Source organism: Pseudomonas sp. MYb541 (assembly GCF_037479595.1).
Lineage (GTDB): Bacteria > Pseudomonadota > Gammaproteobacteria > Pseudomonadales > Pseudomonadaceae > Aquipseudomonas > Aquipseudomonas canadensis.
Window position 1 is genome coordinate 1 of record NZ_JBBGYS010000022.1, and the last position, 55,326, is coordinate 55,326.

Here is a 55,326-nt window from a genome sequence, read left to right on the forward strand (position 1 = left end):
AGCCCAGCGCGGGGCAAGCCCGCTCACCACAGGGGAGTCATCCCTCGCGCACCATGTCTACATGCGGAATCCCGACTTCAAGGAATTCGCCACTGACGATCTTGAAGCCCAGTCGCTCATAGAACCGCGCCGCATACACCTGCGCACTCAGGAACTGCTTGGCCTGGCCGCGCTGCTCGGCCACGCCGATCACCGCTTCCATCAGCTTGTCGCCGACCTTCAAGCCGCGCCAGTCCTTGAGTACCGAAACGCGTCCGATCTCGCCACTGGGCAGCAGGCGCGCGGTACCAATCGGAAAATCGCCTTCGAATGCAAGGAAATGCACTGCGCCGGCGTCATCCGCGTCCCACTCCAGCTCCGGTGGAACCGATTGTTCAGCGATAAACACCGCTTCACGAATGCGCCGAATCTCGGCGATATCCTTTTGCCAGTCCGCGACACTTACGTGAATTTTATTCATCGGCAAATCCCAGGCTTCCTTGCTTGACCAGTTCGCACAGCAGATCGCGACCGTCTTCGTCCGCCAGCCACGGGCCGAGGTTTTCGGCGTGCAGGGCGTCGGCGGCGCAGATCAGCTTGAGCAGTTCACGCAGCTTACCCGGCAGGTAGCGGCTCTGGCCGCTGGCGAACAACAGCACGTCGTCGTCGACTTCCGACCAGGCCATGCGCGCGCTCGGGTTGCGCACCAGGATCGCGCCGTCTTGCAGGGCGCTGATGAAGTCTTCTTCGCCCAGTTCCTCACCGGCCACCAGTTCAGGATAGCGTGGTTCGGTCATGAACTGGCCGAACCAGGTCAGCAGCATGCGCTCGTCGCTCATGTGCTCGGCCAGCAGGCTCTTGAGGCGGTCCAGCGCGTCGCCCTGGATCTGGTGCGGGTCGCTGACCGGCTGGGCGTCGGCGTCGGTGTAGCGTTCTTCGTCAGTCAGGTACTGGCTGAGGAAGTCGGTGAAGTGGGTCAGCACTTCGGCGGCGCTTGGAGCGCGGAAACCGACGGAGTAGGTCATGCAGTCATCTTCGGCAATGCCGAAGTGCGCCAGGCGTGGCGGCAGGTAGAGCATATCGCCCGGTTCCAGGACCCACTCAGCGCTCTCTTCGAATTCGGCGAGGATGCGCAGGTCGGCGTGCTGCAGCAGCGGGCTTTCCGAGTTGCACATCTGGCCGATCTTCCAGTTGCGCTTGCCCTGGGCTTGCAGCAGGAACACATCGTAGTTGTCGAAGTGTGGACCCACGCTGCCGCCGGGCGCGGCGAAGCTGATCATTACGTCGTCGATGCGCCAGCTTGGCAGGAAGCGGAACTGCTCCAGCAGCTCGGCGACTTCTGGCACGAACTGGTCGACCGCTTGCACCAGCAGGGTCCACTCGCGCTCAGGCAGGGTGCTGAAGGCATCTTCAGCAAACGGGCCGCGGCGCAGTTCCCACGGACGCTCGCCGTGTTCGATCACCAGGCGCGATTCGACTTCTTCTTCCAGGGCCAGGCCGGCCAGTTCGTCGGCGTCTATCGGGCTTTCGAAATCAGGGATGGCCTGACGGATCAGCAGCGGTTTTTTCTGCCAGTAGTCGCGCAGGAATTCCCGTGCCGTGATGCCGCCCAGAAGTTGAAGAGGGATATCAGGATTCATGTGTAACCTATTGAAAGAAAGCACTTTTCAGACTGGAATAAAAACGCCCGGCGCGGCCGGGCGTCTCAAAGGGTCAAGCAACGATCAGATGCGCTTGGCTTGCTCTACAGCGTTGCCGATGTAGTTGGCCGGGGTGAGCAGTTTCAGCTCGGCCTTGGCCGCGGCTGGCATGTCCAGGCCGTCGATGAAAGTCTGCAGTGCTTCAGGGCTGATGCCCTTGCCGCGCGTCAATTCTTTCAGCTTCTCGTACGGGTTTTCGATGTTGTAGCGACGCATCACGGTCTGGATCGGCTCGGCCAAGACTTCCCAGCACGCGTCCAGGTCAGCGGCGATCTTCTGCTCGTTGAGCTCCAGCTTGCTGATGCCTTTGAGGCTGGCTTCGTACGCGATCACGCTGTGAGCGAAGCCCACGCCTAGATTGCGCAGTACGGTGGAGTCGGTCAGGTCGCGCTGCCAGCGGGAGATCGGCAACTTGCTGGCCAGGTGCTGGAACAGTGCGTTGGCGATGCCGAGGTTGCCTTCGGAGTTTTCGAAGTCGATCGGGTTGACCTTGTGCGGCATGGTCGACGAGCCGATTTCACCGGCAATGGTGCGCTGCTTGAAGTAGCCCAGGGAGATGTAGCCCCAGATATCGCGATCGAAATCGATCAGGATGGTGTTGAAGCGCGCAATCGCGTCGAACAGCTCGGCAATGTAGTCGTGGGGTTCGATCTGCGTGGTGTACGGGTTGAAGCCCAGGCCCAGCTCGTCTTCGATGAAGGCGCGGGCGTTGGCTTCCCAGTCGATCTCAGGGTAGGCCGAGATGTGGGCGTTGTAGTTGCCCACGGCGCCGTTGATCTTGCCCAGCAGCGGCACGGCGGCGACTTGGGCGATCTGACGCTCCAGACGGTACACCACGTTGGCCAGTTCTTTGCCCAGGGTAGTCGGCGAAGCCGGCTGGCCGTGGGTGCGCGACAGCATCGGCACGTCGGCGAAGCGGATAGCCAGTTCGCGGATGGCGTTGGCGGTCTGGCGCATCAGCGGCAGCATCACGTCATCACGGCCTTCGCGCAGCATCAGGGCGTGGGACAGGTTGTTGATGTCCTCGCTGGTGCAGGCAAAGTGGATGAATTCGCTGATCTGGGCCAGTTCCGGCAGCTTGGCCGCTTGCTCTTTGAGCAGGTATTCGATGGCTTTGACGTCGTGGTTGGTGGTGCGCTCGATCTCTTTCACACGCTCGGCGTGCTCCAGGGAGAAGTTTTCCGCCAGGGTGTTGAGCACAGCGTTGGCTTGCGCGGAGAACGCCGGCACTTCGCTGATGGCGGGGTGAGCGGCCAGGCGCTGGAGCCAGCGCACTTCAACCAGAACACGAGCACGGATCAGGCCGTATTCGCTGAAAATAGGGCGCAGGGCCTGGGTTTTGCCGGCGTAGCGGCCGTCTACAGGGGAAACCGCAGTGAGCGAAGAGAGCTGCATGGGGTGTTCTCGGACAGTCGGGCAACGAAATGGGGCGCGTATCATACATGAAAAAATCCGCCGGTCCGTTGCCAACTGACCGGCGTATTACGCGTAACGGCTTGAAAAAGGCCTGCTGGTGCGACTTATTCGTTGCGCATCAACGGGTAAAGCTCTTTGAGCAATTTGCGGCGGCTGATCACCAACTGCCAACGATGACCGCCCAACTGGCGCCACAACCGTGCCGAACGAATGCCGGCCAGGAGCAGGGCGCGGATTTTCGAGGCGTTGTTCGGTTGCTGCAGGTTGCGCATGTCGCCGTGGACCTGGATGCGTTGGCGCAAGGTGCTCAAGGTGTCCTGGTACAGCGCACCACAGGCCGCGATCACGTTTTCGTGGGCCGGGCCGAAGTGTTCCACCTGGGATTGAATCTGTGGCAAACGCTTGCCGATGACCTCGAGCAAGTCGTCGCGCTTGGCCAGTTGCCGCTCAAGACCGAGCATCGACAGGGCGTAGCGCAGCGGCTCGCGCTGCAGGGTGCTGGGGTCGCGTTCCAGTGCGCCGATCAGCGCGCGGTAGCCTTCACGCAGCGCGAGGTCGTCGCCGCCGTAGACCTCCAGGGTGTCCTGGGGGTCGCGGATCAGCAGGCTGCCGAGCATGCAGGTCAGGCCGGCCTCGGTGACTTGGCCGGTCTTGGCGATCTTGTCTACCAGTACAGCGGCGAGAAAGACCCCGCCCAGCGCCGTCAATTGCTCCTGGGTCGGGCTCATGCCGATTTGCTCCAGGCTTCGGCCACTTCAATCACGCCGCCGCCCAGGCAGATTTCGCCGTCGTAGAACACCACGGACTGGCCAGGCGTCACCGCGCGTTGCGGGTCATCAAAGGTGGCGCGGTAGCCGGTGGCAGTTTTTTCCAGGGTGCAAGGCTGGTCGCTCTGGCGATAGCGCACTTTGGCGGTCAGGCGGCGCGGGGTGCTCAGGTCGATCGGGTTGACCCAATAGATTTCCGAAGCCAGCAGGGCGCCGGAGAACAGCAGCGGATGCTCGTTGCCTTGGCCGACGATCAGCACGTTGTTTTCCAGGTCCTTGACCAGCACGTACCACGGTTCTTCACCGGCATCTTTCAAGCCGCCGATGCCCAGGCCCTGGCGCTGGCCGATGGTGTGGTACATCAAGCCATGATGACGGCCGATGACTTCACCTTCGGTGGTATGGATTTCGCCCGGTTGCGCCGGCAGGTACTGCTTGAGGAAGTCGCTGAAGCGGCGCTCGCCGATAAAGCAGATCCCGGTGGAATCCTTCTTCTTGGCGGTGGCCAGGCCGTGTTTCTCGGCGATCTTGCGCACTTCGGGCTTTTCCAGCTCGCCCACCGGGAACAGGGTTTTGGCGATCTGTTCACCGCCGACGGCGTGCAGGAAGTAGCTCTGGTCCTTGTTCGGGTCCAGGCCCTTGAGCAACTCGGTGCGGCCATCGATATCGCGACGGCGCACGTAGTGGCCAGTGGCGATCAGGTCGGCGCCGAGCATCATGGCGTAGTCGAGGAACGCCTTGAACTTGATTTCACGGTTGCACAGGATGTCTGGGTTCGGCGTGCGGCCTGCCTTGTATTCGGCCAGGAAGTGCTCGAACACATTGTCCCAGTACTCAGCGGCGAAGTTGGCGGTGTGCAGCTTGATACCGATCTTGTCGCACACGGCCTGGGCGTCCGCCAGGTCGTCCATGGCGGTGCAGTATTCCGTTCCATCGTCTTCTTCCCAGTTCTTCATGAACAGGCCTTCCACCTCATAACCCTGCTCCATGAGCAGAACGGCGGAAACGGAAGAATCCACGCCGCCGGACATGCCGACGATGACGCGCTTCTTTTGTGTGTCAGAAGGGGCTGGATCACGCATAGGGTTTCAACGGGTGTCTTGAAAAAGGACGCGATTCTATCAGGCTCAGGCCTTCAAGGCTAAAGAGAAGGGCGGATCAATTCGAGACTGTGGCGCTGGCCGGCCAGATAATCATCGATACAGCGGATGATCAGCTCGCTGCGCCAGTCGTCGCGCAGGTCAATCAGTTCGTCGCGGGTCAGCCAGCGGGCACGCAGGATGCCTTCGTCGAGTTGATAGTCTGGGTGGTGTTTCAGGGCTTTGGCGATGAAGCACACACGCTGGTAGGTCACGCCATTGCTGGGGGCGGTGTACAGGTAAATGCCGACGATGCCGGTGGCTTCGACGTCCCAGCCGGTTTCTTCGAGGGTTTCTCGCACGGCGGCTTCGGTGAGGGTTTCGTGCGGGTCGAGGTGGCCGGCGGGCTGGTTGAGCACGGCGCGGCCGCCCTTGAGTTCCTCGACCATCAGGAAGCGGCCGTTGTCTTCGACGAGGGTGGCGACGGTGATGTGGGGTTGCCAGGTCATAAGCGGCCTCAAGGTTGGAGTGGCTGGCGCAACCCAATCAACTGTGGGAGCTGGCTTGCCTGCGATAGCAGTCTGTCAGTTAATGCAGCTGTAGCTGACCCACCGCCATCGCAGGCAAGCCAGCTCCCACATTTTGATTCGGTTTCTTCAGTGAAAGAGTAGAAACAGAAACCCCGGCGCAGGGCCGGGGCTTCTTTGCAGCCTTACAACCTTACTTCAACTTGGCAATTGCCGCATTGAGGGTGTTGCTTGGGCGCATGGCTTTGCTGGTCAGTTCCGGGTTCGGCGCGTAGTAGCCGCCGATGTCGACTGGCTTGCCCTGCACGGCGTTGAGCTCGGCAACGATGGTTGCTTCGTTCGCGGTCAGGGTCTTGGCCAGTTCGCCAAACTGCGCTTGCAGTGCAGTGTCTTCGGTCTGGGCGGCCAGGGCTTGAGCCCAGTACAGCGCCAGGTAGAAGTGGCTGCCGCGGTTGTCGATGTTGCCGACTTTGCGCGATGGCGACTTGTTGTTGTCGAGGAACTGGCCAGTGGCCTGGTCCAGGGTCTTGGACAGTACCAGGGCTTTCGGGTTGTTGTACGTCACACCCAAATGCTCAAGGGATGCGGCCAGGGCCAGGAACTCGCCCAGGGAATCCCAGCGCAGGAAGTTCTCTTCCACCAGTTGCTGCACGTGCTTCGGTGCCGAACCGCCGGCGCCGGTTTCGAACAGGCCACCGCCGTTCATCAGCGGCACGATCGACAGCATCTTGGCGCTGGTGCCCAGTTCCATGATCGGGAACAGGTCGGTCAGGTAGTCGCGCAGTACGTTGCCGGTTACCGAGATGGTGTCCAGGCCCTTGCGGGTGCGCTCCAGGGTGAACTTCATCGCGTCGACCGGCGACATGATGCGGATGTCCAGGCCTTCGGTGTTGTGGTCTTTCAGGTAAGCCTGAACTTTCTCGACCACGACGCCGTCGTGTGCACGCTTAGGGTCCAGCCAGAAAATGGCCGGGGTGTTGCTGGCGCGGGCGCGGTTGACGGCCAGTTTGACCCAGTCCTGGATCGGCGCGTCTTTGGTCTGGCACATACGGAAGATGTCGCCGGCTTCGACTTTCTGTTCCATCAGCAGGCTGCCCTTGCTGTCGGTGACGCGGACTACGCCGTCAGCCTTGATCTGGAAGGTCTTGTCGTGGGAGCCGTACTCTTCGGCTTTCTTCGCCATCAGGCCAACGTTTGGCACGCTGCCCATAGTGGTTGGGTCGAAGGCGCCATTGGCCTTGCAGTCTTCGATGACCGCTTGGTAGATGGTGGCGTAGCAGCGATCCGGGATCACAGCCTTGGTGTCGTGCAGTTGACCGTCGGTGCCCCACATCTTGCCGGAGTCACGGATCATGGCCGGCATCGAGGCGTCGACGATCACGTCGCTTGGCACGTGCAGGTTGGTAATGCCTTTGTCGGAGTTGACCATCGCCAGGGAAGGGCGAGCCGCGTATACGGCCTGGATGTCAGCTTCGATCTGCGCTTGCTGGTCGGCCGGCAGGGCCTTGATGCGAGCGTACAGGTCGCCGATGCCGTTGTTCAGGTTGAAGCCGATCTGCTCCAGCACGGTGGCGTGCTTGGTCAGGGCGTCTTTGTAGAACTCGGCAACGATCTGGCCGAACATAATCGGGTCGGAGACCTTCATCATGGTGGCTTTCAGGTGAACCGACAGCAGTACGCCTTGTTTCTTGGCGTCTTCGATTTCAGCGGCGATGAACGCGCGCAGGGCTTTCTTGCTCAGTACGGCGGTGTCGATGATTTCGCCGGCCTGTACCGAAGTCTTTTCCTTCAGGACAGTGGCGGTGCCGTCTAGGGCGATCAGCTCGATTTTGACAGCGTCAGCGGCTTCGATCTGCACGGCTTTTTCGCTGCCGTAGAAATCGCCACTGTTCATGTGGGCAATGTGCGACTTGGAGTCGGCAGCCCAAGCGCCCATCTTGTGCGGGTGCTTGCGTGCATAGTTCTTGACCGACAGCGGTGCGCGGCGGTCGGAGTTGCCTTCGCGCAGTACCGGGTTCACGGCGCTGCCCTTGACCTTGTCGTAACGTGCACGGGTTTCTTTTTCCGCGTCGGTGGTTACGGTTTCCGGGTAGTCCGGCAGGGCGTAGCCCTGGGCCTGCAGTTCCTTGATCGCGGCTTGCAGCTGCGGGGTCGAGGCGCTGATGTTAGGCAGCTTGATGATGTTGGCTTCAGGCGTAACGGCCAGGTCGCCCAGTTCGGCGAGGTGGTCCGGGATAGCCTTGGCGCCCAGTTGCTCGGGGAAGCTTGCGAGGATGCGCGCGGCGAGGGAGATGTCGCGGGTTTCCACGGCAATATCAGCGGAAGCGGTGAAGGCCTCTACGATAGGCAGCAGTGAATAGGTGGCGAGGGCCGGGGCTTCGTCGGTGAAGGTGTAGATGATCTTCGAGCGGGTGGGCATATTCGGATTAACTCTCTTCTTTGCTGAAAGCGTGCGCAGAAACTCGAGATGCGCCGGGTGGAGCGCGTTCGTTCAAAGTCATCCATGAGCGAAATGTCGAGGTTTCTTCGCGGTGATGTTGGGTTGCATCAGTCGAGCGTCAAGCGGGTGGACTATTGTTTAGTCCGGCTTTTCTGGCGGAGGGCACTGTTATAGAGCGGTCGGCCGTCGTGACTCTTTGGTCAGCGGCGGCATTATACATAGGTCGCTATGCTTACGCCGAGCCTTCATACAAAAGGTGTGTCGTCCATTGGTCTAAAGGTCGCAGGGCCCAGGTTGCGACCAAAGTCGCACGATGTGCTCGAGATTGGCGATTTTGCCTTTTCTTTCAGGCTTGTAGGCGACAAATTATGCTGTTTTCGATGCAAATGAGCGTGGCGTGAGGTTTCAGTCGCCATTTATCTGGAGTAGGCTCGAACGCAGCCAGATGTTCAATCCATAGATGGAGTTCAGCATGGGATACAAGAAGATTCAGGTTCCGGCAGTCGGCGACAAAATCACCGTCAATGCAGACCATTCTCTCAATGTTCCTGACCAACCGATCATCCCTTATATCGAAGGTGACGGTATCGGCGTCGACATCAGCCCGGTGATGATCAAGGTAGTCGATGCAGCTGTTGAAAAGGCCTACGGCGGCAAGCGCAAGATCTCCTGGATGGAGGTATATGCCGGCGAGAAAGCGACTCAAGTCTACGACCAGGACACCTGGCTGCCCCAGGAAACCCTGGACGCGGTCAAGGATTACGTGGTTTCCATCAAGGGGCCGCTGACCACCCCTGTCGGCGGCGGCATCCGTTCATTGAACGTGGCCCTGCGTCAGCAACTCGACCTTTATGTATGCCTGCGCCCGGTGCGCTGGTTCGAAGGCGTGCCCAGTCCGGTCAAAAAGCCTGGCGATGTGGACATGACCATCTTCCGTGAAAACTCCGAAGACATTTATGCCGGGATCGAGTGGAAGGCCGGTTCGCCTGAAGCGATCAAGGTAATCAAGTTCCTTAAAGAGGAAATGGGCGTCACCAAGATTCGTTTCGACCAGGATTGCGGAATTGGCGTGAAGCCGGTCTCCAAGGAAGGGACCAAGCGCCTGGCGCGTAAAGCCCTGCAATATGTAGTGGATAACGACCGCGACTCACTGACCATCGTGCACAAAGGCAACATCATGAAGTTCACCGAAGGTGCCTTCAAGGAGTGGGCCTACGAAGTGGCGGCCGAAGAATTTGGCGCCACACTGCTCGACGGCGGCCCGTGGATGCAGTTCAAGAACCCGAAGACCGGCAAGAATGTGGTGGTCAAGGACGCCATTGCCGACGCCATGCTCCAGCAGATCCTGTTGCGTCCGGCTGAGTATGATGTGATCGCGACGCTTAACCTGAATGGTGATTACCTGTCCGACGCGTTGGCGGCGGAGGTGGGCGGTATCGGTATTGCGCCGGGCGCGAACCTGTCGGACACCGTAGCGATGTTCGAAGCGACCCACGGTACTGCACCTAAATATGCGGGCAAGGATCAGGTGAATCCGGGGTCGTTGATTCTGTCAGCCGAAATGATGCTGCGGCATATGGGCTGGACCGAGGCGGCGGATTTGATCATCAAGGGCACCAATGGTGCGATTTCTGCCAAGACTGTAACGTACGACTTCGAGCGCTTGATGGATGGCGCGAAGCTGGTGTCGTCGTCGGGTTTTGGTGATGCGTTGATTTCGCATATGTAGGAGAGTTAGGCATAAAAAACGGCCCTCCTGATTGTTCGGGAGGGCCGTTTTTTTTGCAGTGCATTTGCTTGGCCGAATGTCAGGCCTTTTCTTTTTCTTTGCCTTTTATGGCGTTGTCTGCAGTTTTTTTGTCGTCGCGGGATGCTTCATGCTTTGCGTGGTCGCGGTCTCCAGCGTTGCAGGGGCTACAGATACCTATTGCATGCAAGCCTTTTGGTCCTTGAATGATTTCAAAGCTCACTTCCTGGCCCGCCTTCAGCGTTTTGTATCCATCCATTTGGATCGCTGAGTAATGCGCGAAGAGGTCATCCGATTTACCTTCTTCGTTGATAAAGCCGTACCCCTTGGCATTGTTGAACCATTTGACCTTGCCTTTGATCTTGACGCCAGACATACCCATATCCCTCTGCACCAGACTCCATCACTGGAGTATCATCCAGTTTATCCGTCCTAACCCGAATAAATAAGGTTGACTGCGCGGACCTTTTTTACCCACTGTGGGTTCTATTGGTTGTAACACCGTTTCGCCGATAGTCAAGGCGACCGATCGGTCAGTAGTTGAAATTCTGACAGGTCGCCCCCACCACTGTATTTGAACCACTGACGAACCTTTCTTTCCATGCATGCAAACAGCCAGATTCGACTAACATTCAATCAGGATCGACCGGATCAGGAACATGATGACGACGGTTCTGCAGGCATTGCTGTTCAGGAGGCCAAGCCTGCCTTACAGGCGCCGCCGATGTACAAGGTGGTTTTGTTCAATGATGACTACACACCGATGGATTTCGTGGTCGAAGTGCTCGAGGTGTTTTTTAACCTGAACCGCGAGTTGGCGACCAAGGTAATGCTGGCCGTTCACACAGAAGGACGGGCAGTATGTGGAGTGTTTACCCGCGACATCGCCGAGACAAAGGCCATGCAGGTCAACCAGTACGCCAGGGAAAGCCAGCATCCGCTACTCTGTGAAATCGAGAAGGACGGTTAACGCCGACCACTTGGGTATGAGGTGAAGCTATGTTAAACCGCGAGCTCGAAGTCACCCTCAATCTTGCCTTCAAGGAGGCTCGTTCGAAGCGTCATGAATTCATGACCGTCGAACACCTGCTGCTGGCACTTTTGGACAATGAAGCTGCCGCCACCGTTTTGCGTGCGTGCGGCGCCAACCTCGACAAACTCAAGCATGACCTGCAGGAGTTTATCGACTCCACGACGCCACTTATTCCAGTCCACGATGAAGACCGTGAAACCCAGCCAACCCTGGGCTTCCAGCGGGTGCTTCAGCGTGCCGTGTTCCATGTTCAGAGCTCCGGTAAGCGTGAGGTCACAGGCGCCAATGTGCTTGTGGCGATTTTCAGCGAGCAGGAAAGCCAGGCAGTGTTCCTGCTGAAACAGCAGAGCGTTGCGCGTATCGATGTCGTCAACTACATCGCCCACGGTATCTCCAAGGTGCCTGGGCACGGCGATCATTCCGAGGGTGAGCAGGATATGCAGGACGACGAGGGCGGTGAGTCTTCTTCTTCGGGCAATCCACTGGATGCCTATGCCAGCAACCTCAACGAACTGGCGCGCCAGGGGCGGATCGATCCGCTGGTGGGGCGTGAGCTTGAAGTTGAGCGCGTAGCGCAGATCCTTGCACGTCGTCGCAAGAACAACCCGTTGCTGGTGGGTGAGGCAGGCGTGGGTAAGACCGCGATTGCCGAAGGCCTGGCCAAGCGCATCGTGGATAATCAGGTGCCGGACCTGCTGGCCAATAGCGTCGTCTATTCCTTGGACCTGGGCGCGTTGCTCGCCGGGACCAAGTACCGTGGCGATTTCGAGAAGCGCTTCAAGGCGCTCCTCGGCGAGCTGAAAAAACGCCCGCAGGCGATCCTGTTCATCGATGAAATCCACACCATCATTGGCGCCGGTGCGGCTTCCGGTGGGGTGATGGACGCCTCCAACCTGCTCAAGCCGCTGCTGTCGTCGGGTGATATCCGTTGCATCGGCTCGACCACGTTCCAGGAATTTCGCGGCATCTTCGAAAAAGACCGTGCCCTGGCGCGTCGCTTCCAGAAAGTCGACGTGTCCGAGCCTTCGGTTGAAGACACCATCGGCATCCTGCGTGGGCTCAAGGGGCGTTTCGAGGCGCACCATGGCATCGAGTACACCGATGAAGCCCTGCGTTCAGCGGCTGAGCTGGCGTCGCGCTATATCAATGACCGGCACATGCCGGACAAGGCCATCGACGTGATCGACGAGGCGGGTGCCTACCAGCGCCTGCAGCCGATTGAGAAGCGTGTGAAGCGCATTGACGTGCCTCAGGTCGAGGACATCGTGGCGAAGATCGCGCGGATTCCGCCTAAACACGTCAACAGTTCCGATAAGGAGCTGCTGCGTAACCTGGAGCGCGACCTCAAGCTCACCGTGTTCGGCCAGGATGCTGCCATCGATGCGCTGTCCACCGCGATCAAGTTGTCGCGTGCGGGCCTCAAGTCGCCGGACAAGCCCGTTGGTTCGTTCCTGTTCGCTGGCCCGACCGGCGTCGGCAAGACCGAAGCGGCGCGGCAGTTGGCCAAGGCCATGGGCATTGAGCTGGTGCGTTTCGACATGTCCGAGTACATGGAGCGTCACACCGTGTCGCGCCTGATCGGTGCGCCTCCGGGCTATGTCGGTTTCGACCAGGGCGGTCTGTTGACCGAGGCGATTACCAAGCAACCGCATTGCGTGCTGCTGCTCGATGAAATCGAGAAGGCCCACCCGGAAGTCTTTAACCTGCTGCTGCAGGTGATGGACCACGGCACCCTGACCGACAACAACGGGCGCAAGGCGGACTTCCGCAACGTGATCGTGATCATGACCACCAACGCCGGTGCCGAAACGGCCGCGCGGGCTTCGATCGGCTTCAGCCATCAGGATCACTCTTCCGATGCAATGGAAGTGATCAAGAAGAGCTTCACGCCGGAATTCCGCAACCGCCTGGACACCATTATCCAGTTTGGTCGCCTCAGTCATGAGGTCATCAAAAGCGTGGTGGACAAGTTCCTCACCGAGCTTCAGGCGCAGCTGGAAGACAAGCGCGTGCAGCTGGATGTCACGGAAGCGGCGCGCAGCTGGATCGCCGAGGGCGGCTACGATGCGGCAATGGGCGCTCGCCCAATGGCGCGTCTGATCCAGGACAAGATCAAGCGGCCATTGGCCGAAGAGATCCTGTTCGGCGAACTTTCCGACCATGGTGGCGTGGTGCACATCGACCTGAAGGATGGCGAGCTGACCTTCGAGTTCGAAACCACGGCTGAAATGGCCTGATAGCTGACCGCAACAATGCAAAAGGCGCCGAAAGGCGCCTTTTTGCTACCTGGATAAACGGGTGGGTCGCTATCTGTCGACCGGTGAAGATCAACTGTGGGAGCTGGCTTGCCTGCGATAGCGGTGGGCCAGCCAAGCATGCAGTCACTGACAGACCGCTATCGCAGGCAAGCCAGCTCCCACAGGGTCAAGTGGCGACTGTTAAATGGCGCGCACACAAAAACGCCCGGCATAACCGGGCGTTTTGTATTGACTTGCTTAGCGAGCGCGGTAAGTAATGCGCCCTTTGCTCAAGTCATAGGGCGTCAGCTCGACGCGCACTTTGTCACCGGTAAGAATACGAATGTAGTTCTTGCGCATCTTGCCGGAGATATGCGCGGTTACGACGTGCCCATTTTCCAACTCCACACGAAACATGGTGTTGGGCAGGGTGTCGACGACAGTGCCTTCCATTTCGAAGCTGTCTTCTTTCGACATGCAGTAAAGCCCTCGGTATCCAGTGAATGGCCCGGTGCAACTGCGCCAGGCAAAAGCGGCGTGCATTGTGCCCGAAAAAGGGTGTTTAAGCCAAGGGGTTCTAGTTAAGCACGACCCATCTTTGATTAATCAGCAGTTCTATGGGTCGATATTGGGTCTTGTAGTTCATCTTTTTGCAGTTCTTGATCCAGTAGCCGAGGTACACCGCCTCCAGTTCCAGGCGCAGTGCTTCGCCGATTTGCCACAGGATTGCAAAGCGTCCCAGGCTACGGCGCTCTTCGGCAGGCTCGTAGAAGGTGTAGACCGCCGACAGGCCGTTAGGCAGCAAATCGGTCACGGCCACTGCCACCAACCGGCCGTCGGCGCGAAACTCATAGAAGCGCGAGAAGGGCAGGTCGCGGACCAGGAACGTGGAAAACTGGTCGCGACTGGGCGGGAACATATCGCCGTCGGCGTGGCGTTCCTCGATATAGCGCTGGTAAAGGTCGAAATACTCTTCGGTGAAGCGTGGTTTGGTTGGCATCACCGTCAGGTCGGCGTTGCGCTTAAGGATGCGTTTCTGGTTGCGGTCCGGCAGAAACTGCGCAACAGGGATGCGTGCCGGGACGCAGGCATTGCAGTTCTGGCAATGAGGCCGGTACAGATGATCGCCACTGCGCCGAAAGCCCATCTCCGACAGGTCGGCATACACATGCACGTCCATAGGCTGGCTGGGGTCGAGGAACAGTGTGGTGGCCTGCTCGTCGGGCAGATAGCTGCAAGAGTGGGGTTGAGTGGCATAAAACTTCAAACGCGCCAACTCGGTCATGATCAACCCTCGGATAAGCTTTGAAATAAGTGTAAGCCAGGAGCGCGGAAGTCGCCTAGGAAACCCACGGTCCAGCGCTGCGCTGATCCAGATGGTCGCGCAGGAAACCTGCGAAGTCGCTGCGGGATATGGCGCGGGCACCCAGGCTGTGCAGGTGATCGTTGGGCATCTGGCAGTCGATCAATACAAAGCCCCATTCCTGTAGTTGGCGGGTCAGCGTGGCAAAGCCGAATTTCGAGGCGTTATCGGCACGGCTGAACATGGACTCGCCGAAAAACAGCTGGCCCATCGCCAGGCCATACAAACCCCCCACCAGTTTGCCGTCGTCCCAGACCTCCACCGAATGGGCATAGCCGCGCTGGTGCAGTTCCAGGTAAGCGCTCTGGATGCTCTCGGTGATCCAAGTGCCGTCGGCATAAGCGCGCGGTGCGGCGCAGGCCTGGATGACGGCGGCGAAATCCTGGTCGAAGGTCACGCTGTAGCGCTGCTGGCGCAACAATTTGCCTAGGCTGCGGGACACATGCAGCTCGTCGGGGAATATCACCGTGCGCGGGTCGGGTGACCACCAGAGGATCGGCTGGCCGTCCGAAAACCACGGAAAGCAGCCATGGCGATAGGCTTGTACCAGGCGTTCGGCCGAAAGATCGCCACCGGCAGCCAGCAGGCCATTGGGTTCGCGCATGGCCTTGGCCAGAGGAGGGAATGTCAGTGAGTCGCGTTGTAACCAGGTCAGCATGGCATCCAGGCTTACGGAAGGGGAGGGGGTGGCAGGTATGACACCTGCTTGCGCAGTGCTGATTATTGTCGACATGGCGCCATCGGGCCAGCCCGAATCGGCTATTGAGGTGGATTAGCGTGAGCAGGTGTTTCTGCAACTCTGCCTCGGCGGCGTGGTCGTAATCGGGTCTGTGCCATGCAGGCCATTTGCCAAGCTTGCCTGGATTGATAAAAACAGCGCATAAGCCTTTGTCAGCAAAGACAATGCATGCTCAAATTGAACATGTTGTGAGACTAAATTGGCTATGCTGCCGAGTGAAGGGCAGGGGCGTGGCATCGCCGGCACAAACCCGTACAATGCGGGCATTGTGGCGCTTTCGTCATTTCATCCAGCAAGCGCCCAATGTTAAAAGTAGATTCAACGACGCACGTTCATTTTTCAGCTGCTCGGATTGGGCAGTATTTGCAGTCATTCAACAGATGGACGCGCTAAAGGCGCAGGAAAAGACCCGTTTTGAAGAAATCCGCCGCAACACCTAAAGCAGCAGTCGTGCCGGCCTGGCGCCAGCACCTGCATTATCGCCTCAAGGAAGGCGCGCTGATCGCTATCGGCGCGCTGTGCCTGTTCCTGATGATGGCCTTGCTCACGTATGGCAAGGACGATCCGGGCTGGAGCCACAACAGCAAGATCGAAGACGTGCAGAACTTCGGCGGGCCTGCCGGTTCCTACAGCGCCGATATCCTGTTCATGGTGCTGGGTTACTTCGCTTATATCTTCCCGTTGCTGCTGGCGATCAAGACCTGGCAGATCTTCCGCCAGCGTCATGAACCGTGGCAGTGGAGCGGTTGGCTGTTCTCCTGGCGCCTGATTGGCCTGGTGTTTCTGGTGCTGTCCGGCGCGGCGCTGGCGCATATCCATTTTCATGCACCGACCGGCTTGCCGGCGGGCGCGGGCGGGGCGTTGGGCGAGAGCCTCGGTGACCTGGCACGCAGGACCCTGAATATTCAAGGCAGCACGCTGATGTTCATCGCGCTGTTCCTGTTCGGCCTCACCGTGTTCACCGACCTGTCGTGGTTCAAGGTGATGGACGTGACCGGCAAGATCACCCTCGACCTGCTGGAGCTGTTCCAGGGCGCCGCCAATCGCTGGTGGGCGGCACGGGTCGATCGCAAGCGCATGGTCGCCCAATTGCGCGAGGTAGATACCCGTGTCAACGAGGTGGTGGCGCCGAGCACGCCGGACCGGCGCGAGCAGGCCAAGGTCAAGGAACGCCTGATCGAACGCGAGCAGGCCCTGAGCAAGCACATGTCGGACCGCGAGAAGCAGGTGCCGCCGGTGATTGCCCCGGCACCGCCCAAGGCCCCTGAGCCGAGCCATCGCGTGCAGAAAGAGAAACAGGCACCGCTGTTCGTCGACAGTGCGGTTGAAGGCACGTTGCCGCCGATCTCGATCCTCGACCCGGCCGAAAAGAAACAACTCAACTATTCCCCGGAATCCCTGGCGGCCGTCGGTCACCTGCTGGAAATCAAGCTCAAGGAATTCGGCGTCGAAGTGTCGGTGGACTCGATCCATCCCGGCCCGGTGATTACTCGTTACGAAATCCAGCCGGCCGCCGGCGTCAAGGTCAGCCGTATTTCCAATCTGGCGAAAGACTTGGCGCGTTCCCTGGCCGTGACCAGCGTACGTGTTGTGGAAGTCATCCCCGGCAAGACCACCGTGGGTATTGAGATTCCCAACGAAGACCGCCAGATCGTGCGCTTCTCCGAGGTGCTGTCGACCCCGGAATACGACAACTTCAAATCGCCGGTCACCCTGGCGCTGGGCCATGACATCGGCGGCAAACCGGTGATCACCGACCTGGCGAAGATGCCTCACCTGCTGGTGGCCGGTACCACCGGTTCCGGTAAGTCGGTGGGGGTGAACGCGATGATCCTGTCGATCCTGTTCAAGTCGGGCCCGGAAGACGCCAAGCTGATCATGATCGACCCGAAGATGTTGGAATTGTCGATTTACGAAGGTATTCCGCACCTGCTGTGCCCAGTGGTCACCGACATGAAGGACGCCGCCAACGCCCTGCGCTGGAGCGTCGCCGAGATGGAGCGCCGCTACAAACTGATGGCGAAGATGGGCGTGCGTAACCTGTCGGGCTTCAATGCCAAGATCAAGGAAGCCCAAGAGCGCGGCGAGACCATCGATGACCCGCTGTACAAGCGCGAAAGCATCCATGACGAAGCGCCGAAACTGACCAAGCTGCCGACCATCGTGGTGGTGGTTGACGAATTCGCCGACATGATGATGATCGTCGGCAAGAAGGTTGAAGAGCTGATCGCACGTATCGCCCAGAAGGCCCGTGCCGCCGGTATCCACTTGATCCTCGCCACCCAGCGTCCTTCGGTGGACGTGATCACGGGTTTGATCAAGGCCAACATTCCTACGCGGATGGCGTTCCAAGTGTCGAGCAAGATCGACTCGCGGACCATCATCGACCAGGGTGGCGCCGAACAACTGCTTGGCCACGGTGACATGCTCTACATGCCGCCGGGCACCAGCCTGCCGATCCGGGTCCACGGTGCCTTCGTTTCCGACGATGAAGTCCACCGCGTGGTGGAAGCCTGGAAACTGCGCGGCGCACCGGAATACAACGACGACATCCTCAACGGCGTCGAAGAAGCCGGCAGCGGCTTTGAAAATGGCGGCGGCGGTGGTGACGATGATGCTGAAACCGACGCGCTGTACGACGAGGCCGTGGCCTTCGTACTGGAAAGCCGTCGCGCCTCGATTTCCGCGGTGCAACGTAAATTGAAAATTGGCTACAACCGCGCCGCCCGCATGATCGAAGCCATGGAAATGGCCGGTGTCGTCACGGCAATGAACACCAACGGCTCGCGCGAAGTCATTGCCCCCGGGCAGATGCGCGACTGATCCCGTGCCGCGTGGCAGCACGCGGCACGCCCTGAACACTCAATGAGGACTCCCATGCGCCTTATCCGCATGCTGTTGTTGCCGGCACTGGCCCTGACTGCTGTTTCGGCCCACGCAGACCCGGCTTCCGTGGCCAGCCTGAAGAACCTGTTGGACAAATCCCAGACCCTGACCGCGCGCTTCTCCCAACTGACCCTGGATGCCGGCGGCACCCAGTTGCAGGAAACCGCAGGCGAAATGGCCGTGCAGCGTCCTGGCCTGTTCTACTGGCACACCGAAGGCAAGGCCGAGCAGACCATCGTGTCTGATGGCCAGAAGGTCACCCTGTGGGACCCGGACCTGGAACAGGCCACCATCAAGAAGCTTGACCCGCGCCTGAACCAGACTCCGGCGCTGCTGCTGTCGGGTGATGTGTCGAAGATCAATGACAGCTTCGACATCACCTCCAAGCAAACCAGCAACGTGATCGAGTTCACCCTCAAGCCGAAATCCAAGGACACGCTGTTTGACACATTGTCCCTGTCGTTCGGCAATGGCGTGATCAACAACATGCGCCTGGTCGACAGTGTTGGCCAACGCACCGATATCCTGTTCTCCGGGGTCAAGGCCAACCAGCCGGTGCCTGCGTCCAAGTTCAAGTTCGACATCCCCAAGGGTGCCGATGTGATCCAGGAATAACACGCTGCCCATGGACCTGTTTCGAAGTGACCCGATTGCCCAGCCCCTGGCCGCGCGCTTGCGCTCGACCAACCTGGATGAGTACGTCGGTCAGGAGCACCTGCTCGCTCGCGGTAAGCCTTTGCGCGAAGCCCTGGAGCAGGGTGCGCTGCACTCGATGATTTTCTGGGGGCCGCCGGGGGTGGGCAAGACTACCCTGGCGCGGCTGCTGGCGAAGGTCTCGGATGCGCACTTCGAAACGGTCTCGGCGGTATTGGCGGGGGTCAAGGAGATCCGCCAGGCGGTGGAAGTCGCCAAGCAGCAGGCCGGGCAGTACGGTAAGCGCACCATCCTGTTTGTCGACGAAGTGCACCGTTTCAACAAGTCACAGCAGGATGCGTTCCTACCCTATGTGGAAGATGGCACGCTGATTTTTATCGGCGCCACCACGGAAAACCCTTCGTTTGAATTGAACAACGCCTTGCTCTCGCGGGCGCGGGTCTATGTGCTCAAGAGTCTGGATGAAGCAGCGATGCAGAAGTTGCTGCACCGCGCCCTGAGTGAAGACAAAGGCCTGGGCAAGCGGCAACTGAGTGTGAGCGAAGAGGGCTTCAAGATTCTGCTTACCGCCGCCGATGGTGATGGGCGCCGCTTTCTCAACCTGGTGGAGAACGCCTCCGACCTGGCCGAAGACGGCAGCGAGATTGGCGTCGACCTCCTGCAAAGCCTGCTCGGCGACACGCGCCGGCGTTTCGACAAGGGCGGCGAAGCCTTCTACGATCAGATATCGGCCCTGCATAAGTCCGTGCGCGGCTCCAACCCGGACGGCGCGCTGTACTGGTTCGCGCGCATGATCGACGGCGGCTGCGACCCGCTGTACCTCGCACGCCGCGTCGTGCGTATGGCCAGCGAAGACATCGGCAACGCCGACCCGCGCGCATTGAGCCTGTGCCTCGCCGCCTGGGACGTGCAGGAGCGCCTCGGCAGCCCGGAAGGCGAGTTGGCAGTGGCCCAGGCCATCACCTACCTGGCCTGTGCGCCGAAGAGCAACGCGGTGTACATGGGCTTCAAGTCGGCCCTGCGCGCCGCCGCCGAATACGGTTCCCTCGAAGTGCCAATGCACCTGCGCAACGCGCCGACCAAGCTGATGAAACAGTTGGGCTACGGTGATGAATACCGCTACGCCCACGATGAACCGGATGCCTATGCGGCCGGTGAAGACTACTTCCCCGATGACCTTGAGCCACTCCCGCTCTATCAGCCGGTGCCCCGTGGCCTGGAGCTGAAGATCGGCGAAAAGCTCAATCACCTCGCCCAACTCGATCGACTCAGCCCCAAACAGCGGAGAAAGTAGTGCTCAAGACGATTCTTGCCGTGTCCGCAGCCGGCATCGCTGGTACATTATTGCGTTTCGCCGCTGGCACATGGGTCAGCGCCAATTGGCCGAAGCATTTTTATGCGGCGACCCTGGCGGTCAACCTGGTCGGCTGCCTGATCATCGGGCTGTTGTACGGCTGGTTCCTGTTGCGCCCGGAAGTACCGATTGAAATTCGCGCCGGCTTGATTGTCGGCTTTGTAGGCGGTCTGACGACCTTTTCATCCTTTTCACTGGATACGCTGCGCCTGCTGGAAAGCGGGCAGGCCCTGATAGCCTTCGGGTACCTGGGCATCAGCGTGTTCGGCGGGCTGCTCGCCACCTGGGCTGGCCTGTCCTTGACCAAACTTTGATAAACGAGAGACCGACATGCTCGATTCCAAACTGTTACGTAGCAACCTTCAGGACGTAGCGGACCGCCTGGCATCCCGTGGCTTTGCCTTGGATGTTGCGCGCATCGAAGCGCTGGAAGAACAGCGCAAGACCGTCCAGACCCGCACCGAAGCACTGCAGGCTGAGCGTAATGCGCGTTCCAAATCCATCGGTCAGGCCAAGCAGCGCGGCGAAGACATCGCCCCGCTGATGGCGGATGTCGAGCGCATGGGCACCGAGCTGTCCGACGGCAAGGTCGAGCTGGACAAGATCCAGACCGAGCTGGATTCGATCCTGCTGGGCATCCCCAACATCCCGCACGAATCCGTGCCGATTGGCGCAGACGAAGACGGCAACGTTGAAGTGCGCCGCTGGGGTACGCCAACCGCCTTTGATTTCGAGATCAAGGACCACGTTGCCCTGGGCGAATTGACCGGTGGCCTGGATTTCGAAACTGCCGCCAAGATGTCCGGCGCGCGCTTTGCCTTGCTGCGCGGTCCGATCGCGCGCATGCACCGTGCCCTGGCGCAGTTCATGATCAACCTGCACACCGGCGAACACGGTTACGAGGAAGCCTACACCCCATACCTGGTGCAGGCGCCGGCGCTGATGGGCACCAGCCAGTTACCGAAGTTCGAAGAAGACCTGTTCAAGATCAGCCGGGACGGCGAAGCCGACCTGTACCTGATCCCGACCGCCGAAGTGTCGTTGACCAACATCGTCGCCGGCGAAATTCTTGATGCCAAGCAACTGCCGATCAAGTTCGTGGCCCACAGCCCGTGCTTCCGCAGCGAAGCCGGTGCGTCGGGTCGCGACACTCGCGGCATGATCCGCCAGCACCAGTTCGACAAAGTCGAGATGGTACAGGTGGTCGAGCCGTCGACTTCCATGGAAGCCCTGGAAGGCCTGACCGCCAACGCCGAACGTGTCCTGCAATTGCTGGAGCTGCCGTACCGCGTGCTGGCACTGTGCACCGGCGACATGGGTTTCAGCGCCGTGAAGACCTACGATCTCGAAGTGTGGGTGCCGAGCCAGGACAAGTACCGCGAGATTTCGTCGTGCTCCAACTGCGGTGATTTCCAGGCCCGTCGCATGCAAGCGCGCTTCCGTAACCCGGAAACCGGCAAGCCGGAGCTGGTCCACACCCTCAACGGTTCCGGTTTGGCCGTAGGCCGTACCCTGGTGGCGGTGCTGGAAAACTACCAGCAGGCTGATGGCTCGATCCGTGTACCGGAAGTGCTCAAGCCTTACATGGCGGGCGTTGAGGTCATCCGCTAAATGGAATTTCTGCCGCTGTTTCATAACCTGCGCGGCAGTCGTGTGTTGGTCGTCGGTGGCGGGGAGATTGCCTTGCGCAAATCCCGGCTGCTGGCCGATGCCGGTGCGTTGCTGCGGGTGGTTGCTCCCCAGATCGAAGGCCAGCTCAAAGAGCTGGTACTGGGCAGTGGCGGGGAACTGATTTTGCGCGGTTATCAGGAGGCGGACCTCGACGGTTGCACCCTGATCATCGCGGCCACAGACGACGAGCCGTTGAACGCGCAAGTGTCCAGCGATGCCAAGCGTCGGTGTGTACCGGTCAATGTGGTGGATGCGCCGGCCTTGTGCAGCGTGATCTTCCCGGCGATTGTCGACCGTTCACCCTTGGTGATCGCGGTGTCCAGCGGCGGCGATGCGCCGGTGCTGGCGCGCTTGATCCGGGCCAAGCTGGAAACCTGGATTCCGTCCACTTACGGCCAGTTGGCCGGGTTGGCGGCGCGGTTTCGTGCTCAGGTCAAAGGTTTGTACCCGGATGTGCAGCAGCGCCGCGCATTCTGGGAAGAGGTCTTCCAAGGCCCGATTGCCGACCGCCAATTGGCTGGACAGGGCGATGAAGCTGAGCGCCTGTTGATCGAAAAGGTCAACGGCGCACCGCCGAATGCACCGGGCGAAGTCTACTTGGTGGGTGCAGGCCCGGGTGATCCCGACCTGCTGACCTTCCGCGCCCTGCGCCTGATGCAGCAAGCCGATGTGGTGCTGTATGACCGCCTCGTAGCTCCTGCGATTCTCGAGCTGTGCCGCCGTGACGCCGAGCGTGTCTACGTCGGCAAACGCCGCGCCGATCACGCCGTACCGCAAGACCAGATCAACCAGCAATTGGTGGACCTGGCCAAGCAAGGCAAGCGCGTGCTGCGCCTCAAGGGTGGCGATCCGTTCATCTTTGGCCGGGGGGGCGAAGAGATCGAGGAATTGGCGGCCCACGGCATCCCGTTCCAGGTGGTGCCGGGGATCACGGCGGCCAGCGGTTGCGCGGCGTATGCCGGGATTCCGCTGACTCACCGTGACTATGCGCAGTCCGTACGTTTCATTACCGGGCATTTAAAGGACGGGACGTCGGACCTGCCCTGGGATGACCTGGTGGGGCCTTCGCAGACCCTAGTGTTCTACATGGGATTGATTGGCTTGCCGATCATCTGCGAGCAACTGATCAAGCATGGGCGTGCATCGGATACCCCTGCAGCGTTGATCCAGCAGGGCACCACGTCCAACCAGCGCGTGTTTACCGGCACGCTGGCGGACCTGCCGCGCATGGTGGCGGAGCATGAAGTGCATGCGCCGACACTGGTGATCGTCGGTGAGGTGGTGGTGTTGCGCGAGAAGCTCAAGTGGTTTGAAGGCGCACAGTCCCAAGTCTGAGAACGCTATTGTGGCCGGTGAGCCAGCGGTGGCCGGTGGGCCTGCTGTGGAGAGCAGGCTTTCTGTGGTGAGCGGGGCAAGCCCGCTCACCACAGTGACTGATCAGCTCCAGACACTTTTACCGTTCAGTTGTGCCCGATCATGGCGGGTATCAAAACGCTGCAACGGCCCCTTCGGCACAATCCCCGTCGGGTTGATCGTGCGGTGACTGGCATAGTAATGCCCCTTGATGTGCGCAAAATCCACCGTCTCGGCCATCCCCGGCCACTGGTACATCTTCCTCAACCAATTCGACAGATTCGGATAATCCGCAATCCTGCGCAAATTGCATTTGAAGTGGCTGTAATACACCGCATCAAAGCGAATCAGCGTGGTGAACAGGCGTACATCGGCTTCGGTCAGGTACTCACCGGCCAAGTAGCGATGATCGCCCAGGTGCTGTTCCAGGTGATCCAGTTCGGCAAACACATCCTCAAACGCACGTTCATACGCCTGCTGCGACGTGGCGAAGCCCGCGCGGTACACGCCGTTGTTCACAGCAGGGTAGATGCGCTCGTTCAGCGCGTCGATGGTTGCGCGCAGCGGCTCGGGGTAGAAGTCCAGGGTATTGCCGGTCAATTCATTAAACGCGCTGTTGAACATGCGGATGATCTCCGCCGATTCATTGCTGACGATGCGCTTGAGCTTCTTGTCCCACAGTACCGGCACGGTGACGCGCCCGGTGTAGTCGGCCGTGTCAGCCGTGTAGCGCTGGTGCATGAAGTCGAAATCATCCAGCTTGTCGCCGGTCGAACCGTGAGCCTTGTCGAAGGTCCAGCCGTTTTCCAGCATCAGCCAACTGACCACGGACACGTCGATCAGGCTTTCCAGTCCTTTGAGCTTGCGCAGAATCAGGGTGCGATGGGCCCACGGGCAGGCGAGAGAGACATAGAGGTGGTAGCGACCGGCCTCGGCCTTGAATCCGCCTTCGCCACTCGGGCCTGGCGCGCCGTCGGCGGTCACCCAGTTGCGGCGTTGCGCCTGTTCCCGTTGGAATGCGCCGTCTGCGCTACTTTCGTACCACTGGTCTTTCCAGTGTCCTTCGATCAGCAAACCCATGACTGGCTCCTTGGCTAATAAGCGTTGGAGGCCAGTCTAAAGGGCTGAGTTCGATTTAAAAGCGCAAAGAACCGGGGTTAATTATCGATTAAATCGATTTTTCCCGCGCATCCCAGTACTGCTGGGCCAGGACAAACGCCTGTTCCCGTGAATGGCCCAGGCCACGCAAGGCCAGGGCCATGGTCGCGATCAAGGCCAGTTGCGGATAGCTGTCTTCGACATCGCCGCGCCACAACGCCTTCAGGTGCTCAGGTTCGAGCGTGGCCGGCTTGACGTGACGCTGGGCGGAGAGGGCGGGCCACTCTTCGTCCCAGCTTTCGCCGCCCGTGGTGCCGTACAGGTGGCTGGCCGAGTCGGGGTTGATCTCGATCTCGCCGCCGTCGCCCTTCACCACGATCACGTTGTCGCCGAGCAAGCCGCTGGCATCGCGGTGCACGCCCTGGTAACCCGGATGGAAAATACTCTGCAGGCCCAGGCGCGCACTCAAGGGATTGAGCAAACGCGCCAGGGAATGGATCGGCGAGCGCAGACCCAGGGTGTTGCGCAGGTCGATCATGCGCTGCAACTGCGGCGCCCAGTCTCCCAGCGGGATAAACGCCAGGTTGCCTTGCGCATAAGCGGCCTCGACCTGCTGCCAGTTGCGGCACAGTGGGATCTGCAAGCCTTCGAGCAATTGCTCGGTGTACAGCCGTCCGGCCGTATGCGCGCCGCCACCGTGCATAAGGATGCGCACACCGTTCTGCGCCAGGCATTTGGCCGCCAGCAGATACCACGGTAGATGACGCTTCTTGCCGGCATAGGTCGGCCAGTCGACATCCACGTTCAGCGCCGGGGCATCCAGGCGTTCGCGCACGGCTTCGGTGAAGCCGGCGAGTTCTTCCGGGCTTTCTTCCTTGTGGCGCAACAGCATCAGGAAGGCGCCGAGCTGGGTGTCTTCGACTTTTTCGTCGAGCAACATGCCCATGGCTTCGCGGGCTTCCTCGCGGGTGAGGTTGCGCGCGCCGCGCTTGCCTTTGCCCAGGATGCGCACGAACTGCGCAAACGGGTGTTCAGCAGGGGTTTCAAGGGTTAGCGGGGCAAAGTCGGTCATAAGCAATTCGTCGGCCTGGGCAGGCCCGCCAGCTTGGCGGCGAGTTTGGCGGGAGTGCCGTTGAACAGTTTGTTGAGGTGCAGGCTGTTGCCCTTTTCCGGGCCGAGCTTCAAGGCGGTGTACTTGATCAACGGGCGCGTGGCGGGGGACAGCTGGAATTCGGCATAGAACTGGCGCAGCAGCGTGAGGATTTCCCAATGGTCCGCGGTCAACGCCAGGGGTTCGGCGGCGGCCAGGGCATGGGCGACCTCTGCGGACCAGTCGTTCAGGTCGGCCAAATAACCGTCCTTGTCCAGTTCCAGGGTACGTGCGCCTACGGTCAGGGTGTTCATAGCCAGGTGTTGACCTTGTCGTAGTCGATCGACAGTTGCACGAAACCTGGGTAGTCCACGCTGTCGGCCCAGTCCGGCAGCGGCAGATTGCGCGCCTGCATGTCTTCGGCCAGCACAAACACCTTCACGCCCTTGGTGTGCAGGGCGGGGGCGTGAAGCCCATAGGCGCCGTCGCCGCACAGCAGGATCGCGTCTTCGGCGCCGCAGATACGCAGGCAGCTGTCGAGGCGACTATCGGAAAACGGGGAGTGAGACACCACGTGTAAAGTCGACATCAGAGGGTAATCACCTGGTCGTAACGGTCAATCAATTGGGAAATAGCATCGTTGCTCAACGGTTGCGCCTCGGTGGGCGGCGTCAAGCCACGCACGGCCATGCTGTGGCGGCAGACAAATACATCGTCGATGCCGAACAGCCCCAATGCCTGCAGGTTGGCACTGAGGTCCTTTTGTTGCACGGCCTTGGCGTTCTGGTGCGCAGCGAGCTGGAACACGCCGTCATCCATGAACAGCAAGCCGATGGGCAGATCGAACGCGCCACCGGCCAGCACGATGTCCAGCGCTTCCCGTGCGCTCGGCCCGGACCACGGCGCCTGACGGCTGATCACCAATAAGGATTTAGACATCTCACGGCCCTCCAAAACAGATCAGGCGGTCGGCATCCTGGATCGCATCATGTAATTGCCCCAGGCCAGACAGCGCCCAGGGCGCATCCAGATTCACCGCTGTGCGCTGATACCGCGTGGCTTCCTCCTGGTTGAGAACGCCACGGCGTAACGCAGCGGCAATGCACACCACGCCATCAAGCTGGTGCTGGCTGACAAACTCACGCCATTGGCGGGCGATGTCTTGCTCATCCTGGGGCGCAACGATGTTGTTGGACGCGCTGTACACGCCGTCCTGATAGAAAAACAGCCGCACAATCTCATGCCCGCCGGCCAGCGCCGCCTGGGCGAACAGCAGGGCGCGGCGCGAGGAGGGCGCGTGGGCGGCGGAAAACAGGGCAATCGCAAACTTCATGGAACACTCTGCAAGCAAACGTGGGCCAATGATAAAGCCGCCGCCACGAAAAAGCCCGCCGTGATCAAAACGGTCACTGTCGGTGACTGTTTCGGCGATTGCCGGCAGGCGCAGGGCTGCCTAGTCTGTGGGCAGTCGAAACGGAAATGGAGTGCCCATGTCAGGTCCCTTGGCGTCCCTCAAAGTGCTGGATTTTTCCACCCTGCTGCCCGGCCCGTTTGCCTCCCTGATGCTGGCGGACATGGGCGCCGAGGTGCTGCGTATCGAGTCGCCCACGCGCATGGACCTGTTGCGGGTGCTGCCGCCCCATGATCAGGGCACATCGGCCAGCCACGCCTACCTCAACCGCAATAAACGCAGCCTGGCGTTGGACCTCAAGCAGGCCGAGGCGCTGGAGATCGTGCGGGCGCTGGTGAAGGACTACGACATCCTGCTCGAACAATTCCGACCGGGGGTGATGGAGCGCCTGGGTTTGGGTTATGAGGCATTGAAGTCGATCAATCCCCGGCTGATTTATGTGTCGATCACCGGTTATGGCCAGACAGGGCCCTATAAGGACCGCGCCGGGCACGATATCAACTACCTGGCGTTGGCCGGCGTGGCCAGCTACACCGGGCGCCAGGACAGCGGGCCGCTGCCATTGGGCGTGCAAGTGGCGGATGTGGGCGGTGGTTCGCTGCATGCGGTGGTGGGGTTGCTCGCGGCGGTCATCGCGCGGCAGCAGAGCGGTGTTGGTCAATACCTGGATGTAAGCATGACCGACTGCTCGTTCAGCCTGAACGCCATGGCCGGCGCGGGTTACCTGGCGTGCGGGGTGGAGCCGGAGCGGGAAAGTCATGTGCTCAATGGCGGCAGCTTTTACGATTACTACCGCTCGCGGGATGGCCGCTGGATGTCGGTGGGCAGCCTGGAGCCCGGGTTTATGCAGCAGCTCTGCGCGGCCTTGGGCCGCCCGGAGTTGGCGGCGCAAGGCTCGTCGCCCAAGGCTGAGCAGCAAAAAGCCCTGAAGCAAGCGCTGCAGGTCGAGTTCGAGAAACGCAGCTTTGATGAGCTGTGTGCGTTGTTTGCCGGGGTCGATGCCTGTGTGGAGCCGGTGTTGAGCCTCAGTGAAGCCGTGGAGCATCCGCAGTTGAAGGCGCGGGAACTGGTCAGCCAGGTGCCGAGGGGCGATGGTTCGACCCAGGCGCAATTGGCTTGCCCGTTGAAGTTCTCCGACGGGTTGTCGGCGCCCAGGCATATAGGTGTAGCGGTGGGGGCGCACACGGATGAGGTGTTGGCGGAGTTGGGCTTTGGTGCTCAGCGCATAGCGGATTTGCGCCAGGCCAAGACAGTTGGATAGTGACTGGGCGGCCGCCATCGCAGGCAAGCCAGCTCCCACATGTTGACCGCGCCGCCTATCAAAGGTGGGAGCTGGCTTGCCTGCGAAGAGGCCCTCACTCCACCCGGGTTTCGCCGGTAAACACCAAGGTCTGGCGGCACCGCCTGCACAAATACCTTCGGCCCTGAGCCACCATGCCATGGCGCTGGGGCGAAAACGGAAAGTCACTGTCCGCACACGGGCATCGGTAGATATAGCGAGTCACCTGGCGACGCTTCACTTCATAAGTGTGGCAACGATCCGGCGGCAGTTCGTAAACCCCGCGCATGATCAATTGCCATTCCTCGCCATGGGGTTGGATGCGTTCGCCAAACAATTGGTGGGCAATCAGGTGCGCCACTTCATGGGCCACGGTCTGTTTCAGGAAGTGTTGGCTGTTTTCACGGTACAACTGTGGGTTGAAACGCAGCAGGTTCTCGTGCAAATGCGCGACACCGGCCTTCTGGCCCCGCAGCTTGAGGCTGACCTGGGGGCGTTTGAAGCTTCGTTTGAAAAAGGATTCGGCTTGTAGGAAACAATCTTCGACGCGGGTATTGAGTTGCTCGGGCATGCTGTACATATCTCCAGAGACGTCCAGTATGCCGCAAAGCTGGGTGTTTCCGAATCTGTCAGGCGCCGAATGGTCATGCATGATGCACAAAGCCACCTTGCGGTGGCTTTGCCTAAGGTTTTAGACGGTCAGTTGGTGTAGATCGGGCCTACGCCCAGCCCCCAGACGATCACGGTAAACGCCATGATTGCCACCAGTACTACCAGGCCCACGGCCAGTACCGAGCTGGAAAAAAGGAAGCCTTCATCCGGGTCGATGTTCATGAAGGTCGGCAGCCCCACATAGAGCAAGTACACCGTGTAGCAGATGGCCGCCGTGCCCACGACCATGCCCAGCCACATATGCGGATAGAGTGCGGCCAGCCCACCGATAAACAGCGGCGTAGCGGTGTAGGTGGCAAAGGCCACGCAGCGTGCCATGCTGGGATTGGCGTCGTACGTGCGCGCCATCCAGTGAATGAACGCACCCATCACCGCCACGCCACCGAGCATGGCGGCGTAGGACATGATGGTCATCCACAAGGCGCTTTCCTGGGTCAGCATCACCGGCGCACGATTGCCGATGACCCAGCCGACCTGGGTGGTGCCGATAAAGGCGGAGACGGCGGGGATCGCCGCAAGAATCAAGGTGTGAGTGAGGTACATGTGGCCGATGCTTTCTTCTTTATCGCCACGGATTTCCCGCCATTCCTGGTCGGGATGGGTAAACAGCCCCACGACGTGATGGATCATGCCAGTCACTCCTGTCGTTATTACCATCGCCCCCCATCGGAGCGCCCACGGGCCAAATGGCCTCAAAGGTCTGGATAGATGTGCGACCTCTAGTCGCAGTATAGGAAGTGATGACCGGAATAACTGTAGGGCCTTTAGAGCAAATTGCGCTGTAAACATTGGGCTTAATCGCGGCGGGGTCTTTTATGGCTAGCCCTTTTGATGGTTTTTTTGCGTAAAATACCCGGCTTTTCGTCACACACCTCTAGCGGATCCAAGCGCCATGGGCACTCTTACGGTCAACCAGAACAAACTGCAAAAACGCCTGCGTCGCCTGGCCGGTGAAGCGGTCGCCGATTTCAACATGATCGAGGACGGCGACAAGGTCATGGTCTGCCTCTCCGGCGGCAAAGACAGTTACACAATGCTCGACGTGCTGCTGCACCTGCAAAAGGTCGCGCCGATCAGGTTCGAGATCGTCGCCGTCAACATGGACCAGAAACAACCGGGCTTCCCTGAGCATGTGCTGCCGGCCTACCTCAAGGAACTGGGCGTTGAGTACCACATCGTCGAGAAAGATACCTACTCGGTGGTCAAGGAACTGATTCCGGAAGGCAAGACCACCTGCTCGCTGTGCTCGCGCCTGCGCCGTGGCACGCTGTACACCTTCGCGGATGAAATCGGCGCGACCAAAATGGCCCTGGGTCACCACCGCGACGATATCGTTGAGACCTTCTTCCTCAATATGTTCTTCAACGGCTCGCTCAAGGCCATGCCGCCCAAGCTGCGCGCCGATGACGGGCGTAACGTGGTGATCCGCCCGCTGGCGTATTGCAATGAGAAGGACATCCAGGCCTACTCCGACTTCAAGCAATTCCCGATCATTCCGTGCAACCTGTGCGGCTCCCAGGAAAACCTGCAGCGCCAGGTGGTCAAGGAAATGCTGGTGGACTGGGAGCGCAAGACCCCAGGCCGTACCGAAAGCATCTTCCGCAGCCTGCAGAATGTGCAGCCGTCGCAGTTGGCTGACCGCAACCTGTTCGACTTCACCAGCCTGAAAATCGATGAGACTGCCGCCTCGCGTTTCGTCAATGTGGTGAACCTCTGAGCCGTTTCAACGCTCTGACACACGGCGCTCGCGGGCGCCGTTATCAATTCAACTGCCAGGAGAGGGCATGCGCGATTACAAGTGGCTTCACGAATACTGTCTGAACCGCTTCGGTTCGGCAGCCGAGCTGGAAGCCCATCTGCCTGTAGCCAAGACCCCGGCGCAACTGCGCAAGATCAGCGATGACCGCTACCTGTCGACCCTGGCGCTGCGCGTATTTCGTGCGGGCTTGAAGCACAGCGTGGTGGATGCCAAGTGGCCGGCGTTCGAAAAGGTGTTTTTCGGCTTCGACCCGGAAAAAGTCGTGCTGATGGGCGCCGAGCACCTGGAGCGCTTGATGCAGGACACCAGCATCATCCGTCACCTGGGCAAGCTCAAGAGCGTGCCGCGCAATGCGCAGATGATCCTCGACATTGAGCAGGAGAAGGGCAGCTTCGGCGCGTTTATCGCCGATTGGCCGGTGACTGATATCGTCGGGCTGTGGAAGTACCTGAGCAAGCACGGCCATCAACTTGGCGGGCTGTCAGCGCCACGTTTCTTGCGCATGGTCGGCAAGGACACTTTTGTGCCGAGTTATGACGTGGTGGCGGCGTTGAACGCGCAGAGGATCGTCGACAAGGCACCGACCAGCCTGCGCGACCTGGCGACGGTGCAGGGCGCGTTCAACCAGTGGCACGCCGAGAGTGGGCGGCCGATGTGCCAGTTGTCGATGATGCTGGCCTACACAGTGAATCATTGAGACCTAGGTGATGCCATCGGGGGCAAGCCCCCTCCCACACTTTAACCGCGCCGCCGATCAAATGTGGGAGGGGGCTTGCCCCCGATGACGTATTTCAGGCCGCTGCCAACCGGCGGTTGAGCTGATGCCGCCAGCGCACATACAACAACGCCGTACAAAACACCGCCAGGCTCGCCAACATCTCCAGCACCCCGAACCACTGCCGGTTCGGGTCGTACGCCGCCAGCGCACCCTTGATGAAATACAAGTTCACCACAAAGCACATCCACGAATGCCCGCGCGCGCTGCCCGTCAGCATGCCCGGCGTCAGCACCAGCAGCGGCACCAGTTCGATCAGCAGGATCACCCAAGGCCGCGCGCCATGCAGGTCGGCGACGAATAGGTAATACACGCACAGCAGACCCACCAGGCCCAAAAACGCCAGCAAGCTGAGCACGCGCGCCAGCTTGACCCGCGGCTCGAGCCACGCTTGGGGTGGCAGGACCTTAGGCTTTCTGGCCACTGCCGCTCTCCAGCAGGGTAGCGGTAGTCGCCAGGCGCAGGCCAAGGGCGCGGCACAGGGCGATTTCATGTTGATCGAGCATGCGCTTGCCATCGGGGCCGGCGTGATGGCTGGCGCCATACGGTGTGCCACCGCCCTGGGTATCGAGCAGCGCTTGTTCGCTGTAGGGCAGGCCGGTGATCAGCATGCCGTGGTGCAGCAGCGGCAGCAGCATCGACATCAACGTGGTTTCCTGACCGCCGTGCAGGCTGGCGGTGGAGGTGAACACCCCGGCCGGTTTGCCGACGAGGGCGCCGGTGAGCCAAAGGTTGCTGGTGCCGTCGATGAAATACTTGAGCGGCGCTGCCATGTTGCCGAAACGGGTCGGGCTGCCGAGGGCCAGCCCCGAGCAGTGCTTCAGGTCATCCAGGCTGGCATACAGCGCGCCTTCGTCCGGGATGCTTGGCGCCACGGCTTCGCACTCGGTGGAGATCGCCGGCACGGTGCGCAGTCGCGCTTCCATACCGCCTTGCTCGATGCCCCGGGCGATCTGCCGGGCCATTTCGCTCACCGAGCCATTGCGGCTGTAATACAGCACCAGCACATAGGGCGACGTCACGGCAGGATCTCCAGCACGTTTTCCGGCGGACGGCCAATGATGGCTTTGTCGGCGGTTTCCAGGATCGGGCGTTCCATCAGCTTCGGGTGCTCGGCGATGGCGGCAATCAACTGCGCTTCGCTGAGGCTGGCGTCGGCGAGGTTGAGCGCCTTGTATTCATCTTCGCCGGTGCGCAGCAGTTGGCGGGCGCTGATGCCCAGCTTGCCCAGCAGCGCCTTTAATTGCGCCGCGTTCAGCGGGGTTTCCAGGTAGCGCACCACGTTGGGGGTAAGGCCGCGGGCTTCCAGCAGTTCCAGCGCACCGCGGGATTTCGAGCAGCGCGGGTTGTGATAAAGCGTCAGATCGGTCATGTGCGGGTCGCATCTTGCGTAAGGTGGCGGGTATTCTACCCGCGCAGCGACCTGTCCTTAAACCGTAAGAGGCGATAGGTCGCAGCCAACGTTCATTTTTGCGAAGGATTACCCCATGACAAGGCGACTGATCGGTGCATTGGCGATCATCACAACCCTGCTGCTCAGCGGCTGCGGTAACGATTACGGCGTTGACCAATATGGCAAGAAGGTGGCTTCCGAACGCTTGGACAAGCAGTGGCTGGTGGTCAACTACTGGGCCGAATGGTGTGGCCCGTGCCGCACGGAAATCCCCGAGCTCAATGCCTTGGCCGAGCAACTGAAGGCGCAGAACGTAGGCGTATTCGGGGTCAACTTCGACAACGTGCAGGGCGAAGAGCTGAAAGCCGCCAGCGACAAGCTGGGCATCAAGTTCACGGTGCTGGCGCAGAATCCGGAAGAGATTTTCGATATTCCACGCAGCGAAGCCTTGCCGGTGACCTACATCATCGATGACAAGGGCAAGGTGCGTGAGACGTTGATGGGCGAGCAGACGGCGGACGGGGTGTTGGCCAAGCTCAAGGCCTTGCGCGGTTAAAGCCACGACTCAAAACAAATGTGGGAGGGGGCTTGCCCCCTCCCACATTTGGATCCCTCCAACCTACAGGTCGGCGGTCTCAGCCTTCTTCGAGCCACAGACGAATCGGCTTGCCCTCGGCCGGCCAAAAGCGCGTCTGTTCGATCGGCGAGATGTCCCAGCGCTGCACACCCTGCAGGGCCTGGAAGAAGCGGTGTTCCTGCTCCATCAAGGCCTCGGCGCAGAGTTTGCGGGTGCTGCCGATCTGGCCGAAGCTGAGCTTTTCGCCGTCGACGGTGTAGGGCGCGAACCAGTGGTTGCAGCCGCCGTTGCCGTAGGCACGGCCATCGGCGCCGAGGGTAACGGTCAGGTGCGCGTAGTCCATCAGCGGCCGTTCACCAATCCATTCGACCACGTAGCTGTGATCCTGCTTGAGCTTGACTGCATCCCCGGCGCAGCCCGTCAGGGCCGCTCCGACGGCGGCGAGCAGAAGCAGGCCTTTCATTGCGCGGCCTTTTGGCATTTCGGGCAGCGGTGCTTGTCGCCCTCGCTGGCCCAGCCCAATTCGGCAATGCGCGCATTGGCGGCGGGTTGCAGCGGCGCTTTGGTCAGCTTGGTTTCCACCGCGAATTCGAACTCCAACACCGCATCGCAGCTGTCGCAGTTGACCTTCCAGGTGTGAATCTCCAACTCGCCGAATTTCGGCCCCTGGGCCATGGCGACCCACTGGCCCGCCGGGCGGATGGAGTAGCGCGCATCACCTTCGACGGTGAGGCGCATCGACAGGGTTTTACTGCCGCGCAGGGAGACGATCAAAACGTCGCCATGCTTGATCGAACCACCGTTGCCGGTGACCTGGTAACGGCCCGGCACCAGGGCGCGGCATTCGATCAGGGTGTGTTGCGGGCTCAGCAAACTGAAGCGGAAATCGTGTTCGGCCATGGATCCTCCAAATAGGCGCGGCATCCTATCACGGGTGCTGGCTCATCATGAGCCTGGTATGTGACCGCTGATCATCCTTCGACAAGGTTCTGCGCCTGGCCGTCGGCCCAGGCCGCGATGTTGGCCAAGGTGGTGCCGGCGATGGCCGCCAGGGCTTCGCGGGTGAGAAACGCCTGGTGGGCGGTGATGATCACGTTGGGGAAGGTCAGCAGGCGCGCGAGGACGTCGTCCTGTAGGGGCAGGTCGGAGCGGTCTTCGAAGAACAGTTGGGCTTCTTCTTCATACACATCCAGCCCCAGGTAGCCGAGCTGACCGTCCTTGAGCGCTTCGATCAGCGCCGGGGTGTCCACCAGACCGCCGCGACCGGTGTTGATCAGCATCGCGCCTGGCTGCATCTGCGCCAGGGAACGGGCGTTGATCAAGTGCTTGCTGTCGGCGGTCAGCGGGCAATGCAGGCTGATGATCTGCGCCTGGTCCAGCAGTTCGGGCAGGCTCACGTAGCGCGCGCCCAGGGCCTGCACTTGCGGGTTGGGGAAGGGGTCGTAGGCGAGTAACTGGCAACCGAAGCCGGCCATGATCTTGGCGAAGGTGGCACCGATCTGCCCGGTGCCGACCACGCCGACGGTTTTGCCCACCAGGTCGAAACCGGTGAGGCCGTGCAGGCTGAAATCACCGTCGCGGGTGCGGTTATAAGCGCGGTGCAGGCGACGGTTGAGGGCGAGGATCAGCGCGACCGCATGCTCGGCCACCGCATGGGGCGAATACGCCGGCACGCGCGCGATGGTCAGGCCCAGGCGCTTGGCGGCCGCCAGGTCCACATGGTTGTAGCCCGCCGAGCGCAGCGCGATCAACCGCGTGCCGCCCTTGGCCAGGTGCTCCAGGACCGGGGCGCTGAGGTCGTCGTTGATAAAGGCGCAGACCACTTCGTGATGCTCGGCAAGGGCCACGGTGTCGAGGTTGAGGCGGGCGGGCTGGAACTGCAGTTCCAGGCCGGGCGGCAGGGGTTCGCCGAGAAAACTGTCGCGGTCGTAGGTCTGGCTGCTGAAAAGAATGACGCGCATGGAAAAGCTCCCTGCAATTACAAATGAATGAGCAGTCTTTTGTGGGGAGCGGGCTTGCCCCGCGCGAGGCAAGCTCGCTCACCACAAAATCCTGTTCCTGTAAAAAGTCAGGCGTTGACCCGCGCTTCACTGGCGAGTCGGGCAATGGCCATGTCCAGTTCGTCCAACGCATGCTGGGCCTTGGCGTCGTCCTGCTTGAGCAGGGTTTCGGCGCGGTGGCACGCAGCCCGCAACTGCGGTACGCCGCAGTAACGGGTGGCGCCGTGCAGGCGGTGCACGCGTTCGATCAGGGCGTTGTTGTCGTTGGCGTCACGGGCAAGGGTGATGGCGAGTCGGTCGGCCTCCAGGGAGGCGAGCAACATGGCGAGCATGTCCGCCGCCAGATCAGCCTTGCCGGCGGCCAGGCGCAGGCCCTCTTCATGGTCCAGCACGGGCATTTGTATGCCGGGGCCGAGGCCATCCGTTGCACGTTCCGGCCCTTGATTGCGCAGCGCCAGGCCGGTCCACTTCAACACGACCTGGGCCAGTTGCCGCTCGCTGATGGGTTTGGTCAGGTAATCGTCCATGCCGCTTTGGAGCAAGGCGCGTTTTTCGTTGGCCATGGCGTGGGCGGTGAGGGCGACCACCGGCAATGGCGTGCCGCTGCGCTCGCTTTCCCACTGGCGGATCGCTTCGGTGCTCTGGCGGCCGTCCATGCCGGGCATTTGCACGTCCATCAGCACGAGGTCGAAGGTGTCCTGTTTTACCGCGTCGATGGCGGCATACCCGCTTTCCACGGCGCGCACCCGTGCGCCCATGTCTTCCAGCAGGGTCTGTACCAGTAGCAAGTTCGCCGGGTTGTCGTCCACGCACAGCACACGCGGCGCACGGCTGGACAACGGCTCGCCCGGTTCGCTGCGCGATGGGCGCGGGCTGATCAGGTCGGAAAGCGCGCGCCGCAGCTTGCGCGTGCACGCCGGTTTGGCCTGCAACTGGCTGTTGGGATTGGGCACGGATTGGTTGAACAGCATCTGCTCGGTGGTCGGGCACAGCACCAGCACTTTGCAGCCCAAATGTTCGAGGTCCCACAGGTGCTGGTTGAGGCGCTCGGGCGGGATGTCATTGGCGGTCACGCCGAGCACCGCAAGGTCAATGGCCTGCTCAGTCTGATGGGCGCTGGTGATGCCGTTGGTCAGACTTTCCAGGCTATTGAACGGCGTGACTTCCAGGCCGCAGTCTTCCAGTTGATGCTGCAGCGCCTGGCGTGCCAGTTCGTGGTTTTCCAGCACCGCCACGCGATGGCCCAGCAGCGGCGCGGAAGGCAGGTCTTCGACATCGTCACGGGTCTTGGGCAGGTTCAGGCTGATCCAGAATTCCGAGCCTTCGCCTGGCGTGCTGTCGACGCCGATTTCACCGCCCATCTGTTCGATCAGGCGCTTGGAAATCACCAGCCCCAACCCCGTGCCGCCGGGTTGGCGCGACAGCGAGTTGTCGGCCTGGCTGAAGGCCTGGAACAGCGCGCGCACGTCCTGGCTGGACAGGCCGATGCCGGTATCCTGCACGCTGATGCGCAATTGCACGCTGTCTTCCTGCTCGTCCTCGATCATCGCCCGGGCGACAATGGTGCCTTCGCGGGTGAACTTGATCGCGTTGCTGATCAGGTTGGTAAGGATCTGCTTGAGGCGCAGCGGATCACCCACCAGCGCCAGCGGCGTGTCGCGGTACACCAGGCTCACCAGTTCCAGCTGTTTGGCATGGGCGGCGGGGGCGAGGATGGTCAGGGTGTCTTGCAGCAAGTCGCGCAGGTTGAACGGGATGCTGTCGAGCACCAGTTTGCCGGCCTCGATTTTCGAGAAGTCGAGGATCTCGTTGATGATGCCCAGCAGGTTGTCGGCGGACTTTTCGATGGTGCCCAAGTAGTCGAGCTGGCGCGGGGTCAGCTCGCTTTTTTGCAGCAAGTGGGTAAAGCCGAGAATGCCATTGAGCGGGGTGCGGATTTCATGGCTCATGTTGGCCAGGAACTCCGACTTGATGCGGCTGGCCTCCAGGGCCTCCTTGCGCGCCAGGTCCAGCTCGATGTTCTGGATCTCGATGGTTTCCAGGTTCTGGCGCACGTCTTCGGTGGCTTGGTCGATGCTGTGTTGCAGTTCTTCCTGGGCGTTCTGCAAGGTCTCGGCCATGCGGTTGATGCCCGAGGCGAGTTGGTCCAGTTCCTGGCTGCCCAAGGGCGGCAAACGGGTTTCCAGGTTGCCGTCCTTGAGTTGGGCCACGGCTTGCTTGATCTGGCCGATGGGCGAGTTGATGGTGCGGCTGATGCGCAGTGCCAGCGCCGCGGTGCAGATCAGGCCGATGGCGATCAGCAACAAGCTGGCGAACAGGCTACGGTAGCCACGCAGCAACATGCCGTTGTGGGACAGTTCCACCTCGACCCAACCCAGCAGGCGGTCGGCTTCATCCGGGATCAGCTCGCCGGCGAGGTTGCGGTGACGGCCAAACACCGGCAGCAAATAGCGGGTGGCGTCATTGCCGGTGCGCTGCAATAAATGCGAGCTGTTGCCGACCGGCGGCTGGTTGAGCATGGTCGGGCCGGCGTGGGCGAGGGGCGCGCGATCCGGGCTGAGGAAGGACACGGCACGCACGTCCGGCTGTTCCAGGGATTGGGTGGCGATGCGCTCGAGCAAATCGGTGTTGCGCGCACTGAGGGCGGGCGCGACCAGGGGCGCCAACTGTTCGGCGATCATTTCGCCGCGTTGCAGCAATTGGGTCTGCAGTTCCGAGAGCTGCATCCAGGTGAAATAGCCGCCCAGCAACGAGGCCATCAGGCTGGTCGGTAATAAGGTCAGCAACAGTACGCGGCCTTTTATCCCCATTCTTGTCAGCACGCCACTCTCCTGCTACCACATTGATATCTACGGAATTGCGCGGGCATCCGGCCCGCGCCACCTGCGCAGTGTAGCCATTTGCGCGGCGAGGAATCTTGCAAATTAATGACATACGGCAATCTTGAAGGCATTTGGCGGCCAGTGGCGATTGCCTGCGGCGGGGTTATCTTGAATAATCAGTCATTGAGAATGACTTGCAGATACTAATGAATCCCGTAGCAATTGGCCTACCCAGTATCCTGACCATCGAAGATGACCCCGTGCTGGGCGCTTATGTCCATGAGCACCTGGGGCGCTGTGGTTTCCATGTCACCTGGTGCCAGAACGGCCAGCAAGGCCTGCAGATGGCGCGCGACCAGGTGTTCGACGTGGTGTTGATGGACATTCTGCTGCCAGGGCTGGACGGGTTGTCGATCCTGACCCATCTGCGCCAGAGCCATTCGATCCCGGTAATCCTGATGTCGGCACTGGGGGCTGAGGCCGATCGCATCAGCGGTTTTCGCCTGGGCGCCGATGACTACCTGCCCAAGCCGTTCAGCATGATCGAGCTGCGCGTGCGCATCGAGGCCATCCTGCGCCGTGTCGCCTTGGACAGATGCCCATTACCGAGCCTGGCACCCGCACGTGACGATACCCGCACCCTGCGCTTCGACGATGAACTGTGCGATGTCTGCCACCTGGAACATCGGGCTGGCCTGACCCGCAGTGAATATCGCCTGCTGGAAACTTTGCATCGCAACGCTGAGGAAGTCCTCAGCAAACCCTTCCTTTACCAGCAGGTGCTGCAACGTGGTTATGCGCCCCATGACCGCAGCCTCGACATGCATATCAGCCAGATCCGTCGCAAGCTCAAGGCCATCGGCTACACCGAGCGCGAAGTGCGCACGGTGTGGGGCAAGGGCTATGTGCTGAGCAGTGCTGATGACAGCCTTTAAACGGCCCTTTAAAGGCCTGCCGGGCAAGCACTCGTTATTCTGGAAGCTGGCCTGCCTGTTGATCGCCTTCTGTTTGCTGATGATCTGGCTCAGTTGGTCGTGGGGGCGCTACATGGAGCAGAAGAACGCCTACCTGTCCGATGAAGCGCGGATCACCTTGAGTGGTTACGCGTTGCGAGCGGAGCAGGCCTGGAACCGAGACGGCAATGCTGGCGTCGATGCGTGGCTGCAGGAGATGGGCGAGCGCGAAACCACCTGGATCGGCGTGATCGGCAATGACTTGCAATCGCTGAGCAGCTACCCGCTGACCGACAAGGAAAGCCAGCGCCTGACCTTTCTGCGTGGCCTGGACTGGCCGGTGAGCCGGCATGCCAAAGGTCTGCCGTGGCTGAAAATCCCGTTTCCGGTCGACCCCAACGCAGGCTCGCTGGTGATCGAGTTGCCGCAGCGCTTCATGCCGGGGCGCTACCAACTGTTCTGGCGGGTGGTGACCAATGGCGTGATCCCCGGCCTGTTTACCCTGTTGCTGTGCGTCGGCCTGTATCGGCTGCTGATCATGCCCCTCAATCAACTGCGTGAGCAGGCCAACGCCTGGCGTGCTGACCAGTTGAACACGCGGCTGTCCCACGACGCGACCAGTCGTCAGGATGAATTGGGTGAGCTGGGCCGCGCGTTCGACCACATGTCCGAGCGCTTGCAGGGCACCGTGGTATTGCAGCAGCAACTGCTGCGGGACATGTCCCATGAGCTGCGCACGCCGCTGAGCCGCCTGCGCGTGGCGTGTGACAGTGAGCAGGACCTCACGCAACTGCGCGAGCGGCTTGGCCGTGAGATCGATGCGATGCAGCGCCTGGTGGAAGACAGCCTGCAACTGGCGTGGTTGGACACCGAGCGGGCGCCGCTGCCCCAGGAAGATATCCAGCTTCAGGCGCTGTGGGATATGTTGCGCGAAAACGCATGCTTCGAAAGCGATTGGCCCGCGTCGCGCCTGCCGTGTCTGCTCGGCCCGGAATGCTGGGTGCGCGGCAACCTGAATGCGTTGGCCCAGGCCCTGGAAAACATTCTGCGCAATGCCATTCGCCATTCACCCGTGGGCGGTGTGGTCAGCCTGGATGGGCGTCGCGAAGGTGACTATTGGCATGTATGGCTGGAGGACGAGGGCGGCGGGATCGATGACGGGGACCTGGAACGGATCTTCGCACCGTTCACGCGCCTGGACGGATCACGCCCCGGCGATGGTGGCTTCGGCCTGGGCTTGAGCATCGCGCGCAACGCCGTGCAGCGCCAGGACGGCAGCTTGTGGGCGCAAAACACCGGAAAAGGGCTGCGGGTGCATCTGCGTCTGCGGGCGTGTTAGGCGCGACGCTGTTTGCGTTTTTTCCATTGATGGGCCACCCACCAGCGCCAGTAGCCCATGGTCAGGCAATACGCGAGCGCACCTAGCACCAGCCCCAACACCACTGAACCCAGCAGGAACGGCTGCCATAACGTGCTCAATTGGCCGCTGATCCATTCCCAGGTCAGGTCATCCGGCAAGCTACGCGGGGGCACATTCATCAACCAGGCGCCGGTCATGTAGGTGCAGATGAACACCACCGGCATGGTGATCGGGTTGGTCAGCCATACCAGGCTGACCGCGATGGGCATATTGCCGCGCACGGTGATCGCCAGGAAGGCAGCCAGCAGCATCTGTAACGGAATCGGAATAAAAGCCGCGAACAAACCCACAGCCATTGCGCGCGCGACCGAGTGCCGGTTCAGGTGCCAGAGGTTCGGGTCATGCAGCAAGGTGCCAAGAAACTGTAATGACTTGTGTTCCCTGATACTGCTGGGGTCAGGCATGTATCGTTTGAATAAGCGCCGGGGCATAAGGGGTCCAGGTCAGTTCGAGGGGCAAGTATGCCCGCATTCTATAAACAGAAAATTCAGACTTTGTGACAAAACATCAAAGGCCGTGCTGGGTATCCGGCTAAGACTGAGTGGATCACTTGAAAAGGATGATTCATGAGGACAGGGATGTGCGCGTTTGCGCTGGGGTTGCTGGCCTTGCGCTTTTTACCGGCATTGCCGACCACCGGTTGGCTGTTCGCCTTGCTGGTGCTGGCCTTGATGCTGTTGCCGTTTCGCACGTATCCCTTGGCTTTTTTCCTGTTGGGGCTGAGTTGGGCGTGCATGAGCGCGCAGTCGGCGCTGGATGATCGCCTCAAGCCAGTGCTGGACGGTCAGACGCGCTGGGTGGAAGGGCGGGTCAGCGGGTTGCCGCAACAGACGGACGAGGGCGTGCGCTTTGTACTGACCGACAGTCGGTCGCGTAATGCCCGGTTGCCCACGCGCATCCGGGTGTCCTGGCGTGGCGGGCCGCCCGTGCGCAGCGGTGAACGTTGGCGCCTGGCCGTCACCCTCAAGCGACCCGCCGGGTTGCTGAACTTCCACGGCTTTGATCAGGAGGCTTGGCTGCTCGCCCAGCGCATTGGCGCCACGGGCACGGTAAAGGATGGAGAGCGCCTGGCACCGGCTGCCAACGCCTGGCGCGACAGTGTGCGTCAGCGCTTGCTTGCGGTGGACGCCCAAGGCCGGGAGGCTGGCCTGATTGCCCTGGTGTTGGGCGATGGCTCTGGATTGGCTTCTGCTGACTGGCAGGTGCTGCAGGACACAGGGACTGTGCATTTGCTGGTCATCTCCGGCCAGCATATCGGCCTGCTGGCGGGGTTGATTTACGGTTTGATCGCTGGCTTGGCGCGCTATGGATGCTGGCCTCGAACCTGGCCATGGCTGCCCTGGGCTTGTGGGCTGGCGTTCACTACGGCACTGGGTTACGGCTTGCTGGCTGGGTTTGGCGTGCCGGTGCAGCGCGCCTGCGTGATGGTTGGGCTCGTGTTGTTGTGGCGATTGCGCTTGCGTCACCTGGGGCTGTGGTGGCCTTTGTTGCTGGCGCTCAATGGGGTGTTGGTCCTGGAGCCGTTGGCCAGCTTGCAACCGGGGTTCTGGCTGTCCTTTGCGGCGGTGGCGGTGCTGATCCTGGCGTTTGGTGGCCGTCTGGGACCCTGGAGCGTGTGGCAGGTGTGGACTCGGCCGCAGTGGTTGATTGCCATCGGGTTGTTTCCGGCCTTGCTGGTGTTAGGGTTGCCCATTAGCCTGAGTGCGCCGTTCGCTAACCTGGTGGCGGTGCCATGGATCAGCCTGGTGGTGTTGCCGCTGGCCTTGTTGGGCACTGCATTGCTGGCGTTGCCGTTTGTAGGGGAAGGTCTGCTTTGGCTGGCGGGCGGGGCACTGGGTGCCTTGTTCAACGGCTTGGCGTGGCTCGCCGGACAGATGCCGGCCTGGATTCCGGCCGATGTACCGCTGGGGTCTTGGTTGGTAAGTCTGCTGGGGGCAGTGCTGCTCCTGCTGCCCAAGGGCGTGCCGTTTCGTGTGCTGGGTTGGCCGATGTTTCTGCTGGCGGTGTTTCCCCCACGAGCGCTGGTGCCCGACGGACAGGTGGAGGTTACGCAGCTTGATGTCGGCCAGGGGCAATCGTTGATTTTGCGCACCCGTCATCACACGTTGCTCTATGACGCCGGCCCGCGCTCCGGCACTTTCGACTTGGGTGCGCGCGTGGTACTGCCGTCTTTGCGAAAACTCGGGGTAGCAGAGCTGGATATGCTGCTGCTCAGCCACGCCGATGCCGATCACGCCGGGGGTGCAGCGGCGATTGCCAATGGCATGCCGATCAAGCGTGTGGTGGGCGGAGAAACCGACGGTTTGCCGCCATCGCTCGGCACTCAACCCTGCTTCAGTGGCGAGCGCTGGACTTGGGACGGTGTGACCTTCGAACTCTGGCAGTGGCCGGACGCCATAAGTGGCAACGCGAAGTCCTGCGTCTTGCAGGTGCAGGCGAATGGCGAGCGCCTGCTGCTGACCGGTGATATTGACCGTGCGGCGGAACAGGCCATGCTTGCGTCACCGCTGGCGGTGCCCACCGATTGGCTGCAAGCGCCGCACCATGGCAGTCGCAGTTCTTCGTCCTGGCCCTTTGTGGAACGGCTTGCTCCGCGATCCGTGCTGATCTCGCGAGGGCGCAACAATGCGTTCGGCCATCCCCATCCACAGGTGATGGAACGCTACCAGCGGTTGGGCAGCCAGGTATATGACAGCGCCGAGCAGGGCGCCGTACGTCTGCAGTTGGGTGCTTTTACGCCCCCGGTAGTTGCGCGCAGTCAACGCCGGTTCTGGCGCGAGCGGTTACCCTAGCCAGGGCCGATGGGGTCTGTGGTCGACGCACCTATATGGTAAAGTGGCGCACTTTTTCGAGGGGACATTCACTGTGTGGGAATTGGTCAAATCCGGCGGCTGGATGATGTTGCCGATCATCATGAGTTCTATCGCCGCACTCGGCATCGTCGCCGAACGCCTGTGGACCCTTCGCGCCAGCCGCGTGACCCCCGAGCATTTGCTGGGGCAGGTCTGGTCCTGGATCAAGAACAAGCAGCTCGATAAGGAAAAACTCAAGGAGCTGCGCGCCAATTCCCCGTTGGGTGAGATCCTCGCCGCCGGGCTGGCCAACTCCAAGCACGGTCGCGAGATCATGAAAGAGTGCATCGAGGAAGCCGCCGCCCGCGTCATCCATGAACTGGAACGCTACATCAACGCCCTCGGCACCATCGCCGCCATGGCGCCGTTGCTCGGCTTGCTCGGTACGGTGTTGGGCATGATCGATATCTTCAGCTCGTTCATGGGCTCCGGCATGACCACCAACGCGGCCGTACTGGCCGGTGGTATCTCCAAGGCGCTGATCACCACGGCCGCAGGCCTGATGGTGGGTATTCCCTCGGTGTTCTTCCACCGCTTCCTGCAACGCCGCATCGATGAGCTTGTGGTGGGCATGGAGCAGGAAGCCATCAAACTGGTGGAAGTGGTGCAGGGCGACCGTGACGTGGACCTGGTTGGGGGCAAAGCGTGAAATTTCGCCGCAAGCAACGGGAAAACGTCGATATCAACCTCGCGTCGCTGATTGATGTGGTGTTTATCCTGCTGCTGTTTTTTGTCGTCACCACCACCTTCACCCGGCAGACCGAACTGCGCGTCGACCTGCCGGAGGCCGTGAGCGGTTCGCCGGCCGAGGACCAGCAAGTCAAGCAATTGGACATCGCCATCAGCGCCGACGGGGTGTTTTCGGTGAATAACCAGTTGCTCGAGAAAAACGACCTGGCCAGCCTGATGGATGCCTTGCAGAAAGAGTCCGGCGGCGACACTAAGCTGCCGCTGTCGATCAGTGCCGATGGCAAGACCCAGCACCAGGCCGTGATCACCGCAATGGACGCCGCCGGCAAGCTCGGTTTCAGCCATTTGCGCATGACCACCGTCGAGGCGGCGGGCCAACCCTGATGGCCCTGTCTGATCGTTTGCTCAAGGCCTGGTACGAGGGCCATCCGGCGCTTGCGCTGTTGCGGCCGCTGGAGTCCTTGTATCGCCGGGTGGTGCAGCGCAAGCGTGCACGCTTCCTGGCGGGTGACGGCGAGATCTATCAATCGCCGGTGCCGGTGGTGGTGGTCGGTAATATCACCGTGGGTGGCACCGGCAAGACGCCGTTGATCCTGTGGCTGATCGAACACTGCCGACGCAGCGGCTTGCGCGTAGGTGTGGTCAGTCGGGGGTATGGCGCCAAGCCGCCGCAGTTGCCATGGCGGGTCGCAGCCAGCCAGAGCGCCGAAGTGGCGGGTGATGAGCCCTTGTTGATCGTGCAGCGCTGCGGCGTGCCGTTGATGATTGACCCCGATCGCAGCCGTGCGGTCCAGGCGCTGCTGGCCAGCGAAACCCTGGACCTGATCCTCTCCGACGACGGTCTCCAGCACTACCGCCTGGCCCGAGACCTTGAACTGGTGCTGATCGACGCTGCCCGCGGCCTGGGCAACCGCCGTTGCCTGCCGGCGGGACCGTTGCGTGAGCCGGTGGAGCGTCTGCAGAGCGTCGATGCGCTGTTGTACAACGGCGCCGCCAGTGATCGAGACGATGGTTTTGCCTTTCGCTTGCAGCCCACCGCACTGGTCAACCTGCTGACCGGCGAGCGGCAGCCGGTGGATCATTTTCCAGCAGGCCAGCAGGTGCATGCGGTTGCCGGCATCGGCAACCCGCAACGTTTCTTCAATACCCTTGAAACGCTACACTGGCAGCCGATACCCCATGGGTTTGCCGACCACGCGACTTACAGCGCCGAAGTCCTGAATTTTACGCCGTCATTGCCGCTGGTCATGACCGAGAAGGACGCGGTGAAGTGCCGCGCCTTTGCCCAGCCCGACTGGTGGTACCTTGCGGTGGATGCACTGCCGTCGCCGGCGTTCGTCGCCTGGTTCGACACGCAGTTGATGCGTCTGCTGCCTGCCCGCCTTTTGCCTTAAACCGCTGCTTTCCAGGAAACACTCATGGACACCAAATTGCTCGATATCCTCGCTTGCCCGATCTGCAAAGGCCCGCTCAAGCTCAGCGCCGACAAAACCGAGCTGATCAGCAAAGGCGCCGGCCTGGCTTACCCGATCCGTGATGGCATCCCGGTGATGCTGGAAAGCGAAGCTCGCACCCTGACCACCGATGAGCGCCTGGATAAATGACCACCGCCTTTACCGTTGTCATTCCTTCCCGCTACGCCTCGACCCGCCTGCCGGGCAAGCCGCTGCAACTGATCGGCAGCAAGCCGATGATCCAGCTGGTGTGGGAACAGGCCTGCAAGAGCAGCGCCGAGCGCGTGGTAGTGGCCACCGACGACCCGCGCATCGTCGAAGCCTGCAAGGGCTTCGGTGCCGAGGCGGTGCTGACCCGCGAAGACCATAACTCCGGCACCGATCGCCTGGCCGAAGTCGCCACCCAGCTCGGCCTGGCACCGGACGCCATCGTGGTCAACGTGCAAGGCGACGAACCCCTGATCCCGCCCAGTGTGATCGACCAGGTGGCCGCCAACCTGGCCGCCCATGGCGAAGCACGCATGGCGACTCTGGCCGAGCCGATTGAAGACATCGAGACCCTGTTCAACCCGAACGTGGTAAAGGTAGTCAGTGACATCAACGGCCTGGCGCTGACGTTCAGCCGTTCGACCTTGCCTTGGGCGCGCGACGCCTTCGCCAAGCAGCCTGACGTGTTGCCGGAGGGCGTGCCTTACCGTCGCCATATCGGCATTTACGCCTACCGCGCCGGTTTCCTGCATGACTTCGTCAGCTGGGGCCCATGCTGGCTGGAAAACACCGAGTCCCTGGAGCAACTGCGGGCCCTGTGGCATGGCGTGCGCATCCATGTGGGCGATGCGCTGGAAGCACCGCCGGCCGGTGTCGACACCCCGGAAGACCTTGAGCGCGTCCGTCGCCTGCTGGGGGCCTGATGGAGGTTCTGTTTGTCTGCCTGGGCAACATCTGCCGCTCGCCCACCGCAGAAGGCGTGCTGCGCCATAAATTGCGCGAAGCGGGGCTGGCGGGGCAGGTCGAGGTCGCGTCCGCTGGTACGGGTGAATGGCATGTCGGCAACCCGCCGGACCAGCGCAGCCAGCGTGCGGCGTTGGTGCGCGGCTACGATCTGTCGGCCCAGCGTGCCCAGCAGGTCTCTCGCGCCGACTTTGCGCGCTATGACCTGATCCTGGCGATGGATCACAGCAACCTGCGCAACCTCAAGGCCCTGCAGCCGGGCCAGGGCAAGGCGGAGCTGGACCTTTTCCTGCGCCGTTACGACGCCGAAGTGGACGAAGTGCCGGACCCGTATTACGAAGGCGAACAAGGCTTTGAACGGGTCCTGGACCTGATTGAACGTGCCTGTGATTTATTGGTGATCGAATTGAAGGGGCGGTTATGACCTTGCAGGTGCTTGCGCAGGTGTCGCTCAAGCCATTCAACAGCTTTGGCATTGACGTGCGTGCCCAGCTGTTCGCCGAGGCCCGCAGCGACGATGATGTCCGTGAGGCCTTGGCCTATTCGGCCGCACACGCAGTGCCTCTGCTGGTGATCGGCGGCGGTAGCAACTTGCTGTTGACCCAGGACATTCCGGCGCTGGTGCTGCGCATGGCCAGCCAGGGCATCCGTGTGTTGCACGACGACGGCACGCAGGTGGTGGTCGAGGCCGAAGCCGGCGAAACCTGGCATCCGTTCGTGTTATGGACCCTGGAACAAGGCTTCTGCGGCTTGGAAAACCTCAGCCTCATCCCCGGCACCGTTGGCGCCGCGCCCATGCAGAACATCGGCGCCTACGGTGTCGAGATCAAGGATGTATTCGCCGGCCTGACCGCCCTGGATCGTCACACCGGCGAGTTGCGCGATTTCAGCCTGGAAGAATGCAACTTTGCCTACCGCGACAGTCTGTTCAAACACGAGACCGCGCGCTGGCTGATCTTGCGGGTGCGCTTTGCCCTGAGCCGCGCCAGCCGCCTGAAACTCGACTACGGTCCGGTGCAGCAGCGCCTGGCGGGGCAGGGGATCAACGAGGCAACACCGAGTGACGTCAGCCGCGCGATCTGCAGTATCCGCCGGGAAAAACTGCCAGATCCGGCCGAGCTGGGCAATGCGGGCAGCTTCTTCAAGAACCCGCTGGTGTCCCAGGTGCTGGCGGCTGAGCTGCAGGCGCGCTATCCGGACCTGGTGGCGTACCCGCAGGCCGATGGGCAGATGAAGCTTGCCGCCGGCTGGCTGATCGACAAGGCAGGCTGGAAGGGCTTCCGTGACGGCGATGCCGGCGTGCACAAGTTGCAGGCGCTGGTGTTGGTCAACTATGGCGATGCCACAGGGCACGATATTGCGAGCTTGGCCCAGCGTATCCAGCGCGACATTGCAGAGCGTTTCAAGGTCGATCTGGAAATGGAGCCCAACCAGTATTAAGCCCCTTCAAACAAAAATGCCCCGCATCTTTCGATGCGGGGCATTTCTTATTGCGCTGACAATCAGTCGTCGCGGCTCATGATGCCGAAGATCTGCAACAAGCTGATGAACAAGTTGTAGATCGACACATACAGGCTGATGGTCGCCATGATGTAGTTACGTTCACCACCGTGGATGATCGCGCTGGTCTGGAACAGGATGCACACTGAGGAGAACAGCACAAAACCTGCGCTGATCGCCAACTGCAGGCCGCTGATCTGGAAGAACATGCTCGCAACCACAGCCGCCAGCAACACGAAGAAACCAGCGGTGATGAAACCACCCAGGAAGCTCATGTCCTTGCGGGTGATCAGCACGTAGGCCGACAGACCACCAAACACCAGTGCGGTCATGGCAAACGCCGAGCTGACCACTTCCGCGCCGCCGGCCATGCCGAGGTAGCGGTTGAGGATCGGGCCGAGGATAAAGCCCATGAAACCGGTCAAGGCAAACGCCGACACCAGGCCCCAGGCCGAGTCACGCAGCTTGTTGGTCAGGAAGAACAGGCCATAGAAGCCGATCAGCACGACAAAGATATTCGGGTAGCCGACACGCATCTGCTGGGCCACGAACGCCATCACGCCGCTGAATGCGAGGGTAAGGGCGAGCAAGCCATAGGTGTTGCGCAACACGCGGCTGACTTCAAGCTGCTCAGCCTGCGCGTTACCATTCACTGCGTAATTCTGTTCGCGCATGGCGACACTCCTTCGGTTTTGAAACGTTCAGTCGCAAAGATCATAACAGACGCTCTGTAACAAGCGATGGCAAGAGTTTGACAGTGTGTTTCATTCGGGTATTATGGCGCCCGCTGAGACGGGATGGGCTACTATAATCCTGTGATGCACAAGGGAAATTGGCAGAGTGGTTGAATGCACCGGTCTTGAAAACCGGCGGACGTTAATAGCGTCTCCAGGGTTCGAATCCCTGGTTTCCCGCCAAGATTCAAACGAAAGCCCCGCACTAGCGGGGCTTTTGTGTTTCTGGGGTTTGACGATGCTTTCAGTTAAACACCTAATCGTTTCCGCATCATTTCAGGCAGTTTCCGCAACTCGATGTCAGCGGGTCGGTTTCACGATCTCCCCGACACGCCTGTAAACCGTCTCGGTTATGCGTTTGTCGGTGTGCCCCAGCAGTCGGCTGGCATCACCCAGGTCCAGGATTTCGCTGGCCGCTTTCGGGCGGATGTCACGGAACTGGAACTGCCGAATACTCGCGGCCAACACCCCATCGCCTGCGCCCCTGGCGATGACGATTGCCTTGTCGCGCGCATCGTCAAAACGCAGTCGCAGCATGTGCTTGGTCACTTGCCTCCCGTCCTCCGTGACGATCAGATAAGGGTTTCGAACCCCTCGCGCGCGTCTCTGCGCAATCAGGCGCTCAACCAGCATGCCCAAATCATTCAGCGCACCGGCGGCCGTCAGGCGGATCCGCAGCTTCTTGGACGTCTTGCCTTGGGATACCTGCAGGAACTCGTTAACCACGTCGGCCTCCCGCATTGACAGCGTGTCAGCCGGGCGCTGGGCAGTCAGGTATGCCAGATCCATTGCATCGCGCAGCTCTGAGGCTGCCACCGCGTATACGGCGCTCCAGATTTCCTCGTTGGCGTAGAAGTCGCGCGGCGCCTCTTTGTTCTTGCGCACACCGGCGGCGGGGTTGGCCTCAGTCAGTCCCCACTCGCGTGCGATGTTGTAGATGTGTGACAACAGGGAGATCTCCCGGTTGGCTCGAACCTTGGCGGTGCGACTGTCGCGGTACTGCGCAATAATCTGCGGCGTAACCGCATCGATAGGCGCGTCACTGAACACATTGCGCAGCTGTTTCAGGCTCAGTCGGTTATCGCTTTGCGTTTTGGGCGCCTTGCCCGGGATGATCTCCCGTTCGTACCGGTCAAACACTTGGCCCAGCAGAGCGTTCTTCTTCGGTACCGGCTTGCAATCAAGCTTTGCCCATTCAGCCTTGGCGATGTCCAAGTCACCCCCGAGCGGGATCTCTACCCGCTTCCCGTCTTCATTCCTCCCGTCGTAGTAGTACCCAACCCACTCTTTACCGCCTTTCAGCGTGCGCACGCGCCGAATCATTCGCGGCGGCAGGTCCCTGTTCGCCGCCTTTTTTGCTCGCATCGATTTATCCTACTTTTGACAGATCCAGTGACCAGGCTTCGGCCGCGACATTCTCTGCTGATGGTTTTACGCCTGCCAGTTTCATGCGGGCGTAGACGCGGCCTACTACAGGTCGGCGCGCGCGGGTCAGCACATACTTCCAGCCGTTTCGATTGAGCCAGGCGATCTGGCCTGACGGGATCATGTAACCGGTGATTGCCGCGATCTCTTCCTCGGCAAGGGTTTCGCTTTGAATTTCCATAGTGGTGTCCTTGCCGCGCTGGGCGGCAGAAAGTGGCCCACCGCTTTGCGGCAGGCACTTGTGCTTTAATGAGAAAAATTCTTATAGGTGGCGCGAAATGGATAAGGCGTTTAGAAACCCTTTGTTTTTAACTGGGATCCCGTTGGTAATCTGCGGCATTGCGATCACTGCGCCAGCCCTGTGGATTACCGGTTTGGTTTTGATGGTTTGTGGGTTGGCGAAGAGCAAGAAACAGCCTTGATGCTCACCGGCAGGCATGCAGGGGGATGGAGTAATGGCGTTTTGCCTAGATATCTGAGTTGCTTTGATGGGTGTAAAACAGGGAATCAACCCATTCACTTGCCAGGAGGGCGTGTGTCACACCAAATAGATGTTCCGATTGCCCACGCATATCGGGGTCACACGATGTTCCTCAAGTTCGACTGGCGACGCCCGAACGATGACGCCCCTGTGGCGGCCAAGATCATCGAGCCCGCTCCAATCGACGGCTTGGGCGAAGTTGCCGCTGTACTGGAAGGGCCATGGCCTGATTATCCAGCGGCACTGGGCGAAGCTATGGCCGCTGCTGAGCGCTGGATCGACAGTCAACAGCCTTAAGCCGGCTCACCGGCAGGCATGTAGGGGGATTTGGGTTAGGGGTTCTTGCGTTCTGGCGGGGAGGGCGGGAATCCAAAGTAGTGCCGCCGCTTACCGGTGTAGCCGCATTCGCTGCAACCCGCGGACGCACCACAACTGCAACCACCTTCGCAACCACAGCTGCACCCGGAGCAATCCAAGGTGCACCAGCTTTCCTGCTCTACCTCGCCTTCCTGGCTGATCGAGTAGTTGATTCGGCGGTCTAGGCGAAAGCTGGTGATCTTTTCTGCATCCTCATAGGTCGCCGGTACCGCGCGGAAACCATACTGGGCGGTAGGGTCATCCACGAAACGTCGAACAGTTCTCATGGCCTTGGCCCCTTATAGATGAACACGTAGGCGAGCCAGAGGGTGGCGATCATGGCTTTGCCTCCGCTCGCGATTTGTGCAGCTGCTGGATTCGGTAGTCTTCGGCGGTTCGGGAGCAGCCGCCACCCTGACACCCGTGCTCATGACAGTACGTCTTGTTGCATATGGCGCGCATGCCGGTGCCGCCGCAGTAGTCGCAGTTGTCGCCGGTATGAGTCGGGCATCGGTAGACTTCGCCGGGCGGTCCATGCCTATGCAGGCGGGCCGGCAACATTCCGGTACCAGCGTCCGGTACGCTTTCTTCAGTCACGACTTCGTCCTTGCCGCTATAGCGGCTGACTTTGAAGGGGGAGGGATTACGGGTAGATCAGTGCGTAGCGCTGAATTTTTTCAATTGCACCATGTAAGGATTAGCGCATTACGTATTGAGAGGTGTGTGTGTCGAAATGCCACCATCTGCTTTAAACTCTGTTTCTCATCGGAGAGAGCAAACATGGACGCACATAAGCTTGAAACCCTGAAGCAACAAGCGGAGCTCATCGCTCGTGAGCAGTTTGGTGCAACTTCATCGGCTGAGATCGAGTCGATTCTTGCCGTGCTGTCGTACGAGCAAACACTGCTCCAGAAACATGGGAAGCGGCAGCCAGCTGCTTATACATGGAGGATGCTGAAAGAACATGGGATTGTTCCGGGCGTCGAGAGAGTGGTTACCCGTGAAGCAGAAACGCAGGGCTACAGAGCTCTAGTGGGCCTTGGTTTACAGGATTTCGCTTTTGAAGCCGTTGTAGTTAGGCATCCTGATTTTTTTTCCTCAGAAGCGGTAGAACATTCGGCATCGCGCCTACGAGACTTTGAGGACGCGGTAACCTCCCGGCACAAATTTTGGTGGGTGAACCATAAGCAGACATTTAAGGCTGAGTTTGAAGGTGGCTACATTTGGTCGCCGAAAACCAGTAAAAATGGTGCCCGCAACAAAACTTACGACAACTTGACCCAGGTGGAGCCGGGGGATGTTGTGGTGTCCTACGCGGATGGCCTGATCAAAGCGGTTGGCATAGCAATCAGTAATTACGCGGAAGCGCCGAAGCCTGAAGAATTTGGAACGATTGGGGAAAGCTGGGCTGCTACAGGGTGGTTGGTGTCGGTCAACTGGGTCGCATTAACTAGTCCGATTTCGCCTAAAGCTAACATCGACAAAATCGTAAAACTTTTGCCGAAAAAAAATTCACCTCTTCAGTCAAATGGTAACGGTAACCAGGGTTGCTATCTGGCGGCCATTTCAGTTGCATTGGGTAACGTAATTTTTGGCTTCTTGGACGCCCCTGATTTGGAAGCGGTAATTGCAACGCAAGCCTTAGTTTCTGTAGACGGAACTGGGCTGGCAGGCAATGTTCGCTTGCCGGCGGAAGAGTTACGCAAGGTTACTGCTGAGTACATTTGGAAAGCAGTCCAATATCTCCTTCAAGGTGTCCTGGCAGAAGATTTTGGACCCTCTATCGACTACGACCTGTTAGTTGATGCGAATGCCAGACTAGCTCCCAAGCAGGTCTTCGGCCTCGCTGCAACGGAAGCGTTGGGATTCAAGGTGATGCCCAAGCATTTTACTGCGGGAAAGGGGACCGTCTGTTTCGAGCTGTTGGAAGCTGCGGGTTACAAAATCATCCCCAAAGGTGAGCAAGTCGAGACGCTCGAAATACCCATAGACACCGAGGGTAGGGAGTGGGCCGAGGGCCAAGTCAAGCTGGTGTACCACCTGAAACGTGAACGATCACCGGGTCTTTCTAAAGCCAAGAAAGCTTCATTTATCAAGAAGCATGGTCGGCTATTCTGCGAGGAGTGCGGAACAGATCCTGTCGAAGCGTATGGCGATTTTGGGGTGGCTTGTATTGAAGTTCATCATGAAGCGATCCAGGTTGCAGATATGGGGGAGCAGCACAAGACAACCCTAGACCAATTGCGATGCCTGTGTGCCAACTGTCATCGTGTTCTGCATCGCAAATTAAAGGCTCAGATTGTTCACTCTACACCAGCTAACACTCAGCCCGACATTATTTCCGCAGCGCTCGGTTGATAGTCGGCTTCAGCCATCTCGCAAAAAAAAGAGCAAGCTGGTAGTGCCTCGTTTCGGCGGGGTTTACCAGGAGGAAGGGCACGTAGAGAGAATCGGATATTGGTCTTGCGGTCGCGATGCAGGTACGAGCCTGGGCCAAGTTCATCCTGAACACGGCAAAGCTCTTCAAATTGCTCCGGGAAGTCTTCGCGGATCGCTCGAAAATAGCCTTCGCCACCTTTCACGCAGCCGATGCAGTTAGCGTTGTCGTAACCCAGGCGATACATCAGCGGCAACTCGATCCCTGCGCGCTGGATCATCGCCTTGCAATCCTCTTTACCCAGACCCGCGTCAATCAGCGGGGCAATAACAGGCCGATCAGGGTTTCGGTCTCGGAAGTCATCTAGGCGGTCCACCTCTTCGGCGGTATAGCCGAACACCATAACGTCGCCCGGTTGTTTCCAAGCATCGAGCAGGCGGCGTTTCAGTAGCTTGGTGCAGGGTGCACCATTGCGACCCTTTATGAATCGCTCGCGCCGGAAAACCTGAATGATGTCCGCACCGTACTTCTCGTCGCGCAACTGCACGATCTCTTGTCCGAACCACTCCTGGCAGTCCAGCAAGAACCGCCGGTTATCTTCATGCTCGTTTGCCAGAAACGCATTGATGATCTGCACGTCGTGTGTCGCGCTGTACTGCGACAATGCCAGCTTTGTGGCCACCGCCGAGGCAGCGCCGCAGCTGAACTGGCAAACGATTCGTGGTCGTTGTGCGGACATAGGGGATCCTCGCCGGTATAGTTCCGGGATCTACAGGGGAGTGGGTTATGAGCTGGGAAGCATTTCATTTTGGATCGAACATCACCCAGGATTAGCGGCATGGGTTCAAGCGATTGGATCGCTTTTGGCATTGGCTGTTGCTATAGGTGTTGCACGGAACCAAGGACGCCAGTCGCGAAAGTTGTTTCTAGACCAGGTTAACCACGCATCGGAAGAAGCAAGGCTTCAGCGTATTGCGTCACTGAGGGCTACAGTTGAGGTTGCTGAAATTGTTGCTAGGCGCGTTATTGAGGTGGCCAGTAAGATGCCAGACATCATCATTGAAGGGAGTGCGCCCCGCCATAAAGACGCGCTTGAGGCGGCGGTACTATGGATCGCAAAGCTGCCAATTTATGAGCTACCTGGAGCCTTGGTCGCGAGGGATGTGCAAAACATAGCTTTAGCCGCAAATCGAATGCTCAAAGTTCTAGATAGAATTTCCTCCGAAGGGATTCTTTCAGGTGAGAACTACAAGTCTTTGTGCGGGCTTAGCTATGCCGCCGAAAAAGCGTTGAAGGGAGCATCTTCATTTGCTGATGAATACAGAGGTGGAACCGACGTGATTAGGGCTGCTGACCTCTGATGTTACTCAGCTAAAAATTGCGGGTTGATAGACGCTCAGTAGGCGGCGAGCACGCCCAGCGAGCGCCCGGCCTAGGTCGCTGCACACGCTACCATAAGTGATGGGCATGATGATTCCTCGCCGGTATATTGGTTAGATTAAAATCATGGATGGAATAACTTGAAAATCTTTCACTACACCGATGCAACTGCAGTTAAGTCGATTCTTGAACATGAAAAGATGTGGTTGACCGACGTTCGCTATCTGAATGACTCAGAAGAGATGCACAATGGAATCTCCAAGCTTGTGCAATACATGAGGCATCGAGTAGAAAATTTCCCACATCCGCACGAGTTTTTTGAGGATGCAGCCAACTATGTCGAGAGTGGTCTCGTTGGAAAGGCTGGTTATGGAATAGAAAATCGGCCCGTTTTTATAGGGTCATTTACTCAGGAAGGTGACCTATTAAGCCAATGGAGGGCCTACGGCTCATACTCCATTGAGTGCGATGCCGACTATGTTCCTCAAGAGCTTTTTAGGTGTGTGTATGACGACGACATAAAGTTAGATCAGGCATCTGATAAAGTTCTTTTAAATTTGATTACTATAGCGAAGGATATGGCGACAAACTCAGGGTTTCTGGATCGAGATGGTTATGAAGCTTTTTCCGATATCATTGGATTGGTTGCCACATTCAAGCATGAAAGTTTTTCAGAGGAGCAGGAGGTAAGAGTTATCCTCGGACACGACATCGATCCTGAAATTGAAGACGGACTTGACGTTGAGTTTCGAACCAGAGGAAATATTCTCATACCTTATGTCAAGGCCGATTTACCCTTCGAAAGTATTCGGGCGATTCATATTGGTCCAATGCGCGACCAAGAACTCGCTTACATCTCCATGAAGGCCTTTGTAGACAAATTACATCTAAAACGTGACGTAACGATCCATAACTTTAAACATAAAATTGA

At 60.1% G+C, this 55,326-nt stretch carries 60 protein-coding genes and 1 tRNA gene (1 of these 61 only partly in view); 29 read left to right on the plus strand and 32 right to left on the minus strand.

Translation table 11 applies throughout. The features are described 5' to 3' along the window. Positions 1–37 precede the first annotated feature (37 nt). The 7 genes from WH299_RS15060 to WH299_RS15090 form a co-directional block, all read right to left on the minus strand. On the minus strand, positions 38–460 hold the full coding sequence (locus WH299_RS15060) for a GNAT family N-acetyltransferase (RefSeq protein WP_126570876.1): 423 nt from the start codon (positions 458–460) through the stop codon (positions 38–40). Further along, positions 453–1,619, minus strand: a complete 1,167-nt coding sequence (locus WH299_RS15065) for a ribosomal protein uL16 3-hydroxylase (RefSeq protein ID WP_038847892.1) — start codon at positions 1,617–1,619, stop codon at positions 453–455. Before WH299_RS15065 ends, WH299_RS15060 begins: the two co-directional genes overlap by 8 nt. 84 nt (positions 1,620–1,703) lie before the next feature. Next, entirely contained in the window at positions 1,704–3,074 is a 1,371-nt protein-coding gene (gene purB / locus WH299_RS15070) for an adenylosuccinate lyase (protein WP_323624353.1), read from the minus strand. Positions 3,075–3,199: 125 nt separating this feature from the next. Then, on the minus strand, positions 3,200–3,823 hold the full coding sequence (hflD, locus tag WH299_RS15075; RefSeq protein WP_339550662.1) for a high frequency lysogenization protein HflD: 624 nt from the start codon (positions 3,821–3,823) through the stop codon (positions 3,200–3,202). Further along, positions 3,820–4,944, minus strand: a complete 1,125-nt coding sequence (gene mnmA / locus WH299_RS15080) for a tRNA 2-thiouridine(34) synthase MnmA (RefSeq protein WP_028616799.1) — start codon at positions 4,942–4,944, stop codon at positions 3,820–3,822. Before mnmA ends, hflD begins: the two co-directional genes overlap by 4 nt. Before the next feature lie 59 nt (positions 4,945–5,003). Beyond that, entirely contained in the window at positions 5,004–5,450 is a 447-nt protein-coding gene (locus WH299_RS15085; RefSeq protein WP_122729016.1) for an NUDIX hydrolase, read from the minus strand. Positions 5,451–5,661: 211 nt separating this feature from the next. Next, a complete protein-coding gene (locus tag WH299_RS15090) occupies positions 5,662–7,887 on the minus strand; it encodes an NADP-dependent isocitrate dehydrogenase (protein ID WP_123475892.1) in 2,226 nt (741 codons plus the stop codon). Positions 7,888–8,380: 493 nt separating this feature from the next. Here WH299_RS15090 and icd point away from each other — a divergent pair, with 493 nt between their 5' ends. Further along, positions 8,381–9,637, plus strand: coding sequence for an NADP-dependent isocitrate dehydrogenase (gene icd / locus WH299_RS15095; protein ID WP_122729012.1), 1,257 nt, complete (start codon positions 8,381–8,383; stop codon positions 9,635–9,637). 79 nt (positions 9,638–9,716) lie between these two features. Here icd and cspD read toward each other — a convergent pair whose 3' ends face one another. Beyond that, positions 9,717–10,031, minus strand: a complete 315-nt coding sequence (gene cspD / locus WH299_RS15100; RefSeq protein WP_339550664.1) for a cold shock domain-containing protein CspD — start codon at positions 10,029–10,031, stop codon at positions 9,717–9,719. 225 nt (positions 10,032–10,256) lie between these two features. Here cspD and clpS point away from each other — a divergent pair, with 225 nt between their 5' ends. Both clpS and clpA read left to right on the plus strand, forming a co-directional pair. After that, the gene (gene clpS, locus WH299_RS15105) at positions 10,257–10,625 is read left to right on the plus strand and encodes an ATP-dependent Clp protease adapter ClpS (RefSeq protein WP_005789091.1); all 369 of its coding nucleotides are present in this window, start codon (positions 10,257–10,259) and stop codon (positions 10,623–10,625) included. 29 nt (positions 10,626–10,654) lie between these two features. Further along, positions 10,655–12,925 (plus strand): ATP-dependent Clp protease ATP-binding subunit ClpA, encoded by a 2,271-nt coding sequence (clpA, locus tag WH299_RS15110; protein ID WP_122729010.1) that lies wholly within the window; start codon positions 10,655–10,657, stop codon positions 12,923–12,925. Between the two features lie 258 nt (positions 12,926–13,183). Here the strand turns inward: clpA and infA are convergent, their stop codons facing one another. The 3 genes from infA to aat all read right to left on the minus strand — a co-directional run bounded on the left by infA (position 13,184) and on the right by aat (position 14,946). Further along, the gene (infA, locus tag WH299_RS15115; protein ID WP_002553999.1) at positions 13,184–13,402 is read right to left on the minus strand and encodes a translation initiation factor IF-1; all 219 of its coding nucleotides are present in this window, start codon (positions 13,400–13,402) and stop codon (positions 13,184–13,186) included. Between the two features lie 100 nt (positions 13,403–13,502). Further along, entirely contained in the window at positions 13,503–14,210 is a 708-nt protein-coding gene (locus WH299_RS15120; protein WP_028616793.1) for an arginyltransferase, read from the minus strand. Between the two features lie 55 nt (positions 14,211–14,265). Then, entirely contained in the window at positions 14,266–14,946 is a 681-nt protein-coding gene (gene aat / locus WH299_RS15125; RefSeq protein WP_028616792.1) for a leucyl/phenylalanyl-tRNA--protein transferase, read from the minus strand. A 311-nt stretch (positions 14,947–15,257) separates the two neighbouring features. Between aat and WH299_RS15130 the strand changes: the two genes are divergently transcribed. Genes WH299_RS15130 through cysG form a run of 7 tightly spaced genes read left to right on the plus strand, consistent with a single transcriptional unit; the run spans position 15,258 to position 22,927 of the window. Next, positions 15,258–15,467: a hypothetical protein gene (locus WH299_RS15130; protein WP_134743074.1), complete on the plus strand. Its 210-nt coding sequence runs from the start codon at positions 15,258–15,260 to the stop codon at positions 15,465–15,467. After that, positions 15,442–17,850, plus strand: coding sequence for a DNA translocase FtsK (locus WH299_RS15135; RefSeq protein WP_028616791.1), 2,409 nt, complete (start codon positions 15,442–15,444; stop codon positions 17,848–17,850). Before WH299_RS15130 ends, WH299_RS15135 begins: the two co-directional genes overlap by 26 nt. A 54-nt stretch (positions 17,851–17,904) precedes the next feature. Then, positions 17,905–18,528 (plus strand): outer membrane lipoprotein chaperone LolA, encoded by a 624-nt coding sequence (gene lolA / locus WH299_RS15140; RefSeq protein ID WP_016975527.1) that lies wholly within the window; start codon positions 17,905–17,907, stop codon positions 18,526–18,528. A gap of 10 nt (positions 18,529–18,538) precedes the next feature. After that, positions 18,539–19,861 (plus strand): replication-associated recombination protein A, encoded by a 1,323-nt coding sequence (locus tag WH299_RS15145; protein WP_123475900.1) that lies wholly within the window; start codon positions 18,539–18,541, stop codon positions 19,859–19,861. Then, entirely contained in the window at positions 19,861–20,235 is a 375-nt protein-coding gene (gene crcB / locus WH299_RS15150; RefSeq protein WP_028616789.1) for a fluoride efflux transporter CrcB, read from the plus strand. The genes WH299_RS15145 and crcB overlap by 1 nt, the downstream gene beginning before the upstream one ends. Positions 20,236–20,251: 16 nt before the next feature. Next, positions 20,252–21,532: a serine--tRNA ligase gene (serS, locus tag WH299_RS15155; RefSeq protein ID WP_028616788.1), complete on the plus strand. Its 1,281-nt coding sequence runs from the start codon at positions 20,252–20,254 to the stop codon at positions 21,530–21,532. Continuing rightward, positions 21,533–22,927 (plus strand): siroheme synthase CysG, encoded by a 1,395-nt coding sequence (gene cysG / locus WH299_RS15160; protein ID WP_123475902.1) that lies wholly within the window; start codon positions 21,533–21,535, stop codon positions 22,925–22,927. A 102-nt stretch (positions 22,928–23,029) separates the two neighbouring features. On the opposite strand, the gene WH299_RS15165 is transcribed toward cysG, so the two are convergent. From WH299_RS15165 to tusD, 6 genes are all read right to left on the minus strand, one after another. Then, positions 23,030–24,025, minus strand: coding sequence for a glutathione S-transferase family protein (locus tag WH299_RS15165; RefSeq protein WP_339550665.1), 996 nt, complete (start codon positions 24,023–24,025; stop codon positions 23,030–23,032). A gap of 88 nt (positions 24,026–24,113) precedes the next feature. After that, positions 24,114–25,115 carry a glycosyl transferase family protein gene (locus WH299_RS15170; RefSeq protein ID WP_323624363.1) on the minus strand — a complete coding sequence of 334 codons (1,002 nt, stop codon included), beginning with the start codon at positions 25,113–25,115 and terminating at the stop codon, positions 24,114–24,116. Then, positions 25,112–25,447, minus strand: a complete 336-nt coding sequence (locus WH299_RS15175) for a TusE/DsrC/DsvC family sulfur relay protein (RefSeq protein ID WP_339550667.1) — start codon at positions 25,445–25,447, stop codon at positions 25,112–25,114. Before WH299_RS15175 ends, WH299_RS15170 begins: the two co-directional genes overlap by 4 nt. Beyond that, positions 25,444–25,722, minus strand: a complete 279-nt coding sequence (gene tusB, locus WH299_RS15180) for a sulfurtransferase complex subunit TusB (protein ID WP_028616783.1) — start codon at positions 25,720–25,722, stop codon at positions 25,444–25,446. Before tusB ends, WH299_RS15175 begins: the two co-directional genes overlap by 4 nt. Continuing rightward, complete coding sequence (gene tusC / locus WH299_RS15185) at positions 25,722–26,072, minus strand: sulfurtransferase complex subunit TusC (RefSeq protein WP_016977548.1); 351 nt, start codon at positions 26,070–26,072, stop codon at positions 25,722–25,724. Before tusC ends, tusB begins: the two co-directional genes overlap by 1 nt. A gap of 1 nt (position 26,073) precedes the next feature. Next, the gene (tusD, locus tag WH299_RS15190; protein WP_016977549.1) at positions 26,074–26,466 is read right to left on the minus strand and encodes a sulfurtransferase complex subunit TusD; all 393 of its coding nucleotides are present in this window, start codon (positions 26,464–26,466) and stop codon (positions 26,074–26,076) included. A gap of 157 nt (positions 26,467–26,623) precedes the next feature. Here tusD and WH299_RS15195 point away from each other — a divergent pair, with 157 nt between their 5' ends. Next, entirely contained in the window at positions 26,624–27,805 is a 1,182-nt protein-coding gene (locus WH299_RS15195; RefSeq protein WP_339550668.1) for a CaiB/BaiF CoA transferase family protein, read from the plus strand. Between the two features lie 94 nt (positions 27,806–27,899). On the opposite strand, the gene WH299_RS15200 is transcribed toward WH299_RS15195, so the two are convergent. After that, on the minus strand, positions 27,900–28,394 hold the full coding sequence (locus WH299_RS15200; RefSeq protein ID WP_034106983.1) for a SprT family zinc-dependent metalloprotease: 495 nt from the start codon (positions 28,392–28,394) through the stop codon (positions 27,900–27,902). A 128-nt stretch (positions 28,395–28,522) separates the two neighbouring features. Next, positions 28,523–29,125, minus strand: a complete 603-nt coding sequence (locus WH299_RS15205) for a Yip1 family protein (protein ID WP_016977555.1) — start codon at positions 29,123–29,125, stop codon at positions 28,523–28,525. A 262-nt stretch (positions 29,126–29,387) separates the two neighbouring features. Here WH299_RS15205 and ttcA point away from each other — a divergent pair, with 262 nt between their 5' ends. Next, positions 29,388–30,212, plus strand: a complete 825-nt coding sequence (gene ttcA, locus WH299_RS15210) for a tRNA 2-thiocytidine(32) synthetase TtcA (protein WP_028616780.1) — start codon at positions 29,388–29,390, stop codon at positions 30,210–30,212. A 67-nt stretch (positions 30,213–30,279) separates the two neighbouring features. Further along, the gene (locus WH299_RS15215; protein ID WP_339550669.1) at positions 30,280–30,951 is read left to right on the plus strand and encodes a DNA-3-methyladenine glycosylase I; all 672 of its coding nucleotides are present in this window, start codon (positions 30,280–30,282) and stop codon (positions 30,949–30,951) included. Between the two features lie 94 nt (positions 30,952–31,045). On the opposite strand, the gene WH299_RS15220 is transcribed toward WH299_RS15215, so the two are convergent. From WH299_RS15220 to arsC, 3 genes are read right to left on the minus strand one after another with little or no spacing between them, the layout of a single operon-like run. Next, positions 31,046–31,453 (minus strand): DUF2069 domain-containing protein, encoded by a 408-nt coding sequence (locus WH299_RS15220; RefSeq protein WP_122728997.1) that lies wholly within the window; start codon positions 31,451–31,453, stop codon positions 31,046–31,048. Beyond that, positions 31,437–32,051, minus strand: a complete 615-nt coding sequence (wrbA, locus tag WH299_RS15225; RefSeq protein WP_028616777.1) for an NAD(P)H:quinone oxidoreductase — start codon at positions 32,049–32,051, stop codon at positions 31,437–31,439. Before wrbA ends, WH299_RS15220 begins: the two co-directional genes overlap by 17 nt. Continuing rightward, complete coding sequence (arsC, locus tag WH299_RS15230) at positions 32,048–32,401, minus strand: arsenate reductase (glutaredoxin) (protein WP_028616776.1); 354 nt, start codon at positions 32,399–32,401, stop codon at positions 32,048–32,050. Before arsC ends, wrbA begins: the two co-directional genes overlap by 4 nt. A gap of 115 nt (positions 32,402–32,516) precedes the next feature. On the opposite strand from arsC, the gene WH299_RS15235 reads away from it, so the two are divergent. Then, positions 32,517–32,978 (plus strand): TlpA disulfide reductase family protein, encoded by a 462-nt coding sequence (locus tag WH299_RS15235; RefSeq protein WP_122728995.1) that lies wholly within the window; start codon positions 32,517–32,519, stop codon positions 32,976–32,978. A 79-nt stretch (positions 32,979–33,057) separates the two neighbouring features. Here the strand turns inward: WH299_RS15235 and WH299_RS15240 are convergent, their stop codons facing one another. The 4 genes from WH299_RS15240 to WH299_RS15255 form a co-directional block, all read right to left on the minus strand. Beyond that, positions 33,058–33,462 carry an META domain-containing protein gene (locus tag WH299_RS15240; RefSeq protein WP_033896805.1) on the minus strand — a complete coding sequence of 135 codons (405 nt, stop codon included), beginning with the start codon at positions 33,460–33,462 and terminating at the stop codon, positions 33,058–33,060. Further along, positions 33,459–33,899, minus strand: a complete 441-nt coding sequence (locus tag WH299_RS15245; RefSeq protein WP_028616773.1) for a hypothetical protein — start codon at positions 33,897–33,899, stop codon at positions 33,459–33,461. Before WH299_RS15245 ends, WH299_RS15240 begins: the two co-directional genes overlap by 4 nt. Before the next feature lie 71 nt (positions 33,900–33,970). Then, the gene (locus tag WH299_RS15250) at positions 33,971–34,960 is read right to left on the minus strand and encodes a 2-hydroxyacid dehydrogenase (protein WP_126570888.1); all 990 of its coding nucleotides are present in this window, start codon (positions 34,958–34,960) and stop codon (positions 33,971–33,973) included. A gap of 107 nt (positions 34,961–35,067) precedes the next feature. Further along, positions 35,068–37,821, minus strand: coding sequence for a response regulator (locus tag WH299_RS15255; protein ID WP_123475912.1), 2,754 nt, complete (start codon positions 37,819–37,821; stop codon positions 35,068–35,070). A 206-nt stretch (positions 37,822–38,027) separates the two neighbouring features. Between WH299_RS15255 and WH299_RS15260 the strand changes: the two genes are divergently transcribed. Beyond that, positions 38,028–38,756, plus strand: coding sequence for a response regulator transcription factor (locus tag WH299_RS15260; RefSeq protein ID WP_339550672.1), 729 nt, complete (start codon positions 38,028–38,030; stop codon positions 38,754–38,756). Next, a complete protein-coding gene (locus WH299_RS15265) occupies positions 38,743–40,113 on the plus strand; it encodes a histidine kinase sensor domain-containing protein (protein WP_122683830.1) in 1,371 nt (456 codons plus the stop codon). The genes WH299_RS15260 and WH299_RS15265 overlap by 14 nt, the downstream gene beginning before the upstream one ends. On the opposite strand, the gene WH299_RS15270 is transcribed toward WH299_RS15265, so the two are convergent. Beyond that, entirely contained in the window at positions 40,110–40,625 is a 516-nt protein-coding gene (locus WH299_RS15270) for a DUF2062 domain-containing protein (RefSeq protein WP_065881916.1), read from the minus strand. The genes WH299_RS15265 and WH299_RS15270 overlap by 4 nt on opposite strands. A 135-nt stretch (positions 40,626–40,760) precedes the next feature. Here WH299_RS15270 and WH299_RS15275 point away from each other — a divergent pair, with 135 nt between their 5' ends. From WH299_RS15275 to murB, 8 genes are all read left to right on the plus strand, one after another. Beyond that, positions 40,761–42,986, plus strand: a complete 2,226-nt coding sequence (locus WH299_RS15275; RefSeq protein WP_339550674.1) for a DNA internalization-related competence protein ComEC/Rec2 — start codon at positions 40,761–40,763, stop codon at positions 42,984–42,986. Positions 42,987–43,059: 73 nt separating this feature from the next. Next, positions 43,060–43,695, plus strand: coding sequence for a MotA/TolQ/ExbB proton channel family protein (locus WH299_RS15280; RefSeq protein WP_016978182.1), 636 nt, complete (start codon positions 43,060–43,062; stop codon positions 43,693–43,695). Continuing rightward, positions 43,692–44,120: an ExbD/TolR family protein gene (locus WH299_RS15285; protein ID WP_010209650.1), complete on the plus strand. Its 429-nt coding sequence runs from the start codon at positions 43,692–43,694 to the stop codon at positions 44,118–44,120. The genes WH299_RS15280 and WH299_RS15285 overlap by 4 nt, the downstream gene beginning before the upstream one ends. Then, entirely contained in the window at positions 44,120–45,130 is a 1,011-nt protein-coding gene (gene lpxK / locus WH299_RS15290; RefSeq protein ID WP_122728974.1) for a tetraacyldisaccharide 4'-kinase, read from the plus strand. The genes WH299_RS15285 and lpxK overlap by 1 nt, the downstream gene beginning before the upstream one ends. 24 nt (positions 45,131–45,154) lie before the next feature. Further along, positions 45,155–45,340 (plus strand): Trm112 family protein, encoded by a 186-nt coding sequence (locus WH299_RS15295; protein ID WP_003174668.1) that lies wholly within the window; start codon positions 45,155–45,157, stop codon positions 45,338–45,340. After that, positions 45,337–46,101 (plus strand): 3-deoxy-manno-octulosonate cytidylyltransferase, encoded by a 765-nt coding sequence (gene kdsB / locus WH299_RS15300; RefSeq protein WP_126570890.1) that lies wholly within the window; start codon positions 45,337–45,339, stop codon positions 46,099–46,101. Before WH299_RS15295 ends, kdsB begins: the two co-directional genes overlap by 4 nt. Then, on the plus strand, positions 46,101–46,565 hold the full coding sequence (locus WH299_RS15305; RefSeq protein WP_010209653.1) for a low molecular weight protein-tyrosine-phosphatase: 465 nt from the start codon (positions 46,101–46,103) through the stop codon (positions 46,563–46,565). The genes kdsB and WH299_RS15305 overlap by 1 nt, the downstream gene beginning before the upstream one ends. Further along, complete coding sequence (murB, locus tag WH299_RS15310) at positions 46,562–47,581, plus strand: UDP-N-acetylmuramate dehydrogenase (RefSeq protein WP_339550675.1); 1,020 nt, start codon at positions 46,562–46,564, stop codon at positions 47,579–47,581. The genes WH299_RS15305 and murB overlap by 4 nt, the downstream gene beginning before the upstream one ends. 62 nt (positions 47,582–47,643) lie before the next feature. On the opposite strand, the gene WH299_RS15315 is transcribed toward murB, so the two are convergent. Next, a complete protein-coding gene (locus tag WH299_RS15315) occupies positions 47,644–48,315 on the minus strand; it encodes a Bax inhibitor-1/YccA family protein (RefSeq protein ID WP_016977342.1) in 672 nt (223 codons plus the stop codon). A gap of 152 nt (positions 48,316–48,467) precedes the next feature. Here WH299_RS15315 and WH299_RS15320 point away from each other — a divergent pair. Next, a tRNA-Ser gene (locus WH299_RS15320) sits at positions 48,468–48,558 on the plus strand. Positions 48,559–48,675: 117 nt separating this feature from the next. On the opposite strand, the gene WH299_RS15325 is transcribed toward WH299_RS15320, so the two are convergent. Together WH299_RS15325 and WH299_RS15330 are read right to left on the minus strand one after the other, a co-directional pair. After that, positions 48,676–49,740, minus strand: coding sequence for a tyrosine-type recombinase/integrase (locus tag WH299_RS15325; protein ID WP_339550677.1), 1,065 nt, complete (start codon positions 49,738–49,740; stop codon positions 48,676–48,678). Positions 49,741–49,744: 4 nt separating this feature from the next. After that, positions 49,745–49,981, minus strand: coding sequence for a DUF4224 domain-containing protein (locus WH299_RS15330; RefSeq protein WP_068936822.1), 237 nt, complete (start codon positions 49,979–49,981; stop codon positions 49,745–49,747). A gap of 354 nt (positions 49,982–50,335) precedes the next feature. Between WH299_RS15330 and WH299_RS15335 the strand changes: the two genes are divergently transcribed. Continuing rightward, the gene (locus WH299_RS15335; RefSeq protein ID WP_339550678.1) at positions 50,336–50,578 is read left to right on the plus strand and encodes a hypothetical protein; all 243 of its coding nucleotides are present in this window, start codon (positions 50,336–50,338) and stop codon (positions 50,576–50,578) included. Between the two features lie 35 nt (positions 50,579–50,613). On the opposite strand, the gene WH299_RS15340 is transcribed toward WH299_RS15335, so the two are convergent. Beyond that, positions 50,614–50,925, minus strand: a complete 312-nt coding sequence (locus WH299_RS15340) for a hypothetical protein (protein WP_339550680.1) — start codon at positions 50,923–50,925, stop codon at positions 50,614–50,616. Positions 50,926–51,418: 493 nt separating this feature from the next. Here WH299_RS15340 and WH299_RS15345 point away from each other — a divergent pair, with 493 nt between their 5' ends. After that, positions 51,419–52,996, plus strand: a complete 1,578-nt coding sequence (locus WH299_RS15345; RefSeq protein WP_339550681.1) for an HNH endonuclease — start codon at positions 51,419–51,421, stop codon at positions 52,994–52,996. Here WH299_RS15345 and WH299_RS15350 read toward each other — a convergent pair. Further along, positions 52,963–53,754 (minus strand): hypothetical protein, encoded by a 792-nt coding sequence (locus WH299_RS15350; RefSeq protein WP_339550682.1) that lies wholly within the window; start codon positions 53,752–53,754, stop codon positions 52,963–52,965. The genes WH299_RS15345 and WH299_RS15350 overlap by 34 nt on opposite strands. Before the next feature lie 40 nt (positions 53,755–53,794). Here WH299_RS15350 and WH299_RS15355 point away from each other — a divergent pair, with 40 nt between their 5' ends. Both WH299_RS15355 and WH299_RS15360 read left to right on the plus strand, forming a co-directional pair. Further along, complete coding sequence (locus WH299_RS15355; protein ID WP_339550683.1) at positions 53,795–54,376, plus strand: hypothetical protein; 582 nt, start codon at positions 53,795–53,797, stop codon at positions 54,374–54,376. Between the two features lie 159 nt (positions 54,377–54,535). Beyond that, positions 54,536–55,326, plus strand: the 5' portion of a protein-coding gene (locus WH299_RS15360) for a DUF2971 domain-containing protein (RefSeq protein ID WP_339550684.1). Its footprint extends 37 nt past the window's final position; the window shows 791 of its 828 coding nt (coding positions 1–791); it begins with the start codon at positions 54,536–54,538; its stop codon lies beyond the right edge, outside the window.

Bases quoted from the DNA above. Each gene is read 5' to 3' on its own strand.
- WH299_RS15270 (WP_065881916.1), bottom strand. From the start codon at position 40,625: ATGCCCCGGCGCTTATTCAAACGATACATGCCTGACCCCAGCAGTATC.
- lolA (WP_016975527.1), top strand. From the start codon at position 17,905: ATGCGCCTTATCCGCATGCTGTTGTTGCCGGCACTGGCCCTGACTGCT.
- WH299_RS15325 (WP_339550677.1), bottom strand. From the start codon at position 49,740: ATGCGAGCAAAAAAGGCGGCGAACAGGGACCTGCCGCCGCGAATGATT.
- tusD (WP_016977549.1), bottom strand. From the start codon at position 26,466: ATGAAGTTTGCGATTGCCCTGTTTTCCGCCGCCCACGCGCCCTCCTCG.
- WH299_RS15060 (WP_126570876.1), bottom strand. From the start codon at position 460: ATGAATAAAATTCACGTAAGTGTCGCGGACTGGCAAAAGGATATCGCC.
- WH299_RS15085 (WP_122729016.1), bottom strand. From the start codon at position 5,450: ATGACCTGGCAACCCCACATCACCGTCGCCACCCTCGTCGAAGACAAC.
- cspD (WP_339550664.1), bottom strand. From the start codon at position 10,031: ATGTCTGGCGTCAAGATCAAAGGCAAGGTCAAATGGTTCAACAATGCC.
- WH299_RS15350 (WP_339550682.1), bottom strand. From the start codon at position 53,754: ATGTCCGCACAACGACCACGAATCGTTTGCCAGTTCAGCTGCGGCGCT.
- icd (WP_122729012.1), top strand. From the start codon at position 8,381: ATGGGATACAAGAAGATTCAGGTTCCGGCAGTCGGCGACAAAATCACC.
- tusB (WP_028616783.1), bottom strand. From the start codon at position 25,722: ATGTCGACTTTACACGTGGTGTCTCACTCCCCGTTTTCCGATAGTCGC.
- WH299_RS15195 (WP_339550668.1), top strand. From the start codon at position 26,624: ATGTCAGGTCCCTTGGCGTCCCTCAAAGTGCTGGATTTTTCCACCCTG.
- purB (WP_323624353.1), bottom strand. From the start codon at position 3,074: ATGCAGCTCTCTTCGCTCACTGCGGTTTCCCCTGTAGACGGCCGCTAC.
- WH299_RS15165 (WP_339550665.1), bottom strand. From the start codon at position 24,025: ATGGGTTTGCTGATCGAAGGACACTGGAAAGACCAGTGGTACGAAAGT.
- WH299_RS15120 (WP_028616793.1), bottom strand. From the start codon at position 14,210: ATGACCGAGTTGGCGCGTTTGAAGTTTTATGCCACTCAACCCCACTCT.
- kdsB (WP_126570890.1), top strand. From the start codon at position 45,337: ATGACCACCGCCTTTACCGTTGTCATTCCTTCCCGCTACGCCTCGACC.
- WH299_RS15330 (WP_068936822.1), bottom strand. From the start codon at position 49,981: ATGGAAATTCAAAGCGAAACCCTTGCCGAGGAAGAGATCGCGGCAATC.
- WH299_RS15245 (WP_028616773.1), bottom strand. From the start codon at position 33,899: ATGGCCGAACACGATTTCCGCTTCAGTTTGCTGAGCCCGCAACACACC.
- WH299_RS15305 (WP_010209653.1), top strand. From the start codon at position 46,101: ATGGAGGTTCTGTTTGTCTGCCTGGGCAACATCTGCCGCTCGCCCACC.
- murB (WP_339550675.1), top strand. From the start codon at position 46,562: ATGACCTTGCAGGTGCTTGCGCAGGTGTCGCTCAAGCCATTCAACAGC.
- WH299_RS15145 (WP_123475900.1), top strand. From the start codon at position 18,539: ATGGACCTGTTTCGAAGTGACCCGATTGCCCAGCCCCTGGCCGCGCGC.
- WH299_RS15065 (WP_038847892.1), bottom strand. From the start codon at position 1,619: ATGAATCCTGATATCCCTCTTCAACTTCTGGGCGGCATCACGGCACGG.
- WH299_RS15200 (WP_034106983.1), bottom strand. From the start codon at position 28,394: ATGCCCGAGCAACTCAATACCCGCGTCGAAGATTGTTTCCTACAAGCC.
- WH299_RS15340 (WP_339550680.1), bottom strand. From the start codon at position 50,925: ATGAGAACTGTTCGACGTTTCGTGGATGACCCTACCGCCCAGTATGGT.
- serS (WP_028616788.1), top strand. From the start codon at position 20,252: ATGCTCGATTCCAAACTGTTACGTAGCAACCTTCAGGACGTAGCGGAC.
- WH299_RS15215 (WP_339550669.1), top strand. From the start codon at position 30,280: ATGCGCGATTACAAGTGGCTTCACGAATACTGTCTGAACCGCTTCGGT.
- cysG (WP_123475902.1), top strand. From the start codon at position 21,533: ATGGAATTTCTGCCGCTGTTTCATAACCTGCGCGGCAGTCGTGTGTTG.
- WH299_RS15250 (WP_126570888.1), bottom strand. From the start codon at position 34,960: ATGCGCGTCATTCTTTTCAGCAGCCAGACCTACGACCGCGACAGTTTT.
- WH299_RS15175 (WP_339550667.1), bottom strand. From the start codon at position 25,447: ATGAACACCCTGACCGTAGGCGCACGTACCCTGGAACTGGACAAGGAC.
- WH299_RS15275 (WP_339550674.1), top strand. From the start codon at position 40,761: ATGAGGACAGGGATGTGCGCGTTTGCGCTGGGGTTGCTGGCCTTGCGC.
- hflD (WP_339550662.1), bottom strand. From the start codon at position 3,823: ATGAGCCCGACCCAGGAGCAATTGACGGCGCTGGGCGGGGTCTTTCTC.
- aat (WP_028616792.1), bottom strand. From the start codon at position 14,946: ATGCTGACCTGGTTACAACGCGACTCACTGACATTCCCTCCTCTGGCC.
- WH299_RS15235 (WP_122728995.1), top strand. From the start codon at position 32,517: ATGACAAGGCGACTGATCGGTGCATTGGCGATCATCACAACCCTGCTG.
- infA (WP_002553999.1), bottom strand. From the start codon at position 13,402: ATGTCGAAAGAAGACAGCTTCGAAATGGAAGGCACTGTCGTCGACACC.
- clpS (WP_005789091.1), top strand. From the start codon at position 10,257: ATGCATGCAAACAGCCAGATTCGACTAACATTCAATCAGGATCGACCG.
- WH299_RS15170 (WP_323624363.1), bottom strand. From the start codon at position 25,115: ATGACCGACTTTGCCCCGCTAACCCTTGAAACCCCTGCTGAACACCCG.
- WH299_RS15090 (WP_123475892.1), bottom strand. From the start codon at position 7,887: ATGCCCACCCGCTCGAAGATCATCTACACCTTCACCGACGAAGCCCCG.
- WH299_RS15315 (WP_016977342.1), bottom strand. From the start codon at position 48,315: ATGCGCGAACAGAATTACGCAGTGAATGGTAACGCGCAGGCTGAGCAG.
- arsC (WP_028616776.1), bottom strand. From the start codon at position 32,401: ATGACCGATCTGACGCTTTATCACAACCCGCGCTGCTCGAAATCCCGC.
- WH299_RS15265 (WP_122683830.1), top strand. From the start codon at position 38,743: ATGACAGCCTTTAAACGGCCCTTTAAAGGCCTGCCGGGCAAGCACTCG.
- WH299_RS15240 (WP_033896805.1), bottom strand. From the start codon at position 33,462: ATGAAAGGCCTGCTTCTGCTCGCCGCCGTCGGAGCGGCCCTGACGGGC.
- WH299_RS15260 (WP_339550672.1), top strand. From the start codon at position 38,028: ATGAATCCCGTAGCAATTGGCCTACCCAGTATCCTGACCATCGAAGAT.
- tusC (WP_016977548.1), bottom strand. From the start codon at position 26,072: ATGTCTAAATCCTTATTGGTGATCAGCCGTCAGGCGCCGTGGTCCGGG.
- lpxK (WP_122728974.1), top strand. From the start codon at position 44,120: ATGGCCCTGTCTGATCGTTTGCTCAAGGCCTGGTACGAGGGCCATCCG.
- WH299_RS15205 (WP_016977555.1), bottom strand. From the start codon at position 29,125: ATGATCCATCACGTCGTGGGGCTGTTTACCCATCCCGACCAGGAATGG.
- ttcA (WP_028616780.1), top strand. From the start codon at position 29,388: ATGGGCACTCTTACGGTCAACCAGAACAAACTGCAAAAACGCCTGCGT.
- clpA (WP_122729010.1), top strand. From the start codon at position 10,655: ATGTTAAACCGCGAGCTCGAAGTCACCCTCAATCTTGCCTTCAAGGAG.
- WH299_RS15295 (WP_003174668.1), top strand. From the start codon at position 45,155: ATGGACACCAAATTGCTCGATATCCTCGCTTGCCCGATCTGCAAAGGC.
- mnmA (WP_028616799.1), bottom strand. From the start codon at position 4,944: ATGCGTGATCCAGCCCCTTCTGACACACAAAAGAAGCGCGTCATCGTC.
- WH299_RS15345 (WP_339550681.1), top strand. From the start codon at position 51,419: ATGGACGCACATAAGCTTGAAACCCTGAAGCAACAAGCGGAGCTCATC.